At 39.9% G+C, this 57,671-nt stretch carries 53 protein-coding genes; 7 read left to right on the top strand and 46 right to left on the bottom strand.

Going from position 1 to position 57,671, the window contains the following annotated elements; genetic code table 11:
• Positions 1–119: 119 nt before the first annotated feature.
• The 11 genes from der to IQ457_RS10800 form a co-directional block, all read right to left on the bottom strand.
• A complete protein-coding gene (gene der, locus IQ457_RS10850) occupies positions 120–1,562 on the bottom strand; it encodes a ribosome biogenesis GTPase Der (RefSeq protein ID WP_193031882.1) in 1,443 nt (480 codons plus the stop codon).
• Positions 1,563–2,023: 461 nt separating this feature from the next.
• On the bottom strand, positions 2,024–3,232 hold the full coding sequence (gene bamB / locus IQ457_RS10845; protein ID WP_200663206.1) for an outer membrane protein assembly factor BamB: 1,209 nt from the start codon (positions 3,230–3,232) through the stop codon (positions 2,024–2,026).
• 243 nt (positions 3,233–3,475) lie between these two features.
• Positions 3,476–4,279, bottom strand: a complete 804-nt coding sequence (locus IQ457_RS10840) for a YfgM family protein (RefSeq protein ID WP_242465423.1) — start codon at positions 4,277–4,279, stop codon at positions 3,476–3,478.
• Positions 4,280–4,337: 58 nt separating this feature from the next.
• On the bottom strand, positions 4,338–5,636 hold the full coding sequence (hisS, locus tag IQ457_RS10835; RefSeq protein ID WP_144297277.1) for a histidine--tRNA ligase: 1,299 nt from the start codon (positions 5,634–5,636) through the stop codon (positions 4,338–4,340).
• A 117-nt stretch (positions 5,637–5,753) separates the two neighbouring features.
• The gene (ispG, locus tag IQ457_RS10830; RefSeq protein WP_068407683.1) at positions 5,754–6,869 is read right to left on the bottom strand and encodes a flavodoxin-dependent (E)-4-hydroxy-3-methylbut-2-enyl-diphosphate synthase; all 1,116 of its coding nucleotides are present in this window, start codon (positions 6,867–6,869) and stop codon (positions 5,754–5,756) included.
• Positions 6,870–6,995: 126 nt separating this feature from the next.
• On the bottom strand, positions 6,996–7,817 hold the full coding sequence (locus IQ457_RS10825; RefSeq protein WP_446737543.1) for a helix-turn-helix domain-containing protein: 822 nt from the start codon (positions 7,815–7,817) through the stop codon (positions 6,996–6,998).
• Entirely contained in the window at positions 7,808–8,740 is a 933-nt protein-coding gene (gene pilW / locus IQ457_RS10820; RefSeq protein WP_242465422.1) for a type IV pilus biogenesis/stability protein PilW, read from the bottom strand. The genes IQ457_RS10825 and pilW overlap by 10 nt, the downstream gene beginning before the upstream one ends.
• Positions 8,741–8,996: 256 nt before the next feature.
• A complete protein-coding gene (gene rlmN / locus IQ457_RS10815) occupies positions 8,997–10,238 on the bottom strand; it encodes a 23S rRNA (adenine(2503)-C(2))-methyltransferase RlmN (RefSeq protein ID WP_200663202.1) in 1,242 nt (413 codons plus the stop codon).
• Positions 10,239–10,569: 331 nt separating this feature from the next.
• A complete protein-coding gene (ndk, locus tag IQ457_RS10810; RefSeq protein WP_102076375.1) occupies positions 10,570–11,001 on the bottom strand; it encodes a nucleoside-diphosphate kinase in 432 nt (143 codons plus the stop codon).
• A 298-nt stretch (positions 11,002–11,299) separates the two neighbouring features.
• Positions 11,300–12,589, bottom strand: coding sequence for an adenylosuccinate synthase (locus IQ457_RS10805; RefSeq protein WP_200663200.1), 1,290 nt, complete (start codon positions 12,587–12,589; stop codon positions 11,300–11,302).
• A gap of 176 nt (positions 12,590–12,765) precedes the next feature.
• Complete coding sequence (locus tag IQ457_RS10800; RefSeq protein WP_200663198.1) at positions 12,766–14,088, bottom strand: ATP phosphoribosyltransferase regulatory subunit; 1,323 nt, start codon at positions 14,086–14,088, stop codon at positions 12,766–12,768.
• A 510-nt stretch (positions 14,089–14,598) separates the two neighbouring features.
• On the opposite strand from IQ457_RS10800, the gene IQ457_RS10795 reads away from it, so the two are divergent.
• Positions 14,599–14,988 carry a DUF2237 family protein gene (locus tag IQ457_RS10795; RefSeq protein ID WP_200663196.1) on the top strand — a complete coding sequence of 130 codons (390 nt, stop codon included), beginning with the start codon at positions 14,599–14,601 and terminating at the stop codon, positions 14,986–14,988.
• Positions 14,989–15,125: 137 nt separating this feature from the next.
• Complete coding sequence (gene corA / locus IQ457_RS10790; RefSeq protein WP_200663194.1) at positions 15,126–16,349, top strand: magnesium/cobalt transporter CorA; 1,224 nt, start codon at positions 15,126–15,128, stop codon at positions 16,347–16,349.
• Positions 16,350–16,468: 119 nt separating this feature from the next.
• Here the strand turns inward: corA and IQ457_RS10785 are convergent, their stop codons facing one another.
• The 13 genes from IQ457_RS10785 to IQ457_RS10725 all read right to left on the bottom strand — a co-directional run bounded on the left by IQ457_RS10785 (position 16,469) and on the right by IQ457_RS10725 (position 30,707).
• Entirely contained in the window at positions 16,469–16,951 is a 483-nt protein-coding gene (locus tag IQ457_RS10785; protein ID WP_068407712.1) for a phosphate-starvation-inducible protein PsiE, read from the bottom strand.
• Between the two features lie 104 nt (positions 16,952–17,055).
• On the bottom strand, positions 17,056–17,961 hold the full coding sequence (gene folD, locus IQ457_RS10780) for a bifunctional methylenetetrahydrofolate dehydrogenase/methenyltetrahydrofolate cyclohydrolase FolD (protein WP_200663192.1): 906 nt from the start codon (positions 17,959–17,961) through the stop codon (positions 17,056–17,058).
• Positions 17,962–18,234: 273 nt separating this feature from the next.
• Positions 18,235–19,689: a capsule assembly Wzi family protein gene (locus tag IQ457_RS10775; protein WP_200663190.1), complete on the bottom strand. Its 1,455-nt coding sequence runs from the start codon at positions 19,687–19,689 to the stop codon at positions 18,235–18,237.
• Between the two features lie 37 nt (positions 19,690–19,726).
• Complete coding sequence (locus IQ457_RS10770; RefSeq protein WP_200663188.1) at positions 19,727–21,250, bottom strand: hybrid nucleoside-diphosphate sugar epimerase/sugar transferase; 1,524 nt, start codon at positions 21,248–21,250, stop codon at positions 19,727–19,729.
• 44 nt (positions 21,251–21,294) lie between these two features.
• Entirely contained in the window at positions 21,295–22,476 is a 1,182-nt protein-coding gene (locus IQ457_RS10765) for a glycosyltransferase (protein ID WP_200663186.1), read from the bottom strand.
• An 8-nt stretch (positions 22,477–22,484) separates the two neighbouring features.
• Positions 22,485–23,615, bottom strand: a complete 1,131-nt coding sequence (gene wecB, locus IQ457_RS10760) for a non-hydrolyzing UDP-N-acetylglucosamine 2-epimerase (RefSeq protein ID WP_200663184.1) — start codon at positions 23,613–23,615, stop codon at positions 22,485–22,487.
• A gap of 10 nt (positions 23,616–23,625) precedes the next feature.
• Positions 23,626–24,738: a UDP-2-acetamido-2,6-beta-L-arabino-hexul-4-ose reductase gene (gene wbjC, locus IQ457_RS10755; RefSeq protein WP_200663182.1), complete on the bottom strand. Its 1,113-nt coding sequence runs from the start codon at positions 24,736–24,738 to the stop codon at positions 23,626–23,628.
• 2 nt (positions 24,739–24,740) lie between these two features.
• On the bottom strand, positions 24,741–25,775 hold the full coding sequence (locus tag IQ457_RS10750; RefSeq protein WP_200663179.1) for a polysaccharide biosynthesis protein: 1,035 nt from the start codon (positions 25,773–25,775) through the stop codon (positions 24,741–24,743).
• Positions 25,776–25,794: 19 nt separating this feature from the next.
• Complete coding sequence (locus IQ457_RS10745) at positions 25,795–26,574, bottom strand: AglZ/HisF2 family acetamidino modification protein (RefSeq protein ID WP_200663177.1); 780 nt, start codon at positions 26,572–26,574, stop codon at positions 25,795–25,797.
• Position 26,575: 1 nt separating this feature from the next.
• A complete protein-coding gene (gene hisH, locus IQ457_RS10740; protein ID WP_200663175.1) occupies positions 26,576–27,187 on the bottom strand; it encodes an imidazole glycerol phosphate synthase subunit HisH in 612 nt (203 codons plus the stop codon).
• On the bottom strand, positions 27,184–28,335 hold the full coding sequence (locus IQ457_RS10735; RefSeq protein WP_200663174.1) for an N-acetyl sugar amidotransferase: 1,152 nt from the start codon (positions 28,333–28,335) through the stop codon (positions 27,184–27,186). Before IQ457_RS10735 ends, hisH begins: the two co-directional genes overlap by 4 nt.
• 1 nt (position 28,336) lies before the next feature.
• Complete coding sequence (locus tag IQ457_RS10730; RefSeq protein ID WP_200663173.1) at positions 28,337–29,551, bottom strand: glycosyltransferase; 1,215 nt, start codon at positions 29,549–29,551, stop codon at positions 28,337–28,339.
• 13 nt (positions 29,552–29,564) lie between these two features.
• A complete protein-coding gene (locus tag IQ457_RS10725; protein WP_200663172.1) occupies positions 29,565–30,707 on the bottom strand; it encodes a glycosyltransferase family 4 protein in 1,143 nt (380 codons plus the stop codon).
• Between the two features lie 343 nt (positions 30,708–31,050).
• Here IQ457_RS10725 and IQ457_RS13590 point away from each other — a divergent pair, with 343 nt between their 5' ends.
• Positions 31,051–31,209 carry an IS630 transposase-related protein gene (locus tag IQ457_RS13590; RefSeq protein WP_242465419.1) on the top strand — a complete coding sequence of 53 codons (159 nt, stop codon included), beginning with the start codon at positions 31,051–31,053 and terminating at the stop codon, positions 31,207–31,209.
• Between the two features lie 52 nt (positions 31,210–31,261).
• The gene (locus tag IQ457_RS10715) at positions 31,262–31,444 is read left to right on the top strand and encodes a hypothetical protein (RefSeq protein ID WP_200663171.1); all 183 of its coding nucleotides are present in this window, start codon (positions 31,262–31,264) and stop codon (positions 31,442–31,444) included.
• A 161-nt stretch (positions 31,445–31,605) separates the two neighbouring features.
• Here IQ457_RS10715 and IQ457_RS13735 read toward each other — a convergent pair whose 3' ends face one another.
• Both IQ457_RS13735 and IQ457_RS10705 read right to left on the bottom strand, forming a co-directional pair.
• Positions 31,606–31,932: a transposase gene (locus tag IQ457_RS13735; RefSeq protein ID WP_446737544.1), complete on the bottom strand. Its 327-nt coding sequence runs from the start codon at positions 31,930–31,932 to the stop codon at positions 31,606–31,608.
• Between the two features lie 70 nt (positions 31,933–32,002).
• On the bottom strand, positions 32,003–32,353 hold the full coding sequence (locus tag IQ457_RS10705; RefSeq protein WP_200663170.1) for an IS630 transposase-related protein: 351 nt from the start codon (positions 32,351–32,353) through the stop codon (positions 32,003–32,005).
• A gap of 50 nt (positions 32,354–32,403) precedes the next feature.
• Here IQ457_RS10705 and IQ457_RS10700 point away from each other — a divergent pair, with 50 nt between their 5' ends.
• A complete protein-coding gene (locus tag IQ457_RS10700; protein ID WP_446737542.1) occupies positions 32,404–32,697 on the top strand; it encodes a transposase in 294 nt (97 codons plus the stop codon).
• A gap of 44 nt (positions 32,698–32,741) precedes the next feature.
• Here IQ457_RS10700 and IQ457_RS10695 read toward each other — a convergent pair whose 3' ends face one another.
• The 15 genes from IQ457_RS10695 to IQ457_RS10625 all read right to left on the bottom strand — a co-directional run bounded on the left by IQ457_RS10695 (position 32,742) and on the right by IQ457_RS10625 (position 50,420).
• Entirely contained in the window at positions 32,742–34,019 is a 1,278-nt protein-coding gene (locus tag IQ457_RS10695; protein WP_200663169.1) for an O-antigen ligase family protein, read from the bottom strand.
• A gap of 67 nt (positions 34,020–34,086) precedes the next feature.
• Positions 34,087–35,511, bottom strand: a complete 1,425-nt coding sequence (locus IQ457_RS10690; RefSeq protein ID WP_200663167.1) for a lipopolysaccharide biosynthesis protein — start codon at positions 35,509–35,511, stop codon at positions 34,087–34,089.
• Positions 35,498–36,745, bottom strand: a complete 1,248-nt coding sequence (locus IQ457_RS10685; protein ID WP_200663165.1) for a glycosyltransferase — start codon at positions 36,743–36,745, stop codon at positions 35,498–35,500. Before IQ457_RS10685 ends, IQ457_RS10690 begins: the two co-directional genes overlap by 14 nt.
• 167 nt (positions 36,746–36,912) lie before the next feature.
• Complete coding sequence (locus IQ457_RS10680) at positions 36,913–38,094, bottom strand: glycosyltransferase (RefSeq protein ID WP_200663163.1); 1,182 nt, start codon at positions 38,092–38,094, stop codon at positions 36,913–36,915.
• A gap of 1 nt (position 38,095) precedes the next feature.
• Positions 38,096–39,175, bottom strand: coding sequence for a DegT/DnrJ/EryC1/StrS family aminotransferase (locus IQ457_RS10675; protein ID WP_200663161.1), 1,080 nt, complete (start codon positions 39,173–39,175; stop codon positions 38,096–38,098).
• Between the two features lie 97 nt (positions 39,176–39,272).
• Positions 39,273–40,142, bottom strand: coding sequence for a UDP-3-O-(3-hydroxymyristoyl)glucosamine N-acyltransferase (locus tag IQ457_RS10670; protein WP_200663159.1), 870 nt, complete (start codon positions 40,140–40,142; stop codon positions 39,273–39,275).
• The gene (locus IQ457_RS10665) at positions 40,127–40,765 is read right to left on the bottom strand and encodes a PIG-L deacetylase family protein (RefSeq protein ID WP_200663157.1); all 639 of its coding nucleotides are present in this window, start codon (positions 40,763–40,765) and stop codon (positions 40,127–40,129) included. Before IQ457_RS10665 ends, IQ457_RS10670 begins: the two co-directional genes overlap by 16 nt.
• 3 nt (positions 40,766–40,768) lie before the next feature.
• Positions 40,769–41,374, bottom strand: a complete 606-nt coding sequence (locus IQ457_RS10660; RefSeq protein ID WP_200663155.1) for an acyltransferase — start codon at positions 41,372–41,374, stop codon at positions 40,769–40,771.
• Positions 41,371–42,333 (bottom strand): Gfo/Idh/MocA family protein, encoded by a 963-nt coding sequence (locus IQ457_RS10655; protein ID WP_200663153.1) that lies wholly within the window; start codon positions 42,331–42,333, stop codon positions 41,371–41,373. The genes IQ457_RS10660 and IQ457_RS10655 overlap by 4 nt, the downstream gene beginning before the upstream one ends.
• Before the next feature lie 18 nt (positions 42,334–42,351).
• Entirely contained in the window at positions 42,352–43,629 is a 1,278-nt protein-coding gene (gene tviB / locus IQ457_RS10650) for a Vi polysaccharide biosynthesis UDP-N-acetylglucosamine C-6 dehydrogenase TviB (protein ID WP_200663151.1), read from the bottom strand.
• Positions 43,630–43,659: 30 nt separating this feature from the next.
• Positions 43,660–44,411 (bottom strand): IS5 family transposase gene (locus tag IQ457_RS10645; RefSeq protein WP_200663149.1). Its coding sequence is split into 2 segments (ribosomal slippage): positions 43,660–44,186 and positions 44,186–44,411, totalling 753 coding nucleotides; the frame shifts between segments, so codons are not numbered across the junction.
• A 124-nt stretch (positions 44,412–44,535) separates the two neighbouring features.
• On the bottom strand, positions 44,536–46,452 hold the full coding sequence (locus IQ457_RS10640) for a polysaccharide biosynthesis protein (protein WP_242465418.1): 1,917 nt from the start codon (positions 46,450–46,452) through the stop codon (positions 44,536–44,538).
• A 113-nt stretch (positions 46,453–46,565) separates the two neighbouring features.
• On the bottom strand, positions 46,566–48,830 hold the full coding sequence (locus IQ457_RS10635; protein ID WP_200663145.1) for a polysaccharide biosynthesis tyrosine autokinase: 2,265 nt from the start codon (positions 48,828–48,830) through the stop codon (positions 46,566–46,568).
• Between the two features lie 45 nt (positions 48,831–48,875).
• On the bottom strand, positions 48,876–49,307 hold the full coding sequence (locus tag IQ457_RS10630) for a low molecular weight protein-tyrosine-phosphatase (RefSeq protein ID WP_200663143.1): 432 nt from the start codon (positions 49,305–49,307) through the stop codon (positions 48,876–48,878).
• Between the two features lie 12 nt (positions 49,308–49,319).
• The gene (locus IQ457_RS10625; protein ID WP_200663141.1) at positions 49,320–50,420 is read right to left on the bottom strand and encodes a polysaccharide biosynthesis/export family protein; all 1,101 of its coding nucleotides are present in this window, start codon (positions 50,418–50,420) and stop codon (positions 49,320–49,322) included.
• Between the two features lie 362 nt (positions 50,421–50,782).
• Between IQ457_RS10625 and rluB the strand changes: the two genes are divergently transcribed.
• A complete protein-coding gene (gene rluB, locus IQ457_RS10620) occupies positions 50,783–51,709 on the top strand; it encodes a 23S rRNA pseudouridine(2605) synthase RluB (protein WP_102076898.1) in 927 nt (308 codons plus the stop codon).
• A gap of 98 nt (positions 51,710–51,807) precedes the next feature.
• On the opposite strand, the gene IQ457_RS10615 is transcribed toward rluB, so the two are convergent.
• The 3 genes from IQ457_RS10615 to IQ457_RS10605 form a co-directional block, all read right to left on the bottom strand.
• On the bottom strand, positions 51,808–52,365 hold the full coding sequence (locus IQ457_RS10615) for a hypothetical protein (RefSeq protein ID WP_200663139.1): 558 nt from the start codon (positions 52,363–52,365) through the stop codon (positions 51,808–51,810).
• 71 nt (positions 52,366–52,436) lie between these two features.
• Entirely contained in the window at positions 52,437–53,090 is a 654-nt protein-coding gene (locus IQ457_RS10610) for a hypothetical protein (protein WP_200663138.1), read from the bottom strand.
• 348 nt (positions 53,091–53,438) lie between these two features.
• Positions 53,439–54,209, bottom strand: coding sequence for a hypothetical protein (locus tag IQ457_RS10605; RefSeq protein WP_242465417.1), 771 nt, complete (start codon positions 54,207–54,209; stop codon positions 53,439–53,441).
• 193 nt (positions 54,210–54,402) lie between these two features.
• On the opposite strand from IQ457_RS10605, the gene IQ457_RS10600 reads away from it, so the two are divergent.
• A complete protein-coding gene (locus tag IQ457_RS10600) occupies positions 54,403–55,005 on the top strand; it encodes a LysE/ArgO family amino acid transporter (RefSeq protein WP_200663137.1) in 603 nt (200 codons plus the stop codon).
• Positions 55,006–55,093: 88 nt separating this feature from the next.
• Here IQ457_RS10600 and IQ457_RS10595 read toward each other — a convergent pair whose 3' ends face one another.
• Entirely contained in the window at positions 55,094–56,476 is a 1,383-nt protein-coding gene (locus IQ457_RS10595; RefSeq protein WP_342343314.1) for an NAD(P)/FAD-dependent oxidoreductase, read from the bottom strand.
• A 335-nt stretch (positions 56,477–56,811) separates the two neighbouring features.
• Positions 56,812–57,453, bottom strand: a complete 642-nt coding sequence (locus IQ457_RS10590) for a MarC family protein (RefSeq protein WP_200663136.1) — start codon at positions 57,451–57,453, stop codon at positions 56,812–56,814.
• Positions 57,454–57,671: the final 218 nt, after the last annotated feature.

Here is a 57,671-nt window from a genome sequence, read left to right as displayed (position 1 = left end):
CATGACGACTGATATAGTCATCATGGCATTTTATATTACAGAGAAGTAAATAAAAGAAAAACAGCGCTAAGAATGTCTTTGTTTCCTATAGAATTAAAGACACTTAGCATATTATCTGATTAGCGCTTTTTATCTTTATTGGTAAATCTGGGCTTATCTTTGGTGGTAAATTTTTGCGCGCGATTGCGTTCACGTTGGCGTAATTGCTGCGCTTTTGCTTTGGTTGGCGTATCACTTTTATTGGCGTACGGGTTTTCATTTTGCTTAAATATAACATTCAGCGGTGTGCCTTCAAGCTTAAAGACTTGACGGAATTGGTTTTCAAGATAGCGCTGATAGCTTTTTGGCAGCGCAGACGTTTGATTACCATGAATCACGATCACCGGCGGATTATGACCACCAATATGAGCAAAACGTAGCTTGATACGGCGACCAGCAACCGTTGGCGGCGGATTGGCCGTGACCGCATCTTGTAAAATCTGCGTCAAGCGATTGGTTGATACCTCAAACATCGACGATTGATAAGCGCGCAAGATAGAAGGATATAAGTTGCCTACCCCAGTACCGTGTAATGCTGAAATTTGATGCACTTTAACATAGGGGATAAAGTTAAAGCGCCGGTCCATCTCAATCTTGATATAGTCTTTTTGATCTTGAGTCAGACCATCCCATTTGTTAATGGCCACTACCAATGCGCGCCCTGCATCAAGCGCATAACCAATCATATTTAAGTCTTGGTCGACAATGCCTTCATGAGCATCAATCACAATGATGGTTACGTTAGAATCTTCAATCGCTTGCAAGGTTTTAATGACTGAGAATTTCTCTACTTTTTCATCGATTTTACCGCGGCGACGTACGCCAGCAGTATCAATCAAGACGTAATCTTTGCCATCACGTTTATAGGGAATATAAATACTATCGCGCGTGGTACCGGGCATATCAAACACCACCACGCGGTCTTCACCCAATAAACGGTTGACCAGCGTTGATTTACCAACGTTTGGACGACCGATAATGGCAAGCTTCAGCCCTCTTGGCTCGACGACATTTTCTTGCGTTGGCATATCAGCGGTCAACACTTCTAGCAAGTTACCGACACCGCGCCCATGACTGGCCGCCATTGGATACGGCTCACCCAAGCCTAACGCATAAAACTCTGCAGGCGCCGCATCATGTACGCCATCAACTTTATTGGCGACGACATAAACAGGCTTGCCTAAGGTGTGCAAAAACTTACCAATCTCAGCATCGGCACCAATCATACCGGCGCGCGCATCAACGACAAAAACGATAATATCGGCTTCATGAATGGCGGTATGCGACTGCTCAGACATATAGTCATCAATGTTGCCGCTGCCATCGTCTGCCTCACCAATACCGCCGGTATCGACTACGATAAAGGATTTGTCTTCATAAGTCGCATCACCGTATTGACGGTCACGAGTCAGCCCTGATAAATCAGCAACCAATGCCTGCCGACTTTTAGTGAACTGGTTAAATAAGGTAGATTTACCGACGTTTGGACGGCCAATTAAGGCGACCACAGGCTTGATACTCATGGGTTACTCTCAGTGAAAGACACAGTGATGTGTACAATGGCGGACGCAGCGTTTACGCTTATACTAAGAACAATAACGCTTCGACCGCGAATTTAAATAAATGGTAAAGATAAAACAATGGCAAATAACACTGGGCTTTTTGCGTTAAGCAGTTGCTATAAGTGTTGGTTAAGGTGTTACCCCAATTATAAATAGCTCAAGCATTTAAGCATCATGACCAATCAATCGTCATGACTTATACGATTAGCGCCTACCACGTATCGGTCGCATAGAGTACGCGAAAGCCACTACTTAAACAAGCAATTTACACAAGGCACGAAACGCTGACAAAGCAGCGTTTTTCTTGAACCTAATACCAGTATGCTTATTTAACGCTTTATTCGACAACTAGTTTTAATGCATTGTTTTAAAACATCGCTTTAGAACATAGACGTTTAAATAAGCCATTACTTATAACAAACCTAGCGTGCTAATTGCCAAATCGCTACTTGTCCTGCTGTACTTTGGGTCATTAACAGACTGCCTTGTACTTGCAAATTGGTCAAAGCACCTTTGGTCTGCACGCGGCTAACGATTTTGCCGCTTGCAGGGTCAAATAAATGTACGACCCCGTCAAAGTCGCCAACCGCAATATAATTGCCAATCATCACAGGATTGGTAAGGTGACGATAAGCCAACTCTTCACTTTCCCACAACACTTCACCATTACTGCGGTTATAAGCAACCACTTTACCGTCTAAACTGGTCGCAATAACTTGCTGATTATTGACCGCAAGTGACTTTAAGCTGGCAAGTTCATTGACGAACATGACTTGACGCGAAGCTAGATCAATACCGAGCAGCTGACCACTATAACTGATAGCAAATAACTGATTATTATCAACAATCGGCATACCATCGACATCGCTCATGCGCTCAACTTCGCTACTACCCGCTCCGACGCCAACGCGGCGTGACCACTGCGGTAAGCCATTATCAATAGTAATAGCATGCAAGCGACCGTCAGCCGTTGCTAGGAGTGCAGTTTTATCATCTAACAGTGTCGGCGCTGCTGTACCGCGTACGCTGATAGGAGGTACTTGGGTGGCAAACTGCCAAACAGACTGACCGTTTTGTAGCGACAGACCATGCAAGAAACCATCATTGGCCGATAAAATTACTCGGTTATTGCTGATTAACGCTGGCGTCAAAACCGTACCGGTTAATTGCTGTTGCCAGCGCTTAGCGCCAGTGGCACTATCAAATGCCATCACCAAACCGCTGCGTGTACTCACAATAGCCGTCTGACTAAGAGCATCTAATGCCACGCCACCGGTGATTTGATCGCCTACATTGACTGACCATAGGCGCTGACCCTTACTATCAAAGCCAGTCAAATCACCACCGCGCGAGGCCGTCACAATTTGCGAGTTGGCATAACCTACTTGCAAGCTAAGAGGATCTTTACTACTGGCTTTTTTGCTACCGACATCGGTACTAAAAACCGGCTGCAGCACGCTAATTGGCTGCGAAATTTGTACCAACTTTACAGGCTCATTGACGACTGGTTTGATACCTCGATTACACCCAACGACTGCCGTTGCCATCACTGCGATGACGGCGACATGCATGGCCGTCGTTTTGATTGTCTTAACGTTTATCGTTTTGTTTGAGCGAATAGCTTGAGTCATTATAGGTTCTCACTACCAATAAAGTAATTATGAATAAATTAGTTAGCAGTAAATAAGTGGCACACAATAATAAGTATAATAAATAAGCACTTATGATTGATACTACCTCTTTAACTCACTGCGCTACTTAGTTTTAAAAGGGTTTGTACAACGTTTTATCGTGTTGCAATTTTTCTTTATTAGCACATTAGCGTTTTTGCTATTTTTTTAATATTTGGTTTTGGTATCTTTTTAACAACTGGCTTATGCGCCAGCTTCTATCTTATTATTGTCTGCCGCATTTTCACCATCGGCTGCGACTGGCTGGGCAGGCATAGCAGGTTCTTGGATAAGTCCAGCTTGCGACTCAATAGGTTCAGGCACTATACCGAGACTTTCCATCTTTAATGCCAATACTGCACGCGTTTCTTGACGGCTACGTAACAACTCCCAAGCATTATTGTAAGATTTAATCGCCGCATCTTTATTGTCTTGTGCCAAATAAATATCACCCAATAGTTCTTGCTGGCTTGCCTCAAACGAGCTTGGCATATCGCTATTAGCTTCAGCTAAAGCAGCATCGGCATCGCCCGCTGCCAATAGTGTTTTGGCATAGCGCAGACGGGTAATCGCTTCTAAGCCTGCATCACCCAAATCGATTGCCAGTGCCTTTTTAAAGGTCTCACCCGCACCTTTAAAATCATCACTGTCCACTTGCTGACGCGCTTTAATCATTAGCGCTTGCCACGCATAGACAGAATTACCATGGGTGCTTACTAAAGCATCAATATCTTTATCTAGCTTTTTACGGCTCTCAGCCAGTGACGCTTGCGCCTCTGCTTCTAAGTCTGGGTTTTGTGACGCAAGGTTGACTTCTTCATTTAAACGTTGAATATCGGCATAATGGTCGGCGGCCACCGTATCGACGCGCGCATGGTTATTTTGCCAATACGTCCAGCCAAAATAGGCTGCTAACGCCAATAAAATCGCAGTGACAATATAGCTGCCATATTGCTTTAACGCTTGCATTGAATTGTCTGCATTTGGCGAATTGGGTGTCAGAGCCATATATTTTTACCTGATAAGATTGATATGAAATTTTTAATGCTAAAGCCACAATCGCTTATTAACGAACGAAGTTGTCTTTAGTTGACAACCAATCTTGCGCGACTGTTTTTTGCTCACCCGTCTGCATGTCTTTGATACTAATGGTATTATCATCGAGCTCCTGCTGAGCGATAATCACTGTCAACGCCGCGCCCGATTTATCAGCCTTTTTCATTTGCGCTTTTAAGCTGGTTGCGCTCGCCATTTTTACGCGTAGGTCAGGACGGCTATAACGCAGCGCTTGCGCATAACTTATACCCGCACTATAAACTTCTGGATGGGCAACCACAAAAACATCACAAGCGGGCAACTCTGCTATCGGTGATACAGCGTCGATAAGTAACAATAAACGCTCAAGTCCCATGGCGAAACCAACGGCTGGCTCAGATTTCACGGGCTTATTATTCCCTTTATCATCAGGAATCCCGATAGATTTTAATTGGCCAACCAAACCATCGTAACGGCCACCGGCACAAACGGTCGCTTGGCTACCAAGCTTATCAGTGACCCATTCAAACACGGTTTTATTATAGTAATCAAGTCCACGTACTAAATGCGGATTAATCTCAAACTCAATCCCAAGTGCGGTTAAATACGCTTGCACTTGTTCAAAATGCGCTTTACTTTCAGCGCCTAAAAACTCAGCAAGCTTTGGCGCCTCTGCCAATAGCGCTTGGGTACTCGCCTCTTTACTGTCTAAAATACGTAATGGATTGGTCGTCAGGCGGCGTTTGCTGTCTTCATCTAACTGCTCTTGCTTATCAGTTAGATATGCAACCAACGCTTCACGATAAGCATGACGCTCATCAAGCTCGCCCAAACTGTTAAGCTCTAAGCGCATCTCATCTTTTAGACCAAGCTCTTGCCACATCAAATGCGTCATAGCAATCAGCTCGGCATCGGCATCCGGTAGCGCACTACCAAAACTTTCGACACCCAATTGATGAAACTGGCGGTAGCGACCTTTTTGTGGACGCTCATAGCGAAACATCGGGCCAATATACCAAAGCTTTGGCGTATCGCCGCGCAGCAAATTGTGCTCAATGACCGCGCGTACCGCCCCTGCCGTGCCTTCTGGACGCAATGCCAATGGCGTTGGCGGCTCGGACTTATCGGTAAAGCTATACATCTCTTTTTCGACGATGTCGGTTGCGCCGCCGATAGCACGCGCAAACAAGTCGGTTTGCTCAACGATAGGCAGGCGAATATGCTCATAACCGTATCTGCCCAATACATCTGCCAATATCGACTCTAAGTGCAGCCATTTTGCGGACTGCTCAGGCAAAATATCATTAAACCCTTTGATTGCTTTAATCATAGTACGGTCGCATCCTTAAATTTTTAACAAGCTATCTCTAATACTTTTTATTGGTAATGATGGTTTTTATTAATAATCGCGCTTTATTTTAATAGCAAAACAAATCAGGGTGACGACTTATTTTACGCGAATGATTTCATTCTCACGTTTTTTTGCCAAATCTTCGGCATGCGCACGTACCATGCCTTCGATTTCATCGACCAAATTATTGGTATCAATCAAATGACTCTTTTCGCCCATACGGTAGACCAGTGATTTTGGTGCGGCGCCAACAATACCAATATCCGCTTCTTTTGCTTCACCTGGACCATTTACCTTACAGCCAATCACCGATAAATTCATCGGCTCACGGATATCTTCTAAACGCGACTCTAATGCGGTCATTACTTTAATCACATCAAACTCTTGGCGCGAGCAGCTTGGGCAAGCGATAAAGTTAACACCATTTGAGCGAATATTAAGCGATTTTAAAATATCAAAGCCGATTTTAATTTCTTCTTCTGGCTCAGCCGCTAAAGAGATACGAATGGTATCGCCGATGCCGTCTAATAACAGACCGCCTAAGGCAATGGCAGATTTCACCGCGCCAGTACGATACACGCCCGCTTCGGTGACGCCTAAATGCAGCGGATTATCAATCTGCGCAGAAATCAGACGATAGGCATCTAAAGTCAAAAATACATTACTGGCTTTTACCGAGACTTTGTATTGATCAAAGTTTAAACGCTCCAAAATATCAATATGGCGCATGGCTGATTCAAGCATCGCCTCACCAGTTGGCTCAGTATATTTACGCTGAATGTCTTTTTCCAAGGAGCCAGCGTTGACACCAATACGAATCGGAATATTGTAATCTTTGGCGCAAGCAACCACTTCGCGGACTTTGGCGTCGCTACCAATATTACCAGGGTTGATACGCAGACAATCGGCGCCCGCTGCGGCAACCGCTAGGGCGATTTTATGATCAAAATGTACGTCTGCGATAAGGGGTACGCTGACGCGCTTACGAATTTCGGCAAAGGCGTTGACGGTGTCCATCGTCGGTGTCGACACGCGCATTAAATCCGCACCCGCTTCGACGCAGCGCTCAATTTGGGCAACGGTCGCTTCTACGTCACAAGTATCGGTATTGGTCATGCTTTGCACACTAATCGGTGCATCGCCGCCGATTGCGACATCACCAACATATATTTTTTTGGTAAGACGACGGTTAATAGGCGCTGACGTTGACATAGACAAACCCTTTCATTGGAACAAATTGGAACGAATTGAAACTAAAATCTGGAAACCAACATTACTTTTTAACGCTAACAGCTTGTTAAGAACAATCATTGTCTTAAGTTTAATAGCTATTAAATATTAAGGCGCAAGCTCAAAACTGGCCTGCGTACCTGTGGCATAACTGTCTAACGCCACGGCTTCTTCATTAAGCAGTAAGCTGACATTTTTAACATTATCAATCTGTACGTTAAAAGGCGGTGTACCTGATAATTTATAATCGCCAGCAGTTTGCGAGCCATTCATCAGATTACTACCCGAGGCATCGGTAATTACCACAACAGCGGTATCGGTCAGCTTCACGTCGAGCGTAGCGGCTGCCGTACTTTCACCGCCCAAATTCAACGCCGAGCCAGACGCACCAACGTCATTGCTATCGGTATCAATCGCCGCGCCTTGCGCTTGTTCTAGCGCTGAGATGTCTTCGCTGGTCGTTACTGGCTGCTCATTATTGTCTTTACTGGCGTTAGACACCATACGAAATAAGAAAATCGCTAAAATAATAACGCCAATCACGGCGATGATTAATAAGGGATTAAAACGAATACGATTGTGAGTATCGCGCTGCAAGGTACCCATCGGGCGTAGTGGCGACTCAATATTCTGAGGCGCGCGCGCTTTTAGCTCATTAGGATAAGCGGCATCAAAGCTGCTCGCTACTTTTATGGGATCTAAACCCAAAAACTTAGCGTAGTTAATTGCAAAACCCCGCGCAAACGCCGCTTGTGGTAAATCCGCAAAATTCTCATTTTCGAGCGCTTGTAAATGACGTTTTAAGATAAATAATTCGGCAGCAGCCTCTTCTAAACTGACTTGTTTGGTTTTTCGGGCTTGCTGCAACATGGCACCAAATGATCCCTGAGCGTTAGATTGTGTGTTTGATGATGGGGTGGTCATTTCCATGGTGCCTCTGGATTATTAAGCCAAATCTTAAGTTGTTTTGCTTCATCGCTTAGTGGATAAGCAGATAAAAGCTGCTGAGCCAATTGCTGGCGCGTTGCTATGTTATTTTGTGCCGCGGCAAGTTTGATACCCTGTAATAGCAGACGCGGGCTAATACCCTGCCCTTGTACCAGTAGCAAGGTTTCATCATAGAGCCTTTGAGCCTGCTGTACACGTTGCTGCTCAAGTAGCAAATCAACCAGTTCAATATGCGCAATCACACTATTACGGTTGCCATCTAAAGCGCGTAAAAATGCTTTGGCAGCGGCTGGATGATCATTGAGCTGAAGATAGGTACGCCCTAAATTCTCTAACGCCCCAATTCGGCCTTCGTAGCCAAGCGCCGCCCCTGCAATCTCAAACTGCTCCGCCGCCTCTTTATAGCGCTTCATTTGCGACAGATAAACGCCGTAATTATTGTGCGCTTGATCAAAATCTTTATCTAACATAATGGCTTTTTTAAAGTATTGATCGGCTTTCGCAAGATTTAGGCGACTGCCCTCTTGCTGCAACAAAATGCCCATCATATCATAGGCAGGCGCATAACGGCTATCAGCAGCAAAGGCTTTTTCAAGTTGGCGCTGGGCGGTATCGAGCTCATTTTTGCGGATATATTGTGCAGCAAGTGACGTGCGAACGCGAGCAATTTCTTGCTGATCTAAATTGCGATTGTCGCTCGGTCGCGTCGACGTTTGATAAGGTGCATTACCCATCAAATCTGTGGTCGTCGTACTTTGACAACCGCTTAATAACAAAGCACTTAACGCACTGGCTAACAAAATAACTTTTGCGCCGCGCGTTTGGCCAATACTAACAGCTGATTGCTGCGCCGGTTGAGAAAGTAAGGTTTGATATTTGAACTGACAAAGAGTTTTTAAAGTCATCGTAGCCGCCATCATAAAACTGTGGGTCAATGCGTTCGATCATCGAGGCATCAGTTTAATAGATTTAGCACCCATAAGTACAATTTAGTTGATACTAATTGTGCTGCTCTTTGTTATTGATGCTCGTAACTACATTTTATTACCGTTGTGAGATAAAAACGACAGTTAAGCAATTCAATTCATTGCCTTACCTACTCACTTGTCAATCAGCAAATATTTAATCCTAACTTCCTAACTTTGGACAATAAAAAAGGTATTAAATACTTTCACGTTCTTTAATACTTTGCTGCCACGCTGCTGAACGACGCGTTCTATCCGCCACTTGTCCAACCAATTGACCACAAGCGGCATCGATATCATCACCGCGCGTTTGGCGAATGGTACACACAAAACCCGCTTGGCTTAAAATATCGCTAAAGGCATGAATGCGGTTATTGCTCGATTTATCATACGGCGCATGCGGGAACGGGTTAAACGGAATCAGGTTAATCTTACTTGGCAAATCTTTTAATAATGCCACCAGTTGATGGGCATGCTCATTGCTATCATTGACGCCATCAAGCATGACATATTCAATCGTGACATGCTTTTTATGACGCGGATTGACATCATATACATAGTTTTTTGCCGCGGCAATCAGTTCATCTAACGGATATTTTTTATTAATCGGCACCAGCTCATTACGTAGCTCATCGTTTGGTGCATGCAAGGATATCGCCAATGCCACATCAATATCTTGCGCCAATTGGTACATTTTTGGCACCACGCCTGAAGTCGATAGCGTCACACGGCGTTTTGATAAACCGTAAGCATGATCGCTTAGCATCAGCTCCATCGAGCCAACCACGGGTTTGTAATTTAATAAAGGCTCACCCATGCCCATCATCACGACGTTGGTGACGTTATTTTCCCATAAACTATGGTCAACGTTTTCCAAACTGTCATTGTCATCGCTCATATAAGAGGCGTTCGCCACCCATAACTGCCCAATAATTTCGGCAGGCGTTAAATCACGCTCGAAACCCTGCTTACCAGTACTGCAGAAACTACAGTCTAGCGCGCAGCCAACTTGCGAGGATATACATAAGGTTTTGCGACCGTTCAGCTTGCTATCATCTGCCGGAATCAATACCGTCTCAACCAATGAACCACCCGTGACTTCAAAGACCCACTTACGCGTGCCATCATCGCTATATTGACGATGAATGACCTTTGGCGGCATGACACAAGCATGGGCGGATAATTTATCACGCAAGGATTTGCTCAAATTGGTCATTTGCTCAAAATCGGTTACCCCATGCTGATAAATCCATTTAATCACTTGCGTCGCACGAAACGGCTTTTCGCCAATACTTTTGAAATAATCGGCCAGTTGTGCTTGCGTCATGCCCAATAAGTTGGTTTTTGCTTGTGCTTCATCGACAAGCTTGATGCTATTGGCAGGCTTTTTAGCAGTTTGTGCTGGGATATGTTGGATAGGAGTTTCGAGAGTGGACATAATAGGTAACCTTTTTGCAGCCACTAAAATAAGCGCTACAATTATTGAGATGGGCGTTGCCAGTTAATCATACATCTGATGTATAAGGGCATAAGCAATCCGTTATGAGCGCATTTTTTATCGATATATTGGTGAATACTTAAAACTGATAAAAATATGCTGATAAGGGATTGATTATGCTTGTAAAGCTAATAATGAGGCAGATCTTTAAGAATTTCAATATAGAATCAAACTATTATAGCTAAAACGGCTTATACCAAAAGATATAAGCCGTCTTGCTACACTAATTATCGATAACCAGCATCAAAGCGATTATCAATAACTGCTGCTATTAACGCGTACGTGCACAAACTTCATCTTCATTGAAGAAATAGCTGATTTCACGGGCTGCTGATTCCGCTGAATCTGAACCATGAACGGCGTTTTCATCGATGCTGCTAGCGAAGTCAGCACGGATAGTGCCTTCAGCAGCGTCTTTTGGGTTAGTTGCGCCCATGATTTCACGGTGCTTAGCGATTGCGTTTTCGCCTTCTAGCACTGATACCAATACTGGACCTGACATCATGAAAGATTTTAGGTCGTTGTAAAATGGACGCTCAGCGTGCTCAGCGTAGAAACCGCCTGCTTTTTCATCATCAAGTTGTAGCATTTTAGCGGCAACAATTTTTAGACCCGCTTTTTCAAAACGGTCGTAGATAGCGCCGATGTGGTTGCCAGCTACTGCGTCAGGTTTGATGATAGATAAAGTACGTTCGTTAGCCATGAAAAGCTCCTATTAAGAGTGGGTTGGATAAGAAATAAATTGTTATGTCTTTGGCCACTGTGTTGGTATCGGCTAAATTAAGCCATTTTTATTTGCCAATGCGGCAACCTGAGTGCCAACACAGGATTGCTGCCTATTATAATGGTTGACGATATAAATGATAGGGTTAATTTAGGAAAGTCACTTGCATAAAGCCAGAATTTAACGCTCATTTAGCAAATATTTATAATTTATTTCTACTAAAAAACCCCAATGCTCAGCATTAGGGTTTTATTATTCAATCAAAGCCAGCTAATATTTAAGCATCATACGGATCGCGTAATACAATCGTTTCTTCACGGTCAGGACCGGTTGAGATGATATCAACTGGGCAACCAATCAACTCTTCGATACGTTTGATGTAAATTTTAGCATTTTCTGGTAGGTCGTCATAGCTTGTGATACCAACCGTTGACTCGCTCCAGCCTTGTAGGGTTTCGTACTTAGGTGTGACTGACTCATAGAATTCAGCATCATGCGCGCCTGCACACTCAGTCTCAGGTAAGTTGTAACCGACACCGATTAATAGCTCTTCTAAGCCGTCTAATACGTCAAGCTTAGTCAAGCAGATACCTGACATAGAGTTTAGTACCACGGCACGGCGTAATGATTCAGCATCGAACCAACCACAGCGACGCGCGCGGCCGGTGGTTGCACCAAACTCATGACCGACTTTGGCCAAATGCGCACCAACATCGTCGAACAATTCAGTTGGGAATGGACCGCTGCCAACACGCGTAGTATAGGCTTTAGTGATACCTAATACATAGTCTAAATACAATGGACCAATACCAGTACCAGTCGATACGCCGCCCGCGGTGACGCTTGAGCTGGTCACAAACGGATAAGTACCATGGTCGATATCAAGCAAGGTACCTTGCGCGCCTTCAAACATTAGGTTTTTACCAGCAAGACGTAGCTGGTTTAGGTCTTCGGTCACATCGGTAACCATGCCTTTGATTTCCTCGCGCCATTCTTGGCAAAGCTTAAAGGTTTCATCAAAATCAATGGCGTCCACTTTATAGTACTGCGTCAACTGGAAGTTATGATATTCGATTAGATTGCGCAGTTTTTCTTCTAAGTCATCACGGAATAAGTCAGCAAGTTTAATTGCACGGCGTGCAACTTTATCTTCATAAGCTGGACCAATACCGCGACCTGTGGTACCGATTTTGCCCGTGCCGCGCTTAGCTTCGCGTGCTTGGTCAAGCGCCACGTGATAAGGCATAATTAATGGACAATTTGGTGAAATACGTAGGCGCTCACGGACTGGCACGTTCTTGTCTTCTAGGGCTTTCATCTCTTTTAATAGAGCGTCAGGCGCTAGCACCACGCCGTTACCGATAAAGCAGGTTACGCCTTCGCGCAAGATACCTGAAGGAATCAGATGTAGGATGGTGGTTTTGCCATCGACAACTAAGGTGTGACCGGCATTATGCCCGCCTTGGAAACGTGCAACGGCTGAGGCTTTTTCGGTCAGTAAATCAACAATTTTACCTTTACCTTCATCGCCCCATTGGCTACCCAAAACTACGACATTCTTACCCATGATTAATCCTTACCTTTATGTATTGAGGTGTGTGCAGCAATAATTTTAAAACAACTTAGCAAAACTTAATTAGTATTAAGAAATGATATGTTATTCACTGTCTGTTTTTCAAAATTTAATAAATAAGCTTCAATAAATAAGCCTTATTCAAACTGGTTGTGAGCGTAACGGTTTTTTTAAATTGAAACCGCTTCTAGCCGCCACTCATTATCTACAAAGTTTAAACGGTGTGTCAGCGCTGCTGGACAGTCATCAGCCGTTAATGGCATAGTGACGCGGTAACCTTGCTGACGTAAGCTTGTGACCTGTTGTAATAGATTCTGCATTTGCGCTTTATCAGCATTAGCTTGCTGTAATGCCTCATAATCAACCAATACAATAATTGGTGACTCAAGCTGCGTATGCGCCAACAAACGGCTGACATCCATACTAAAGCCTGTCGCTTGACGTGGCTGCTTTGCGCTTAATTGACCAACACTTTGCATACCATCAAAACGCCCACCACGTACCAGCGGCTGGGTTTCACTATTGATATAGCCGTTAAAGATAATACCGGTATGATAATGATAGCCCGACAGTTCGGTCACATCGATACTGACTGGCGTCTGCCACTGCGTTTCTAAATGAGTCTTTAGACGTTGCAACTCATCGACAGCCGTCACGATGTGTGTATCTTGCTTAGCAGTATTTGACAGGGTGTCTAACAGTTTTGCCATATCATGACCAAAGCGCGCCAATGCGTAAAAATCATTACCCATTGTCAGTAACTGACAGACACGTTTTAGCTCAGGTAAATTTTTATTGGCATAAAGATGCATCAATTGCTCGGTGTCATTATCCGACAACTCAGCCAGTGCTGCCAAACGCTTAAATATCGCCACATGACCCAAGTCAATATGTAGGGCGGCGCTCATATCTAAGCTATTGACCATACTAAACAGCACATCTATCAGCTCGATATCGGCTGCAAGCTCGCCGCAACCAAATATCTCCGCACCGAGCTGTAGCGGTGTACGCGAGCCAAAGAGTCCTGAAGGCAAGGTATGAATGACGTCGCCTGCATAGCAATAACGCGCAATCCCATGACCGCCGTGATGGGCATCAATACGCAAAATCTGCGGGGTAATATCCGCGCGCACGCCCATCAAACGACCGGTCAGCTGATCGATAATCTTAAAGGTCTGGCGCTTTAAATCTTCTGAAGCGTCACTCAATAACGACTCGGTAAACTCAATCATTGGCGGATTGACCAACTCATAGCCATGATTGATAAGCTGCTGGATCAATTGATGTCTTAGTACTTCTTGCTTATGGGCATCTTCAAACAACACATCGACGACCCCATCAGGCAGCAGCCAGCTGTTATTAGCAACGTCACTGGCAAAATTGCTGAGATATGGCAGGCCATTAGCGGCAGCACGGTTATCAGCAGGCTGAGTCGCCGCTGGTTTTGTCGTATTTGACTGGGCAGGTTTTGCAGAATCAGAACTGACAGACACAATGAATCCTTGTTTGGCGTAGCGCTTACCAAAAACGCGGTACTAATGCGGTACTAAAAGATCGTATTTATAATGGCAGTGATAGAAGGCGTTTTGTATTTTTGACGCGCAACATCACCGACCCAATTATCTATAAGCAAACTAGGTGACCGCAAAAGGGTGAGTAATAAGTATAAGTTAGGATGATAAGACGAGTATCTTTATGCGCTAAAATTTATGCGATAGAAAACTAGGATAAATAATCGATAAATAATCAAGGCACTTTATGCTTTAGTTTAGCATAGCAGCCAAGCTTCGCCTAGTAACAATTGAACCCAATTGCCATCTAATTATTTTGCGAACGCATGATGCATTAAACTCATTGTCTCCTAAACTTATTCTTTAACGAAGAAGCGGCCTGTCTTATAAACCGTAATTAAACCTTGTAAAGCGTTTACCATCTGTTGCTTGATAACGCCTTATCGCTAGACTCATGTTACACTAAAGCATATTTTTATCTCGGAAAGCCTTATGTCATCTGATTACCACCCAAACCCTGCCATCAACCAAACCAACGTCCTTGGCACTGCCCTCGCCAGCTGTTGTTTTGACCCTATTACTGGCTATTATCGCAATGGCTTTTGTCATACCGGCAACCATGACGTCGGTCAGCATACTGTATGTGCGAAGATGACCAGCGAATTTTTAAACTTTTCTGCCAGTCGCGGTAATGACTTGATTACGCCGCTGCCTGAGTATGGGTTTGCTGGCCTGCAACCTGGTGATTACTGGTGTATCTGCGCACTACGCTGGGTTGAAGCACTAGACTTCGATATTGCGCCGCAGATAAAGCTCGAAGCTTGTCACGAAAGCTTATTAAGTTTGGTGGATATCGACACGCTAAAACGTTATGCATTGTAGTTTGCAGAGAAGCAATATAAAAAAGGTGAGGGACATAAATTAATGGGCTAAAGATGTTTTAGCCCATGTCATAACTTCTTTTATTTCACGTTTATTTAACATTTATTTAATATTAGCCACCGACTAAAGGAGAAGGTATGAACCAAGATGATGACCTGATTGTCAAACCGACAACGCGTATCACACCTGACTCTAATGTCAGCCTTATCGACACCAGTATGGGCGATGAGCGCTCTTATTTAGACAATTACGCCAGCTATGACAGCTATATTTATGGCGACGCCGATGCGACGGTCGAAGATACGATTGAGACAATGACCGTCTATGATCCCGACTCTGAGCGCTATGAAGATATCGACTTATCGAGCGATGATGAAGTGGTCAATTGCTACGCCTACTCGCGTAAAACGGGCGAAAAAGTCAATAAAATCGGCCTAAATGATGTCAGTCGCGCTTTAAGTAATAGCGGGCAATTTATCTGGCTTGGTCTTTATGACCCAAGTTTAGAGACCATGGTAAAAGTTAGAGATGCCTTTGAGCTGCACGAATTGGCGATTGAAGACGCCTTTGCTGATCATCAGCGCGCAAAGGTTGAAAACTACGATAATGACATGATATTCGTGGTGCTGCGTACCGCCAAGCTCGAAGACAACGTCATTCGCTACGGCACCACGGCGATATTTATGGGCAAAAACTATCTAATTACCATTCGTAATGGGCCATCGAACTCTTACGCGCCGGTGCGCGAACATTGCCATCGCCGCCCAGAAAAGCTGCGCATGGGACCTATCTTTGTCCTGCATGCCATTCTCGATTTTATCGTCGATAACTATATGCCGATTACCGATCGCTTAGGCAGTTATCTACGCGAGCAAGAACGCAATATTTTTACTTATGAGTTTAATAAAGAAACGCTTAGAAATCTGTATGAATTAAAATCCCAGCTTGTGCATATGCGGGCAGTGATTTTACCCGTGCAAGATATCTGTAGTTTCTTTATTAATCACGATAAAAGCGATTTGATATCGCCGTTTTCTCATGCTGCAAAACCCTATTTCCGAGATGTGAATGACCATTTACTGCATTCTTTAGATGCGATTAATGGCTTAAATGAAATGCTTAGCGTGGTCATGAATACTTACCTCGCCATGGTAAATATGGGACAGAATGAGGTGGTACGTAAACTCGCTGCTTGGGCTGGTATTTTAGCGGTGCCGACAGCGATTGCTGGTATCTATGGCATGAACTTTGATTTTATGCCTGAGCTGCATTGGCAGTATTCTTATCTGGTTATCATGGCAGTTATTATCTCGTTATGTAGCTTTTTATACTTTAACTTTAAACGCTTGGGTTGGCTATAATTTAAGAGCATTTCAAAAAAAAGGGCTGCCATTTAATTGGCAACCCTTTTTTATTAAAAACCATTTATTCGCAGCAATTTATTGAAAGCCATTCAACAATGATGTTTTTTGAAAAGACCTTATTTACGATAAGGCTTACTATCAACGCTTGGCAGATGATGCTCGGTACTTCTTATTTGATGATCATCCAAATAATCTTCTGGTCGCCCAAACATCTTCGCCGTCCACGTTAATATCACAATTGACGCACTCAGCACCATGATGGCAAAGGAAATCGTTGCCAATAGCCACAGATGAAAATTATCTGATACCGCCTGCACATCGACGACCAAATGTCGTGACAAAGCTGTAATCGCGATAAATATCAAAAACTGCACCGGCAAACGATGAGTTTTAAAATAAATCCCAATCATGGCGAGCAGTTCAAGATATATAAACAGCAATAAAATATCTTTTAAATCTGCTGAGCCTTTTTGCACAATAGAAAAGAACTCTTTGCCCGCTGTCCAAACTACCACCACACTAATCAAAAATAAAATAATATAGTGGCAAATATCGACAAACTCACGGCCGATATGTTGCATGCGCTCATGTATCCCCATCTTTGGCTTTGATACATGAGCGGTATTGGTTTGTTGAGCTTGATGGGCTTTACTATTTCTCTGTTCTGATTGCTGTTCTGGTTCTTGCTTGGACAGCGTCTTCATTAGCTGACTGCACTATTGTCTAAACCAGCAGATTTTTCGGCCGCATCAACGGTTTGGCGAATTAGGGTGTTAATGGTCATAGGGCCAACACCGCCGGGAACTGGTGTATAAGCACTGGCAATATTTTCTACGCCTTGCAACTCGATATCACCGACGCCGCCATTATCCGTTGGATGGAAACCTGCATCGATGACCACAGCCCCGGCTTTAATCCAATCAGCTTTGATCAGCTCAGGTACACCTACTGCGCCAACCACGATATCAGCGCGTTTAATATGCGACTCTAAATCTTGCGTTCTTGAATGGCAAATCGTTACCGTGCAGTTGGCATTTAATAGCATCATCGCCATTGGCTTACCTAAAATGGCACTACGCCCTACGACCACGGCTTCTTTGCCAGCAAGCTCAATATTATGATGCTCTAGTAAATGCATGATACCTTGCGGGGTGCATGAGCCATAAGCGGACTGCTGCATCGCCATACGACCAAAGCCCAAACAAGTCACACCATCGACGTCCTTTGCCAAGTCAATCTGCTCAAAGCAAGCACGCTCATCGATATGCGCCGGTACTGGGTGCTGCAGCAAAATACCATGCACGTCTGGATTGCTATTAAGCTCGTCTATTTTTGCGATCAGCTCTGCAGTCGTTGTCGCACTTGGCATTTCAACGCGTATAGAGTCCATGCCGACACGCTTACAAGCATTGCCTTTCATACGTACATAAGTCGCAGAAGCAGGATCGTCACCGACCAATATCGTCGCGAGGCTTGGTGTACGGCCTGTTTTCGCTTTAATAGCGTCTACACGCGTACTCAGTTGCTGTTCTATTTGTTTAGCAAGTGCTTTACCGTCCAAAACGGTAGCAGATCCTTGGGCAGTTGACGTAATAGACGCAATTGACATAGTAACTCCAATAGAGGGTGCGATAAAAAATAGGGTACGATAAAAAGTAAAGACAGCTCCTGCAAGTTTTTGCATGCCTGTCTTATACTCGGTCAATTCTTTTTGACCGTTATTTGAGACTGATATTGTACCTGTCTGAGCTAAAAAATCCTAGCGCCCTATTGACAGTCCATAGTTTAAAAACAGTAAACTCACTATAAAAAATCGGCCTATTAATTATAATAGACCGACTTTTTATGTTCGAAAACTTTCGTAAACTGATTAAATAGTCATTTAATAAGTATGAAATTCTATACCTACACCAGCACCAACATCAGTGGTCTGAATATCAGAGTCGACTGCCCACAGTCTACTAGATATCAGCGTCTTTGGATTGTATTGATGCTCCCAAGCGACGTCGATAGCTGTCAGCTTATCAGTCGTTGGGAAGGCTTGATTGGTACTTCGATCCGATTGGTTTACTTTAGCATGCTGAATCTTAGCATTAATAAAATTACGGTTATCGAGCCATAAGCGACCACCAAGCGCGATACTTTCCGCGTCACCGCCTAGCGCATAGCCTAATGGGAAGCCTTGCTGATAATAACCATCTTTATACATGTAATGCTCATAAGAGATGCCTTTAATATCGCCACTAGTGCGGGTATCCGTATACTCAGCATATAGCTGATACGGCTTACCATAAGCAGCAGAAGCATAATCAACACCAGCTAAATACATGTTTTTAGCAGGCAAGCCGCCTGCTTCATCTTCACCCACATATTGAGCATAAACGCCCGCAGGGACATTTACCAATGGCGCTAAATTTAAACGCGCATCAAAACCGCCTAACTGATTGGCAGGGTCTTCATCAGTGCTAATATTAGGATCATCATTGTTATCTTTTGTTCCTAGTAGAGCATCAGTAAAAGAACTGAAACTCTGTGGACGACCCTCACCGCCCCACATAAAGGTACGTGAAGCCCCTAATTCTAACCAGTCTGTAGGATTAGCTGTTAGGCGCATACCAAATAGCTTAGCATCAGGAATCGCCTCATAATCCTCTAACTGACCAGCAAATAGCTGATACTGCCAAGATCCTATCCACGATAAATATGGGGATGTCGGCGCTGTTTGTTGATCTCGCTGCATGGTAAAACCTGCAACCGGCAAGCTTGCATCGCCTCGAATAAGGCTACCATCATGCCCAGGTCCCCACCACGTTGGAATCTTACCCGCGATTAACCATTGATTGGCTGCGGTACCAGCAAGGTACGAGCCCTCAAAGCTAACATCTGAGCTGTCATCGATGAGTTTGTCATTTTTCAAGTTGGCTTGTAAATTAAACTCCCACTCTGCCTCGCTAAGCGACACGCTAACGCTTGCTTGTTGACCCGCAAGTTGATCATCAGCAAATTTTTGCGGTAGCTGATCTCTATCGGTTTGTATATGCAAGGCGGCCGTCCCTTTTACCACTGAGTCACGGTTCTGACTCAATCGCGCTTGTACCGACTGCAGGATCTGCTGCTGCGCTAGCGTCTGGGCATTAGCCGTATTCAAAGCGCGCTTGATCTCATTGGCCGTCAACGGCCAAGTACTGGTGCTAATCTGCGCGACCCCTTGAGTGTTCAACCAGTCAAGATCTGCCTTAAGCTTTAGATCGTTCATATACAAGTTTTGTGCAGATGCCAATATCGACACTGATGATAAGATACCAAAACCCAATAAAACACTTAGCTTTTTATACATGATAGATTACTTCCAAATAAACGAGATATATTATTTTTCATTTAACTGCGTCGCCACTACCTTTACCCAAAGCGGTATTCAGTATATAAGAAAAATAGTTTTTAAGGTTGATAGTATCAATCATTTCTTTGTCTTTTTTAGCCAAGCGTTCGGGTGTAGACATATCGACACCGCTTAATTGAGCCAGACCTGTGATACCCGGTAATACGTCATAAACCCCCATCTCATCTCTAGCTTCGATAAGCTCCTTTTGATTAAACAGGTTGGGTCTTGGACCTACCAAGCTCATCTCACCTTTTAATACATTGATAAGCTGTGGCAACTCATCAAGTTTTGTTTTACGTAACACTTTGCCTAATTTCGTTATCGAAGTATTGTCAACAAGATGGCTGGCAACAGACTCCGTACTCACCTTCATCGTACGAAATTTAATCAATTTAAAGGGTTTTTGATCTTTTCCTACCCGCTCTTGGATAAACAAAGGCGAACCTGTATCCAAGTAACCAATAGCCGTTGCACCAATTAATAGAGGTGAGGCTACTACTAAGCCTGTCGCTGAAAACAGGATATCTAAAGGTCTCTGTAAAGTCATGGACTTAGGAGCTGTTAAGTTTAGCTTATAATATTGAGCTGATTTTTGAATAGACTCACTGGTTGAATATTTAGGCTTCCAATCTAACAAATTTTTAGCCTTACTAATATCAACTTGCAATGAGCCGGATAGCCTTTGGGCGACACTTGATTTACCGACTGCACTCGCTGCTTTATTAATCAATTTAGGAGGTATGTTTACCGCTTTGTTTTTAACGCCTAAACCTTTTGATATCTCTTCTAACAAACCAGCCGTAGATATATCATCATCGTCAGATACCAAAAATACTTCATTTTTAGCATCAGTATGTTCAATACAGGTAATAATAAAATCAACCAAATTGTCTAATGATACTAAACTACGTAAGTTATGCTTAATTCCACCTATTGGTAAAGGAACACCTTTATAAGTCCATTTCATTAACGAGTGGAAATTACCTTTAACATTTTCCCCGTAAACTAAGGTAGGACGAATAATTACAACTTCTAACTCAGTTGTCTCAGCGATATTTAATAAACCTTGCTCAGCTTCATATTTTGAGATGCCATAAGGATCGATAGGATTATGCTTAGAATCTTCTGTATAAGGTTTACCGATCTTCGTGCCTTCACCATTAACTTTAATTGAGCTAATAAATATAAAACGCTTTACACCTGCATCAGCTGCTTGGCGAGCTAGATTTAAAGTTCCTTCCACATTTACTTTACGAAACTCAGTTAAAGGATCGGTAGACTTGTCATCCATTACATGCACGCGAGCAGCAGAGTGAATGACCACGTCTATATCTTTAAAAACATCAGTTAATGTCGGCTTATCTTCGAGATTGTTTATGAGCCTATATTCACATTCAAACTTCTTTAAAGGAATCTTACGAACACCAGCTACAACTTCATATCCAGCATTATTCAGTAAGTTGTTAACTAATGACTGACCTACGAAACCGTTAGCACCAGTTACTAATATATTCATTGATTAACCTTAATCGTATTTATATTGCACCTATTAGCATAGACCTAAAATGAGCGAATAATATCTAAAATTTTATTCATCGCAAGCTCAGATGAGTACTTGTCTACTAAGACTTTCCGTGGAGAATTGAATTCTTTAATACGAATATCGGCTACAGCCTTGTCTAACATTTTAGCTATTGCTAAAATATCATCAGCTTCTACCACCCACCCTATATTGTTTTCCTGTACCATTTGATATGTTTCAGAGCTTTTGTCCATAATGGTAAATATGAGCTTGTCTGCTGCCATCGAATAATAAGCTTTACTAGGTACACCTAAGCCAAGCATCCCATCTGCCAAAGTAACAATAGAGATATCACAAGCATTTAAGCCAAGCGATTTATTGTCTTGAGATACTGGCCCGTAATAAACGATATTTTGATTATCTGACTCACTGATCAACGATTTCAATTCATCAACGTAAACACCATCTCCGATGAAAATAAATTGAGCCTCATCTATTCTTTTCATTAGTTTAATAGCTTGCATCAGCTTAGAGATACCCTGCACTCTTCCAATATTACCGAAAAACTGGAATACTACTTTCCGACCACTCTGCCAATCTAGCTCATTTAAAATAGAGTTATCACTTTTCGATTGTAAGGTAATATCACCTTCATCAATCCAGCTAGGGATAACTGTGATATTATCATGCTCGGTTTTTTTATAAACCAGACTTTCCATGTCTCTACCAATAACAATAATTCTATCAGCACTAGCATATACATCATCAAAAACACGTTTTAGTAATTTATATCCAAGATTTTCTTTGTTTATTATCTTTGCAGGAACTAAGTTCTCTGGAAACACATCGTGAACTAAAAGTACCCATTTAAAACCTATTACCTTTTTTAAAAGATGGATAATAATAAGTAGTAAAATAGGAGTTGTACCAGTAAATACTATATCGTCTTTTTTAATATTTTGCCTACAGTTTTTGAAGAAATTAAATCCTATGAGTAACTCATAAGAAGCTCTACTTACTAAGCTTTTCTTATCAAAATTTAACCCTTTTACATACAAAGCTTCAGGCTGATTAAGTACTTTCTCATCCTTTTTAGTTAATAAGGTTAGATCTATATCTTTTTGTTTACTAAGAAACTCATGTAGCTTACCAAATAGATAGCCCGTTGTATTTTGAGAAGAGTCGTAAAACTCTGTAATCAAGAATATTCTTTTAGACACAGTCATTCCTAATATTTCTTCCAAACCACACGATTAACATAATCAGTATAACTCAAAATAATTCTGACCACTTTCTCACTGACATTTGGCATACTATAATCATCTACCAAACGTAATGAACGCTCCTCACCTCGTGATTGTGACTCTAAAATATCTAGACCCTGTAAAATGCGTTTAGCAGTTAACCCTACCATCATTACTGCTGCTTCTTCCATACCTTCAGGACGCTCATGGGCTTGGCGTAGATTTAGCGCCGGAAAGTTTAGGATAGAAGATTCTTCGTTAATCGTACCGCTGTCTGACAATGCAGCTTTAGCAGAAAGTTGAAGCTTATTATAATCACTAAATCCAAGTGGCTTTAATAACTGCACAAGTGGATGAAACTTGATATCCAATTCTTCAATACGGTTACGAGTACGGGGATGCGTGGAAACAATTACTGGAAACTGATATTTCTCTGCCACTGCATTGAGCATATCGACCAAATCTAAAAAATTCTGATCAGAATTGATATTTTCTTCGCGATGAGCACTGACGATAAAGTATTGCTGCTCTTTAAGCCCTAACTTTTTTAAGATATCAGACGCTTCAATTTTAGCTTTATAATGGTTTAAAACTTCAAACATGGGGCTGCCAGTTTTAATCACTAGATCAGCAGGTAAGCCCTCGGCGAGCAAATAGTCACGAGCGATAGTGCTATAAGTTAAATTAATATCTGCGGTATGATCGACGATACGGCGATTAATCTCCTCTGGTACACGCATGTCAAAACAGCGATTGCCCGCTTCCATATGGAAAGTAGGAATTTTACGGCGTTTAGCAGGAATAACTGCTATACAGCTATTGGTATCGCCGAGCACCAGTAAAGCTTCCGGCTGTACTTCCTCTAAAACTTTATCGACGCCTATAATGACGTTACCGATAGTTTCAGCACCCGTTGCCCCTGCCGCATTTAAAAAGTGATCAGGCTTACGAATCCCTAAATCAGTAAAAAATATCTCATTGAGTTCATAGTCATAGTTTTGACCCGTATGGACAATTATGTGGTCAAAATATTTATCACAGGCCTGCATGACTCGAGCCAGTCGAATAATCTCTGGACGTGTCCCTACGACAGTCATTAGCTTTAACTTATTCATAATAAAACTCTTATTCTGTTATTGGCATGGCATAAGTATCAGGTTTTTCGCGGTCAAAAATCTCGTTCGCCCACAGCATAACGATCATTTCATCCTCGCCTATATTGGTAATATCGTGAGTCCAACCCGGTACAGTCTCGACAATTCTTGCTTCATCACCGTTCGTTTCTAATTCATAGTATTCGCCAGTAATGATATGCTTAAATTTAAATAACGCATTACCTTTAATGACTAAAAATTTTTCAGTCTTACTATGATGATAATGTCCACCACGAGTTATGCCTGGATGCGCAGTGAAATAGGAGAACTGACCCGCATCCGGTGTTTTAAGCATCTCTACAAAGACACCGCGTTCATCAACATGCTTCACTACCGTATAGTCAAACTGATTAGGCTGTAAGAAACTTAAATAAGTAGAGTATAGAGCACGGGTTAAACCAGTACCTACTGGCAGCGTTATCAAGGTGTCACGCGACTGTTTGAACTCTCGCAGAGTATCCGCTAAACCCCTAACGGTAATCTGATATTCTGGCTCAATGACAAAGTATTGCTCTGGTGAATAATGACCTTCAATCATCTGCCAAAATGTCTCTACCACATCATCTATATAAACTAAGCGAATAACCGCATCAGGATTATTGATTTGAATGGCTAAATCGTTAGCAATATTATGACAAAAAGTCGCCACCGCCGAGTTATAGTTAGGTCGTGACCATTTACCAAATACATTAGCCAAACGACAGATATAGACTGGATTGCCTTGATTGTTGTTTAAATCAATTAATACCTGCTCACCGCCGAGTTTACTTTGACCATAAGCATTGTCTTGCTCTGCTTGAATAGATGAAGATAAGATGATCGGAGTCTTTTTATTATGCTCTTTTAAAAGATCAGCAATTTTTTGCGTTAAGGTAATATTACCCTCTACAAACTCTTGCTCATTTAATGGACGATTCACCCCCGCTAAATGTATGATCCAATCTGCTTTGATAACCGCATCTTTTAAATCATCTTCACTAGAATTACGGTTAAAACACAAGATATTGATATTATCTTGTTCGGATAAAAATTGAATAAGGTTTTTAGCAATAAATCCGTTAGAGCCAGTCACTAAAATATTCACAATTACGCCTCCGGATCAATATGCCTACCTTCAGTTAAAGCACGGACAAACTCAAGCTTAAGGAGCAACTGCTTCATACCTTCTACATCTAAGCGCTCTGTATTATGGGAGTTGTAGTCTTCAATTTCGGTGATATGCAAATCACCTTCTTCGACATATTTGCCATAGTTAAGGTCACGCTGATCTGCTGGTACTCTATAGTAATACCCTTGATCGATAGCCACAGCCATTTCCTCTCGGCTTAAAAGGGCTTCATAAGCTTTTTCACCATGACGTGTACCCATAATGACAATAGGATGCTCATTAAGGTTCATCAGCTCTTTTAAAGCTTTGGCTAGCACTTCGATAGTGGCAGCAGGCGCTTTTTGTACAAAAATATCGCCATTCTCACCGTGTTCGAAAGCATATAACACTAAATCTACTGCATCCTCTAACGTCATCATAAAACGCGTCATATTAGGATCAGTAATAGTTAAAGGCTTACCCTTCAATATCTGATCGACAAATAGTGGGATTACTGAACCACGAGACGCCATGACATTACCATAGCGAGTACCACAAATCACCGTATCTAAATCTTCTAAATTACGTGATTTAGCCACCATGACTTTTTCCATCATTGCTTTGGAAATACCCATCGCATTGATAGGATAAACGGCTTTATCCGTACTTAAGCAAACCACACGCTTTACTTTATTTTGAATGGCGGCTTCTAAGACATTTTCCGTACCCAACACATTGGTCTTTACCGCCTGCATCGGATGAAACTCACATGATGGCACCTGCTTGAGTGCTGCAGCATGATAAATATAATCCACCCCGCGGGTCGCACTAAGTAAGCTGTAGTAATCCCTCACATCGCCAATGTAAAACTTGAGTTTAGAGTTGGCGTAGGCGATACGCATGTCTTCTTGCTTCTTTTCATCTCGGCTAAAGATACGGATTTCTGCGATATCTGTATCTAAAAAACGTTTTAGAACAGCGTTACCGAATGAGCCAGTGCCGCCGGTGATTAAAAGGGTTTTGTTTTTAAACATTTTATATATGCACTCTTAATTAATTTGTATTTTTATATAGTAAGTCTCTTTGAACTGGAGTTGGATAGTTTATTAAAACTGCACGATATACCCCTTTAAAAACAAACAGGCTTCCTGCAGCTGCTCCGATTATTCCACACGCTTTTATAAGCTTTTTAATATCATCTAATGATCCTGCCCCTCCTAAGATTGTAAGAGGTATTTTGACAATATTCTTTAGCGATATGGCTAACTCATAGTCGTAACCGGCCATTTTGCCATCTCTATCTATAGAGTTTACAATTATCTCTCCTGCACCCAAAGCTTCCATTTTTTTTACAAAATCAATAAGGTCGATATCATGCTTAACTTTACCGTTGTGAGAATAAATATCGTAGCCTTTTTTAAAAAGCCCTACCTTTTTGCAAACATCTATGACAACCGCAACACTTTGACTACCGATTTCTTGCGAAATTTTTGAAACTAACTCAGGGGATTCGATTGCTGCAGAGCTTAAAGCAACTTTTTCTACACCTAAACCGATAATCGTACTGGCTTGCTCAGCAGTTTTAATACCTCCACCATAACAAATAGGCATACGGCATTCATTAGCCAGATTTGCTATCATCGTCAAATCTGGACTAGTGGAGGAAGTTGTGGCATCAATATCCAATACAATTAGCTCATCTGCTTCTTTTTCATTAAAGATTTTCACAGCATTAATGGGGTCCCCTATATACTTAGGATTTTCAAACCCTTCAGTTTTAACAAGTCCACCTTCATGAACTAATAAGCAAGGTATTATTCTTGGTCTTAACATTTTAAATATCCGCAAAGTTTCTTAGTAATTCGGCACCCCAATGATGGCTCTTTTCAGGGTGAAATTGGACGCCATAGATGTTCTCATGAGAAACAGCGCAGGTAAAGTCAAGTCCGTATTCAGCACTTGCAATTGAGCTAATAGAATTCTCACAATTAAAATAATAAGAGTGAAGAAAGTAGAAGCGCCATGCTTCTAATCCTTTAAACAGAGGCGAGCCTTGAGAAGGGATGACATCATTCCAACCCATATGAGGTAATGGTAAGTCTAAGTTAGGAGTTTGCTTTTTTAATGAACTAACAGTGCCTGGAATCCAGTTTAAACCGTCAAGCTTGCCTTCTTCACTGCTGGAGGCAAGCATTTGCATCCCAACGCAAATGCCCAAAACCGGACACTTATTAACTAGAACTAATTCATCAATAGCTTCTCGCATCCCAGACTCATTGAATAAAGTCATGGCGTGATCGAAAGCTCCGACACCAGGCAAAATGATTTTCTCAACATTTTGAAGGTCATCAACTGACTTTGCTCTTGTAGACTCATATCCCAAACGTTTAAACATATTGCTAAATGCTTGAGCATTACCTAAGCCATAATCTATAATATGAATCATCGAAACAGTCTCTTTTCAAGACCTAAGATCGTCAGAGCTTTGGCACCTAATCCAATTAAAAAGCGCTTATTCTTATAATCTCGATAAGTTTTATTTTCCAAGTCGAAAATGTCTTGTAACTCTTTTACACTTACACCTAGTTTATTTGCTACATATTCAAACTCTTGTTTTAGAAAGTGTTCATCCATTTCAGGTTTACTGATTCTCTCTAAAGCTCCCTCTCTTGTCATTTGCCCTGTCATTATCAAGCTTGAAAAATGAGCGCGGCGTTTGTGGAAATCGAATTTTCGTGGCATCCAGTAGTCTTCATAGAAACGTGTAAACCTAGACTCATGATGTTTATGTTGGAAAGGTAGCCAGCCATATAACTCATTAAGTTCTTTTTCTGCATCTTTTTTCATAAAAGGAACCATATTTAGTGGTTTCACTATCTGCATACCTAATAAGCGTTGATAAATTATTTTATAGATAAGGATATCTACTAAAGGAAAGCTTTTTAGAACTTTATTACCAAACTTTTGATGTATATCAAGAATTAACGTTTTATCAATTCCAGGGTATCCTCCCCATTCTTCGGGCTCACGGCAACACTCTGTAGAATAGTTACTTCCAGTGATCACATACTTAATCTTATTTTTGCGGGCGAACTTATAAAGTGAGGAAAAAAAAGCAGCATCCTGTGGCAGGTCTTGGTCAGGTATCCCAGACTTTAAGAAAGCAAGCTGCAAGTCTTTCATTTCCTGCCAGTTAACAACATCAGTATATAAGTCTAAACCTAATCCATCGACAAGCTTTTCGACATTTCCAACAGCTTGGTCTGTGTTCCAACCGGCATCGACATGATACAAAAGGGGTTTTAGTCCCATTTTATTTACCGCTATATGGGCTGCATATGAGCTATCTAGTCCACCACTTAATCCTATAATACAATCGAAATCCTTGCCTTCACCTTCTTTTTTAATCTTAGTTGCTAATTGTCTAAGTTCTTCAGCACCCTTCTCATCCGTATGCCAACTCGGTTTAATAGTATTTTTGAAGTTATTACAGTAGTCACATACGCCTTGTTCATCAAAGTGAATATTTGGATCACTGGTATCCATGATACAGCTATTACATATCTGGTATTCTCTAACTTTATTGGATAACATATTAACCCTTATCGTTAATTTTTTGATATAAATTTAAATAGCTTGCAAACATTTGCTCTTTACTATAATTGTATACAGCGAAATCTCTGCACTCAATCGAGCTTTTAAAAGTTAATGACTTATCATAGAACTTGTTAACTACCGATTCTAAAGAGTCAAGATTACCATAAGGAATAAAATAACCATAACCATCAGGTGCTGTTTCAGCCGTACCGCCTTCATCGAATCCAATAATAGGGGTACCACAAGATAATGACTCTAAACAGGTAGTTGGGAAGTTTTCTCTTTTACTGCAGATCAAGAATATATCGGCTAATGAATAATATTCAGCAAGTTCAACCTGATCTTCAGTCTTTCCAATAGCTATTATATTCTTAGGTGGATTTTTGAATTCCTCTTCTAATCCAATCATAATAAATCGATAGCTATCATCAAATCTTTCTGCAAGTCTTAAAATCCAATCCCCCCCCTTTCTTTCATCCATAATGTCAGGAGCAACGGCCAAAATTACTTTTTTGTCTTTGAGGCTATGCTTCTCAATGAGATGGCTTACGTCACGTGGATAAAAGATATCAGTCGTATCAATCCCATTGTGGATAACAGACAGATTCTTATCTTTTAAAAAAGACAACTTAACGCGATCTGATAACCATTTTGAGGGAGTAACAATATTCAAGTTAATAAAATCTTGCATATATTCTTTTTTCTGATTAAACATAAAGTTAGTAAAATCAAAATATAGACTTGCAGGATATTCTTTGAGCTGTGGGCATTTGATGCATTCAGTCATCCATTGGTCACACTCATAAGCATAACCACATTTTCCCGTATACATAAATTCACAATGAAAAGTCCAAACAACAGCAATATTACTTAGTTTCAAGTACTCAATTACTTGTTTGATATTAATATAATAACCATGTAGTTCATGCAAATGTACCACATCAGGCTTAAAGCTTTTTATTTCTTGGATTAATTTATCAGTTGAAAAATGAGAATACATGCCAACCAAGCCTGTTACACGAGTCATTAAGGCATGAAAATACACCTCAGGAACAGATGCAACTCTATATACTGATTCATTTTTAAGATCGGCACCTCTCCCAAATAGAACCTTGGCTTGGTGCCCATTTTGTTTAAGCTGCTCTGATAAATCGTAAACAATCTTTCCTGTACTAGAGTTTTTATAATTTACATCGACAAACAATACTTTCATAGTTATTCATACTTTATATATATAAACGAGAAGCGAGTTTCTTGTAATCAAGTAGATTTCTAGCAATAGAGTAAGAAGCATTACTCATATTAGTTAAAATTTCTGGATCAGATAATATAGATTCAAACACTCTGACATAATCGTCTTCGTTACTTACGAAAAAACCATTATCATCAATATAGGGATGGTGGCTACTATAAGGATACAGGGCAACTGGTGTACCACAACAAATCGCATTTTGCATAGTGGCAGATTGAGTCCCTGGCTGGAAATATAAGTCTGCTGCACATAGGTATTTTACTAAATCATATGAGGATTTCCAACCTACAAAATTAACACGCTCATCACTTTGAATCAATTTATTTAGTATCTGAGAATACTCTGTTGGGATTGAACCTACAATTATAAGCTTCAAACGCGGGTTAGTTACCAACTTAAAGGCCTCTATCAACTCTTTAGTCTTTTTAGCAGGGACTAATTTACCAGAATGTAATATCAATATATCATCCTGTCCATAGCCGTGTTTGGCTCTAATTTCCTGAGAGAATTCTTTCTTATTCTCTCTTTCAATTATATTACCACCTAAAGGATAGAATTCTAATTTATTGTCCTCTAATCCGTACATCACTTCTAGAAAATCACGAGATTCATAAGACAAGTATAAAAACTTATCTACTTTATTTTTAATCTTATTAACAATAAATCGATTAAAAATTCTGTACTGTAAAGTCCTAGACAGCCAAAAAGTTCCTGAATTATGAAAATCTTCATGACTATCTATATATAATTTAGTCTTTGTATTATTTTTTTTATACCTAGCTACCGTCAACATTTCATAACCTGCTACGCCATGAAATAGAATAACATCTGGCTTAATATCTTGAATAATTTTGTAAAGCTTATTAACTTTACGAATTTTAGAAGAAATTAAAGGATGAATAATTAAATCATACTCTACACGAATTAATCTAACCCCATTTTCTAAAGTTATATCTTCTTCAGGAGTCTTAACGAGTTTAGAGCCCTCAAACTGAAAGCAGTCCGATATGACAGTAACGGTATGTCCATCTAGAGCGTTTTGTTCTGATAGTTGATTATCTTGATATGTCATGTTTTCGGTATAATGGGATGAAATACTAACGTGTAAAATATTCAATTTGATTCCTTAGCATTACAGATATGTAATAAATAAATACAAAGTGAGTTTTTATAACTTTATATAGGTGACAATATTTTTTCTAATCATGTGTAAATAATACAGTTAATCTTAGATAAAACCGATAAAACGCTCATAACTAATTCATTTAGTGAAATAAACGATGAGCTATTCAATCGACTTTCGCAAACAAGTGTTACGAAGCATTAAAGATGGCATGACGATTCGAGCAGCCGCTAACTTATATCAGCTTAGCACAAGCTCTATTAACAGCTGGTAGCAGAGCTTAGCTCCTAAAACAACCAGAAATAAATCAACGACTAAAATATCAAATGAAGCCTTATTGAAAGATGTTGAGCAGCATCCAGACGATTATATATACGAGCGAGCACAGCGTTTAGGTTGTAGCAAGTCAGGTATAGAAGCCGCCTTAAAGCGCCTTAGCATCAGTCAAAAAAAAGACACTAGACCACCCGAAATTCTGTCCAATAAAAAGATCTGAATATCACAGTAGACTTGATAGCTTTAAGCAGCAAGTCTATCCTATTGTTTATATGGATGAAAGCGGCTTTGAGTCTGAGACCATTCGCTCTCATGGTTATGCTCCGATTGGTAAGCCTTGTATCGATAGCTACAATTGGCAAGGTAAAAAGCGAACTAATGTCATTGGTGCTCTGTATAAAAAGATGCTGTTTGCGCTTGATTACTTTGAACACAATATTAACAACAGCATATAGTCAGTTTAAAATAAAATTGTTATGACCAGGATAAATATCATAAAATAATTTAGATAAGTCATTTTGCATCCAGCCTTGCCGCAGAAACTTCACCTGTGCCCATTTTTTCTCCCACTCGAGCACAGCTCTCGTCTTGCGCTCGGGCAAAGCAATGCTTTGCTTTATCCTCGCTCAGGATTCAAATCAGGGCTGTACGGCGGCAGCCATAGAATACGATGACCATGTCTATTAAGTAGCTTTTGAATACGCTTACTCTTATGAAATCGAGCATTATCCATGACAATCACGCATTTAGTTTTAAGACTGGGGATTAGCGTGTATTTGCACCAGTGGTAGAATATGCTGCTGTTAATATTGTGCTTAAAGTAATCTAGTGCAAACAGCATCTTTTCATATAGAGCACCGATAACGTTGGTTCGCTTTTTACCTTGCCAATTGTAGCTATCGATACAAGGCTTACCAATCGGTGCATAACCATGAGAGCGAATGGTCTCAGCCTCAAAGCCGCGCGCGTATATATATACAATGGGATAGCCTTGCTGCCTAAAGCTATTAAGCTTACTCTGATATATCGCTCTTTTGATCGGACAGGCTTTTGGGAGTTCTAAGGTCTTTTTTTTGACTGATGCCTAGGCGCTTTAGGGCATGATAAATGCCTGTTCTACTACAGTTTAAGCGACGAGCTCGCTCATACTGGTAATCATCGGGATACTCTTTGACATCATTAAGTAGCACGTCATCTGGTATTTTATAAGGTTTGGTTTGCCTGGTTGTTTTACTATGAACACGTCTCTTCCAGTTTTGTATGGTGGTTGGGCTGAGATTATAGAATTCAGCCGCCCCGGCAAAGGTCATACCCTCGTCTAGGCTTTTTAATACTTGTTTGCGAAAATCTAGTGAGTAAGTCATGGTCTTTATGATAACAATTGGACTTAATAATTAGTTTATAACATTTTTAAGTGGTCTTGGCTATATTCTACCACTGGTGCAAACACACGCTCATTCCAAGCCTTAAAACCAAATGCGTGATTGTGATGGATAACGCTCGATTTCATAAGAATAAGCATATTCAAAAATTACTGAATAGGCATGGTCATCGTATTCTTTGGTTGCCGCCTTATAGTCCTGACCTAAACTCTATCGAGAAGAAATGGGATCAAGCGAAGTTTATACGCCAAGGCTGGATGCAAAATGACTTATCCAAATTGTTTTATGATATTTTTCCTAGCCATAACAGTTTTATTTTGAACTGACTATAGTTGAATCATAGATATTACTATTTTATAGCTCTTCAACTTTAATCTATATTCTTTACCAAGCTATATTTTTGATTTTTTTGAAAAAAATCCCAACTATCAGATAATATATACAATGAGCTCAAATATACCCAAAGTGCAGGCATAAGCAGGTAACTGCTATTTATTATACTTAAAGGTAAAAGTGATAAGAAAGACCCTAGTATAGCTACTTTATATTCAGTGCTACCAAATTTAATTCCTGAATAATAAATCCTAAATAAAATATATATGAATCCGATAAAAATAAAAACTCCAAACTGCATGAACAATTCTATAAATAAATTATGAGTATTCGGAACCGAAGCATTATATTTAGTTAATATAGGAACTTCAGAGCCTACACCTGATCCCAGAAAATAAGTATCTAGTATTACCCTATAGCTAGCCTCCCAAATTTGAAAGCGTGGAGAGTCAGATGTAAATGACGAGGCTCCAGATTCTGACCTACTCAGTAATTTTACAAAGATTTCATCGGATACTGAAAAAACCCTATTTATCACATAGGCTATTATAGTAAAAGCAAAAGTACGAATTATAATTTTTTTAATTGAAATACTAGTAGAGCTAATTTTTTTATAAAAAACATAAGTAGCTAGAATTAGCAGAATTGAAATTATTCCGCCTCTTGAGGCATTTACTAGCAAAGTATACATTAAGGCACCAAAAATAACTAAAAGTCCTAAGAGCCTCTTTCTTTTAGCTTTGAACATTGCAGACAGTAGGAAAGGTGCACTAAATACTAAGATAAGAACGTATGCGTTCAAATTACCAAACGTTACACTAGCCCGACGATAAGCTAAAGCCTCCCCACCAATATATAGCAATTCATCAGTAAAAGTATCCGTGTACAGGTGATTCTGCGTTATAATTTCATATAATGCTATAGGAAGAGTAAGGACTAAAACTAAAATCCATCCCATAATGATAGACTGTTTGGGCTTATTAGCTTTTTCGGCCCATGCAATGAGCATGAAAAAATTTGTAAAGTGTACTAAATAATAAAACAATTCTTTAAAACCTTGTTCTTTATCTATAGTCCATGATATTGATAAAGCTAAATATAAATACCAAACAATAAGAAGAAAAATAATTTTTTGTAACTTAGGAGAGTGTTTTTTAAATACGACCCATACAACTATAAATGGTAAAAAGAATATCCCTAGAAATCTTATAGGTTGAAGAGCACCTCCAATGTTACCAAAAGAAACAAGAGCCAATAAAAGAATAATACTATAATCATAGAAGTTTCTATTCGTTCTATGCACGCTATACTTCATTACTACCTCATTATTGGATGGGCTTTTTATTATCTTATAGTATTGGCTATAATATGCTTGATAAATACTATATATTTCTAATACTATTAAATCTTATGTTTACACTATGGTAAAGCAATGAAATACTTTTTCTGAAAGAAAAGAAGCCTATCAAGCATAAAATAAACCAAACTGCGATAGAATATAGATTACCTTGAAAAACGATTGTATCCATAAAAGCGCAAGCTAATAGCAGTGTCATAACAATATAAGTCTTTGTAGTAGGTATTTTCCTCCAAACCTTTCTTGAAAACTCCGTTCTTAAAACATAAAAGAGCCAAAATGAAAGAGCAGTTGAAACGGCTGCGCCAGCCGCTCCATAATGAGGAACTAGTAGGTAATTACCCAAAGCATTTGCTAGCATAGCACCAACAGATGCAATCATCGAAAGACTCGTCTTACGTGCGATTGTTATACCTACAGCTGTAGTTTCAGATAGCGTATAAAAAAGCGGTCCAAGTAAGCAAGCTGTCACTAGATATTCAATAGGGGCATATTCTTTAGGTAAGAAATATGGTAGAACCCACGAAAACATGCCACATAAAACTGTGACGAAATATATAGCTGCTAATAGATGCTCTGATATTTCATCAACCCTAGATAGATCCACGCCTTGATTCACCCATTTATACACCATTGGTGTCCAAATGGTATTAAAAATTCCAGCAAAAATTGCACCTACTCCAGCGATGCTTGCAGCTACTGAATAAATACCTAACTCACTAAAACTAGACATACTTCTTAGAAAAAGCCTATCCATTACATTTAGGCCCCAAGAAGCTAAACCACCAACAACTAATGGCAATCCAAAAAATAATAGCGGCTTTAATTCCCTATAATATATTTTATAAGAAAATAACAAGGACCATTCTTTTCTTGTACTCCATGCAAACACTATAAAAGCTGCCGTTATAGAAAAAGCCTGAGCTGTAACTAGGTTGTATATATCCTTAATGAAACCTAACTGTATAGTGATAAGTATGTAAAGTAGAAACATTATTCTAGGTAATAACTGACTCATGGAAAACGCTAATGCCCTCTCTTCCATTCTTAAAATAAGAGAGAGAAAGCGTGAAACTAAAGAAAGGATAAAGCAAGCAATACTTATCAGAGTAAGATAAGTACTTGGAATATCGTAAAGCCACTTTGAGATAAACCCACTATCAACAATGAAAATAATACCAAATGTAATAATACTCAAAATCAAACCTGGTAAAAGCGTCATTACTAATAGTTTAGGCTTTGCAGTCGATTCATGATACTCACGTACGTAGGCTTGATCTAGCCCTAAACAAAATAACAACACAGAAAAACTAGCTACTACTTGTAGCATAGATATTCTGCCAATATCTTCTACAGAATAAAACCATGTAATTATAGGTAGAGTAATAAATCCCACTATAGAGGCACCGATAGGGCCGATGGCGTATCCAAGTATTTTATTTGCAGTCATTTATACCTGCTATTATCTCAACTTTTTGAATAAATTCTGGATAGTTTAAGCTTGAATTAAAATTTTTTGAGATCCAATTAAATGCGTTTTCTCTATAAGTATTTCTAGCGTGAATTTTGTCTATACCCCTAATAATTTCTTCACTAGAAACTTCACTTGGCATCAAATAACCATTAGACATATTTACTAAATCAGATACTCCTCCTACATCAGGTGCTATGGCGGGAATTCCATAACTCATTGCTTCCATAATAGAGACTGGTACGCCTTCTGACTTACTAGCATTAATGAATACGTTATAATAATTCAATTCTAGATGATTTTTAACATCTGAGTTTTTTAACTCTCCAAGAAATTTTATTCGCAGGTTCTCTTGAATAGTGGATAGATTTTCGGACTGTTCTTTGAGCTGTTTGAACAATTCCCCATCTCCAATATGTGTCCATTCAATTTTAACCTGCAAATTTCTCTTAGCATACTCATAAACAGCATCAATTATTTTATGTATTTGTTTGCCTGCATGACAATATGATAATGATAGAATAGATAATGTATTCTTATCATATCCATTAGTTGGTTTGTTAATTGGCATTACAACACCAAGCCGAGAAATATCTAAAAACCTAGGATCGACATTGTAAGTCTGCTCATAGTAAGAAAATGCGCTTTCTGATAAAAGAAAGACTTTGTCAAAATCGTTTACAAACTGCCTTTTTAAGGGCATGTAATTTTTATTTCTTTCTTCTTCATAAATATCAAAACGATGCGCTCTAGAAATCACTTTATCAACAAGCCCTTCTCTTTTTAAAAGACAGGCAGCATAAAAAGAACTATCATTCCAATAGCTATAAATTGTATTGTTATCTTTTACTTTGCTTTTTAAAAAATATGATAAATTTTTCTTGGCTTTCAAACTAAGTGCGGTAGTCTTAAAAGCCTCTGATGAATTACTAATAAAACCTCTAACTCCAAATTCTCTGAAAATGTAATAAAGCTCCTTGTAAAATATAGGGTTTACTAAGGTAAGCAATCCATAAATGAAATTATAATTTTTATCATTAGGTTTCATTAATATAATATTTAAGGGCATTTTACGCAAAGTATCGCTAGTACTATGAGGCATTATATACACGTTATCGAAACTATTTCTATTCCAAAACTCTATTTCTGTTTCTATAAATTGCTCACCACCTTCGTAGGGAAATCTATTAGTAAGTAATATTAGATTATTCATATCTCATACCTTTGACGCAAAATTAATATTCAGTTATAGTTAGAATCATGTGGTGTATCAAAAAGCATGCTGATTAAAATTTGAACAATTTTTAGAAACTTTAAAACCCTGTAGAACCAGATAACGTAGAATGGATTTCTCATTGAGTTTTATCGCCAGCATACTTTTTATAACACCGCCGAATCATTTAAAACATTTCGATATACTATTGCAAGACTTTGAACCACTACGTCCTCACTGAATTTACTTTCACAATATTCTCTAATATCCTTTGAGTAGTAGCCCTGATAATTTGTATGTATATTAATCATAGCCTGAGCTAACTGTCTAACAGAACCTGGTTCTACTAAAATACCAACTTTATCTATAATTATTGATTCTGGACCGCCACAACGTGTTCCAATAACTGGCAAACCCATAGCTAAAGCCTCTATAATCACAACACCAAATGTTTCAAATATACTTGGCAACACAAATACAGAAGCCTGCGACATTTCTATTTTAACTTGCTCCCTAGTAAGCGACCCTAAAAACTTTACTTTAGATTCTAGTTCAAGTTTTTTAACTAAAATTTCTAAATGAGATCTTTGAGGCCCTTCGCCAGCAATATTTAATACAGCCTCACCTTCATAATTACTATATATAGCAAAAGCTCTAATGAGAGTATTTACTGATTTATTTGTAATTAAGTTGCACACACATAAAAATATGAATTTATTTTGAACATGATTTTTTCGATAACTTAGAAATTCTTGTTTGACCATGTTTGGAATATAATTCCAACAAGAGCTCTGAAAGGTTTGATTTAAAAGCTCTTTAAACTGATGACTAACTGCTATATTATAACTTGAACCTCTTACAATATTTTCTAAATACCCTAGCTCTTTGTTTCTAACTAGTTTTTTAGCAAACGCAGTACTATGTTCAGTTAAAACGTAAGGAATATTATATTTTTTTGAGATTTCAAATGCTAAATATCCAGCATTCCTCATAGAGTGAACATGGATTATATCTGGTTTACCAAATTTTTTAAGATAGATTTCAAACAAATACAACCCAATTTTTATCCATAAAAATCTTATTAAAAAATCTACCCTGGGTGTAAGATTGAGATAATTAAATCTTATTGCCTGTACACCATTATCATTTATAATATTTAATCCAAATTTAGTTTGTAAGGTTTCTCTTATATTTCTAAAAGTATAGAGTTGCGGATTAATAACACCAACAGTGTATCCATATTTACTTAAAGCTATCGCTTGCTCTCTAAAAAAGCTCCCAGATATATCATTAGCATCTTTTGGGTACCAAGAAGGGATAATTAGAATATGTCGCTCATTATCTTTCATATTATGATCTTAAGCTATCTACGATAGTTTCAATACTTGTATTTGATAAATAAGGATGCATCGGCAAACTCATTACTTTTTTCGCTACTGCATCACCTACTGGCAACACTGCATTGCTATCTACAACAGCAGGCTGCTTATTTAAGGGAATAGGATAGTGTACGGCTGTAGGGATACCTTGCTCTTTTAGTTTAGCTTGTACCTCATCACGATTATCAACTTGGATAGTATATTGCGCCCACGCACTCTGATTGTGTGCTTCGATAAACGGTATCGTCGTAATACCAACTTCAGTAAAGAGCTGATTGTACGTCTCTGCTACGCGCTGACGTGCTTGCATCTCATCATCTAGGATTTCAAGCTTAGGCAGTAGTATCGCCGCTTGTAAGGTATCTAGCCGACTATTCACACCGACTCGGATATGATGATAACGGCGATCTTGACCATGACGTGCTATTTGGCGTATTACGGTCGCCAGTGCCTCATCATTGGTAAAGATAGCACCACCATCACCGTAGCAACCTAGCGGCTTACTAGGGAAAAAGCTGGTGCAGGCAACCGTCGTTAAATTACAGGACTTCTTACCTTTATAGCTAGCACCAAAGCTTTGTGCAGCATCTTCAATCACTGGAATATTATGTTTCGCTGCGATAGCATTGATAACATCATAATTTGCACACTGACCATAGAGGCTAACCCCGATAATGGCTTTGGTACGTGTAGTAATCGCAGATTCAAGCTGATCGACATCTAGGTTATAAGTTTTAGGATTTATATCTACATATATAGGCTTGGCACCTAGTACCGCTATCGTCTCTGCTGTCGCTATATAAGTAAATCCTGGCGTGATGACCTCGTCTCCAGGACCGATACCGAATGCCATTTGGGTAATTTGTAGAGCATCAGTACCATTAGCACAAGTAATGCAGTATTTAGCACCTGTATATGCTGACAGCTTTTCTTCAAGCTCATGAACTTCAGGGCCTAAAATATATTGACCGTGAGCTAATACCTTTTGAATATTGGCATTTAACTTATCTTTTATTCTGTCCTGTTGCGCGACCAGATCAATAAATTGCATATAATTATATCCCCTAAAATATCGGTAAGCTGAGCTGCAGAGCATCTGTAAAAACAACTTTAATAGAATTGATTACACATTAATGTAAATTTTAATTTTATCTTTTGATAAGAGGTCTTGCAGGATTACCCGCAACAGTAACATCAGCATCCACATTCTTGGTAACAACGGCCCCAAGCCCTACTACAGAATTATCACCTATACTTATTTTTTGATGAGTACAACTGTTAGGAGCAATCCATGCATTTTCTCCTATCGTGACTCCTCCACTAATCTCTGCACAAGCTATAATAAACGCTCCTTTTTTTATTAAGCAATTATGAGCAATGTGAACTAAGTTATCTATTTTTACAAAATCTTCAATAACTGTATTTGAAAGTGTACCTCGAGCTAAAGTCGTACAGCTTCCGACTTCAACATTGTCACCAATTATTACTGCTCCGAGATGAGGAAAACGTAGCGGCTCGCCGTTAGCAAGTCTTTCAAAGCCGAATCCATCACCACCAATAGAAGAACAAGAGCGAATACGGGAATTTTTGCCAATTATCGTTCCAGAATGAATGACAACGTTATGCTCTATAATTACATTCTCAGCAATATAACATCCATCTTCTATAACAACATTTTTACCTAGCTTCACAGTAGGATGGATTTCACTAGAAAACTCATATGTTGAAAATCCTATTGAACTTTGCAGATATGATAATATACGTATAAAATCCAATCTTGGATTATCACTAAACAAATATCCACACATTCCATATTTTGGAATTAAAGAATCGTTTGGTACTACCAATGCTATATTGCATAAACCTTCAATTAAATTATTAGTAAAGCTTATATCTCCACTTTTACAGGTAGAAATAGGTGAAACTCCTTCTATTAAAACATCGACCCCCTTAAAGTCTAAGTATAAATTTTTCGCAATTTCGGAAAGCCTGACTTTATTTTTTAACTGATAACCCATCTTAGCACCTCAAAACTTTCTGCATATTCTGCACCAATTTGAACTCCACGAACTTTAGCCAATGAGAAAATAAACTCATGACTCATATAGCTTCGTCCGATTTGAGACTCATAACATTGTAAGGATAAAAACTTATCTTCAACATTTTTTTTACTAAGCTTTACAAAACAAGTTGTATCAAACGATAAATTATTCCATATTAATTCATATCCAAGAATAGTAGTGTTCTTAAAGGCTCTTAATCCTTCTTGAGCAATAGTTGTATGATCTTGATGAATATCTTTTAGGGAAGGCATTAATATTAAATCAAAGCTATTATTTCTTTTTATCTTTATAAGATCTTCTAATATCTCTTGCCGTGCATAATTAAGTTTTCGAACTGGGTAGTTAAAAACAATAAGATTATCTTCTTTAATACCTAAGACTTTAGTTGCAGCTTTAACCTCTACTTTTAAAATATCTCTAGGTAGATGTTCAGGAACAGAATCTTCTGCTATAGAAAATGCAACATAAGTCACTGACGTACCTTCTTGGATTAATTTAGAAATAAAACCTCCTGCTCCTAATTCTCCATCATCAGTATGAGGGGCAAGAACCAAAACGCTTTTAAATTTCTGTTGCATGTCTTAATCCTTGATTTTTTTTACAAAAAGCGTGCAACCAGCAAGCTCGTAAGTTACACCTGTGTGCTCGCATACAGCACTACCTTCACCTTGAATAGGTAATTCTAATCGCTCACCAAACTTGCTCATCCAAGCAATTTGTTTTGCAGGCACTCCTACCATCAAAGCATAGTTTGGAACATCTCTATTTACTAATGCGCCTGCACCTACAAAAGAATATTCACCAATTGTTACCCCACAAACGATAGTGCAGTTTGCTCCTAATGTCGCTCCTTCCTTTACTAAAGTATTAAGATACTCATCCTTACGCTCAATTAGAGAGCGTGGATTATACACGTTAGTGAAGACCATACTGGGGCCACAAAACACGCCATCTTCTAGAGTAACATTGTCATAAACAGAGACGTTATTCTGTATCTTGCAATCATTACCGATGATAACTTTATTACCGATAAAGACATTTTGACCCATAGAACATCTTTCGCCGATTTTTGCTTCAGCACATATATGTACAAAATGCCAAACACGGCTATCTTTACCGATAGTCGCACCTGCATCTATAATTGCTGACTCATGGATACTGACACTAGGATGAATAGAAGTACTCATAAACTTGACTCCGTTAGTAGCTTTTTCACATTCGGATGTAGTCTTGAATCATCGGTGACTAAATCTTTGGCATGACGGATATGCTCGACTGTTTTGACACTGAACCTGGCATCCTCTAATCCATAACCACGTCCTGCAAGGATTTCTTGATATGAGATAGTATGTAAGTCAGTAAAACCATTTGAGAACTCAATCTCTTCACCTTCGATATCAATAGAACGATAAGTCGGCTGCTTACCTTTAACACTTTCAGGCAGATCATTGGCATCAATAGATAAGAACCAACGCACACGCGCTTTATCAAATTCTAAGTAGCCACCCGCTTTGGTTTCACCAGTATAGTAAACTTCGCTATCTACCAACTCGCCGAATATAAAGTGCAGCATGTCAAAAAAATGTACGCCGATATTAGTCGCAATGCCAAATGATTTGTTTAAATCGCCTTTCCAGCTTTCTAAATACCATTTGCCGCGAGAGGTAATATACGTCAGCTCGACATCGTATTTTTCGGTGCGATTGTCATTAGCAATCTGTTCTTTTAATTTTAATATCGCCTCATGATGGCGCAGTTGTAAGATATTATAAACTTTATGACCGGTCTCTTTTTCGACTTCTATGAGATCATTCAGAATCGCTTCAGTAGGCACCAGAGGCTTTTCACAGATGACATCTGCGCCCAATCTAAGACCCGCTGTGATATGAGGATGATGTAGGTAGTTAGGTGAGCAAATAGAAACGATGTCAATCTTAGTATTAGGATCGCGTTTCAGCTGATGACAATGATCACTAAAGCGCTCAAATTGAGTAAAGAACTCACTACTAGGAGAGATACTATCTATAATACCAACAGAATCATTGATATCGTAGGCAACAGATAATTCATTACCAGTCTCTTTGATGGCTTTCATATGACGCGGTGCAATGTAACCAGCAGCGCCTATCAGTGCAAATTTTTTCATTATAATGTCCTTAAGTTTTTATAAACGAATATCTGTTTCGCCTTCTTGGAATACATGCTTGACGTCGTAGATGACATGATTTGATTTAGCCAACGCTCTAATTGCATCCACGCCCATCTGCTTATACTTACTGTGATCAACGGCAACCACGACGCCATCGTAATAGCCTTTTTGCAACTCATTGATTAATTCAATGCCGTAATGCTCGAATACTTCTTGTTTATCAGCCCAATCATCATAAACGTCAACATTGATATTGAAGCTTTTTAGCTCTTTGATAATATCAATGACTTTAGTATTACGGGTATCAGGGCAGTCGCCTTTAAAGGTAAAACCAAGTACTAATACCTTTGCTTCATCGATATGTATTTTACTACGCGCAAGTTTTTTGACCATTTGTGTAGCCACATACTGCCCCATACCGTCGTTGATACGTCTACCAGCGAGAATAACTTCTGGACGGTAACCAACCTCTTGAGCTTTATGAGTTAAATAATAGGGATCTACACTAATACAATGCCCACCGACTAAACCTGGCTTGAACTTAAGGAAATTCCATTTGCTACCTGCAGCATCCAGTACCGCTTGCGTATCTATACCTATAATATTAAAGATCTTAGCAAACTCATTAACAATAGCGATATTTAAGTCGCGCTGCGTATTTTCAATAACCTTCGCAGCTTCAGCGACTTTAATTGATGTTGCACGATAAGTACCAGCCGTAATAATAGAAGCATAAAGACTATCTATTAAATCAGCCGCCTCTGGTGTTGAGCCTGAAGTAATCTTAGTAATTTTAGTTAAAGTATTTACCTTATCACCTGGATTAATACGTTCCGGGCTATATCCAACATAAAAATCTTTATTAAACGTTAAACCAGATATTTTTTCTATAATAGGAATACAGACTTCTTCTGTTGCACCAGGGTAAACAGTGGATTCATAAACCACGATATCACCAATTTTTATGACTTTCCCCACTGCTTCGGAGGCACTTTTTAAAGGGGTAAGATCTGGTGCATTATTTTCATCAATCGGTGTCGGTACTGTGACGATATAAAAATTATAATCGACAATTTCGCTCAACTCAGTGGTAAATTCTAATGAATTAGCGGCTTTTAATGCTTCGCTACTTACTTCAAGCGTACCGTCAAAGCCATCTCTTAATTCTTGTACACGCTTAGTATTAATATCAAAACCGACTACGGGGCGATGCTTACCAAACTCAACAGCTAAAGGCAGACCTACATAACCAAGTCCGATAACTGCTATTTTTATATTGTCGATATCTAACATAATCTTCCTTTATTAATCTAGGGCGTGTCTTCAATTCATCTTACAATGAACGATAGTACACGCCAGATAAAGCATTGACTTAAAATTACGAGCTAACTTCTCATAGCGAGTAGCGATACTACGAAAGTGCTTAAGCATTGCAAACATATTTTCAACAAGATGACGCAGTTTGTACAAATAGCTATCAAACTCTGGATTAGGCGCTTTAGCATTGCTTCTTTTAGGGATTATAGGGATCATGTCATGCATGTAAGCTTTATCCCTAATCGCTTGTGAATCATAGCCCTTATCAGCGATAAAGTAATCAGCTTGTCCAATCATGTCAATCAATTCACCTGCAACTTGACTGTCGTGGACGTCACCCCCAGTGATTTTAAAATGGAGCGGATATCCATCGGCATCACAGGATAGGTGTATCTTTGTAGTTGCGCCGCCACGGCTTCGTCCAATTGCTCTATCTTCACCACGCCGAGCTCCACTTGCATGCTGGTGACAGCGAACATAGCTTCCGTCTGTGAATACCCATTCCGTATCAATTTCTTTGCGTAAGCTAAAAGAAAATCCGCCCATAAGCCAGTTTTCGACCATCGATTAAAGCGACTATAAGCTGTTTTCCAAGAACACAATTCTTTAGGTATGTCACGCCAAGGCGCGCCTGTACGCAGCTTCCACAGTATGGCTTCCATGATCTCTCGGCTGTTTTGAGTTTGATAGCAGCCGTACTTTATCATCGTCGATTGCAATTGATCCCAAAGCGTATCTGTTAATGCTTTTCTTGCCATAACTTGTATTTCTCGCATCGACTCAGTAAATGCGGTATTGTAACTATTATTTATGCCTTATCCAATTGAAGACATGCCCTAAGCAGTTTTATTTAAAAACAATATTTAGGGTGTTTGTTGAAAGCTATTTAGCTTTAGATGATTCTTGATAACCCGCTACAAACTGCTGGAATTGCTGCTTTAGCCAAGGGACATCAAACTCCTTTTGCTTTTCAGTCAGCTCAAATAATACTAATTCAAGCTCATCTAATGGAAAGCTATGCTCTATTGCTTGCATGATAAGAGGATGATCGGTTGATTCAACATTGTCTTCACCGATGATGAGCTCTTCATAAAGCTTTTCTCCATCTCTAAGTCCAGTAAATATGACTTCGATATCACCCTCAGGATGGGCGGCATCTTTAATATCAAAACCACTTAAATGAATCATTCGGTGTGCCAAATCAACAATTTTGACCGGTTCGCCCATATCAAGGACAAACACTTCACCACCCGATGCCATCGCACCTGCTTGGATCACCAAGTTTGCCGCTTCTGGAATCGTCATAAAATAGCGCGTCACATCAGGATGGGTGACCGTAATCGGCTTACCTTGCTCAATCTGTTTGGTAAACAACGGTACTACAGAGCCTGACGAACCTAGGACATTACCAAAACGCACCATACTAATGCAGGTTTTGCTATCTGTCTGGCTGAGCGCTTGGCAAACCAACTCTGCTAAACGCTTAGATGCGCCCATCACATTGGTTGGTCTTACGGCTTTATCGGTCGAGATAAGGACAAAGGTTTCGACATTGGCTTCGATAGCCGCTCGCGCACAATGATAAGTGCCTTTGGTATTATTAATGACGCCTTCAAACGGATTGTGTTCAACCATTGGCACATGCTTATAAGCAGCTGCATGATAAACCGTTTGGATATTATAGAGATTTAGTATTCTAAGCAGGTTCGATTCATTGGTGACATTACCGATGATCGCGACGATTTGAATGTCTTTATAAGCAGGCGTATTGGCTTGTTTTATGGTTAGCTCTTGATGGATACTATAAAGCGCAAACTCAGATAGCTCATATAGTACAAGGCATTTTGGCTTATTCTTGATTACTTGGCGACATAACTCGCTACCGATAGAACCACCAGCGCCAGTGACCAACACGCACTTTTCTTTAATATTTAGTTGGAGCAGTTTGGCATCAGGTTCAACAGTCTGTCTGTCTAACACATCTAAGATATCCACTTTGCGCATACTACTAACGGTCACTTTTTCGTCAGCGATTTCCTCTAGACTGGGCAGTTCTTTTATTTTTATCGCAATGCCTGAAAGCTTATCTATAATCTGGCGTTTTTGCGCGCGGCTGATAGAAGGAATAGCCAAAAATACCTGCGCAATCTCTAACTCTTCTACTAAGCTTACTAACTTATCAGCAGGATAAATCTTTTTACCTAGCAAATAAGCACCAGCAAGCTGTAGATCATCATCAACGTAAGCCACAACATTATATTTATGCGAATTTCTAAGACCTTCTAATAAATCTCGACCAGCCTCTCCGGCGCCGTAAATAACGATATTCTCATAACCATCTTTTTGTCTAGCGCTTTGCTGACTTTTACCTTGTAAGCGAGTTAAAAGCTCACGGATGGTTAGCCTACTATTCCACAACCAAATAAAAAACAGAAACAAATATAAAATGGGTACGGCACGCGGCACATCAGGAAGGAGTTTAAAATAAAGAATGGTCTGGGCGATGATGATAAGGACAAAAAATAGCTGCAACACGCTACCCATCAACGCATCAAAAAAACCTCTAGCCACGCCATTATAAAACCCAATAGCGTATAAGCATAAGACTGGAATTAATGCACTCAGACTTATTACCAATAAGCTTACATGATGGTCTATATATCCATACCTTGCTGCAATGGCGAAGAATAGGCAGACGGCTGACATAATAAAGTCAGCCAACATTAAGATACTACGCTTAATGCTTCTAGGTAGGCTAAGCAATAACTTAGCGCTATGCTCAGCAAGACCAGTAGACATTACAGAGTTAACATTATGTGATTTGGATGAGGCTGATGGATCTATTGGCATGACGAACAACTATTTTATTCAAGCATTAATATTTAAAGAATTCTATATCTATCCGCTAACGATTAGTTATTATTGCCGTAAGCATAACTATAATGATAGCTATACTTACTTAGTAACCCCTGCTGTACATCGTTTAAGATAATACCGTCTACTTTGATATTGGCTTTATTCATCTGATTAACTGCATAAACCACCTGACCTTCTATAGACTTATCATAGCGAGCCACCATTAACACTTTATCTGCATACTGGGATAAAATCATAGCATCAGAAGCAGCCAATACAGGTGGCGAATCAATGACAATATAATCATAATGCAAATTCAGTTCTTTTATTAAATGATCAAAACTGCCATTAGCTAATAATGATGCCGGATTACGTGGGTGCTGACCTCGTGGCATAAAATCAATATTATCTATACCAGTAGGATGAATAAAGCTTGCCAAATAATCCTCTTGACTAGCAACAATTTTTGATACTTGAGCGTTATCTTTAGATAAATGAGTCTTATCTTGTGATAAATAATCCCCTAGACCATTATCTTGACTCATACTAAACATCTTATGCAGCTCACCCAAGCGCATATCAGCATCCATAATCAGAACTTTTTTATCTAACTGAGCAAATACCTCAGTTAGATTAGAAGAGATAAATGATTTACCAACACCAGGGCTTTCACCAGTAATTAGTATCACTTTCGCTCTTTGCCCCGCTCGACCTTGGGCTGGCATGCCAAACATTAGATTTGTTCTTAAGCTCTTAATGGCCTCATAGCTCAAACTATTATGATCGACATAAGCCAATAAGCGATTAGGCGCTTTCTTATTGCTCTTACGTAATCTTGTCAATAATGGAGAGCGAGGAACAGTTGCTACTACAGGAACACCTGTTTTAGCCTCTAAACGCTCAGGGTCTTTGACTACATTTCTAAGCATGTTCTTGAGCAGTACGAGCATCGTTCCAAGCATTGATCCTAAAATTGTAGCCAAAATTATCATCAATAACTTTTTAGGCGCAACCGCTTTAAAATTATTGATGGGCAAATCAATAATACGGGCAAAACCAATTTGACCGGCTTTAACGATTTTTAGCTGCTCATAGTTTTTAAGTAGAGTTAAATAAATCTCTCTATTAATAGTGCTATCAGCTGATAATTGTAAAAACTCTCTTTGGATTTCAGGTAAACCGGCAATAGTATCATCTATTTCATTTTTTCTAGTATTGAGTACTGCCAATTGCTCATTGATCTGAACAACCAATGGGTGCTCTTCTGTGTAGTAAGTCGTGAGATCCGCTTTTTTAAGCTTTAATTCATTAAGTTGGGCATCAATTTGCGAGTTTTCTGTTAATAAAAGTTCGGCTTCTTTACTTACATCAATAGTGCCGTATTTTTTACGGAACTCATTAAATACTGCTTCAGAATCTTCAAGCTTTTTCTTTAGGGCTGGAATCTGAGTTTCCATAAAGCTAATGGTTTTGGTGGTTTCTTCAGAGCCACGCGATTGATTTTGATCAATGTAAGATAAGACAATTTGTTTTAATATCAAACTAGTCTGCTGCTGGTTAGCACCCGTCATAGACAGCTGAATAATACCAGTCTGTTTACCCTTTTCAACCACAGATAAATCAGTATTTATCTGTTCTGTCGTTGTTTGGAGAGACTGCTTAGTAATATTAATTGGATATCCATCGGCTGGTAGATCATTAACCGTGATTTGAATCTGACCATCTGTGCCTTTAAATAAATGGCCCTTACCAATCTGCCCTTTGAAATCGTCAAAGTCATTACTTAACACAAATCCTGTCGCAGAGCGTGTCAAGGTAAAAGTTTGATTTAAATACTCTTGTGAGACATTAAACTGACTAATCTCGACGTTACCATCCTCAGTTTTAAGAGAAACCCCTTCAGGCTTATTAATCTGAGTATCCGTACTATTACTTTTAATTCTATCAATAGCGCTAACATTAGGGTCAGAAAGTCGGATACGCAAATGTAATAAATTAACCACAGGCTCTAATATCATACGAGATCTTATTAGCTCTGCTTCAGCTTCTGCTTTACTTGCTTGCGAACCGATTAGCTCTGAAATATCAGCACCTAGAGCAGCTGCCCCTTTAGAGTTTTCTTCAATTTGAATAATTGCATCTGATCTAAAAGTAGGATTGACATACCTGCTATATAAAACACCAACTATCAAGCCCAGTACTGCAAAAAAAACAATAATCTTCCAGCCACGCAAGATAGCAAACAGCAGAGCCATAAGATCAATTTCGTCATTATCTTCTTTAGAGGCAGAGTTTGATAAATTTTTTGAATCTGTATTCATAACGGTATGTTCATCACTTAAGGTTAGTCGTTTAACAGCAGCTTTTTAACTAATTTTGTCTGACCACTGTTCGAGGCTATCGACAATATCTTGATATGCTGTCTGAAACGCACTCATCTCATGTTTATAGGGGTCGGCAATATCTTTGTCTTGCCAATGGCCGAGCTTAAAAGTCTTGCCGCGACAAAATGGCCAGCGCTCTTCGATCCATTTGGTCTGACTGTCTGACATAGTAAAAATCAAATCCGCTTTTTTTGCCAAACCTTCGTCAATTTGTTTGGCGACATGATTAGTGATATCTATTTCTTGCCCTGCCATAATCTCTAGCGCGGCAGGATCTGCAGAGTGCCCGACTAAAGCCCCCACCCCTGCAGAATCGATATTTTTATGAGGGTAACGTTGTTTTAATAACGCTTCTGCCATGGGACTACGGCAAATATTGCCGACACACACCACTAAAATATTATCAAATGCCATAAATATTATTACCTATAAGCCTGAAAGAATACTAATTGCTGAAGTCGATGGTAGTATGGCACTGATAACACGATTCCAACGCGTCAAGCCAGTAGGATCAACGTATACAATGTCATTAGGATGCATCTGGAAACGATTGGCAAGCGCAAAGCTAGTAATAGTTTGCATATCAACGTAGTATATATCCGTAGTCCTAGTATTGATGTTATCACGCACAACGTATATCTTAGCCGCATTTGCTGTATTAGAATCAAGACCTTTAGACTCGCCTAATACTTGCGCTAAACTGATGCCTTGCTCTTTAATAGCTACAGGCTCTACACGGCCAAACTCTCCTAAAACATATATCTTATTACGGTCTTGGCTATTCACATGAATAGAATCACCATCTTGTAAATATATCTGATTGGCAGACGTGCCAAGTTCGCGTAAGGACTGTAATCCAATATTGTAGCTTATCCCTCTACGATTAAATACAATATTGTTCGAATCTCCCGTAGGTGTCGCTCCTCCAGCCATAGAGATTGCACTATATAGCGAAACTGGTTCATCATTAATTGGGAATTCGCCAGGTTGTTTGACCTCACCATCGATAAAGAATTTATTGCCACGATAGTTAACAATCTTTACCTGCGGGTCCGAATATTTAAGATAGCGTTGCAGTTGTTTCTGCAAATTGGCGGTAAATTGCGGCACGCTCATGCCACTGGCTTTAATACGCCCAACAAGAGGAAACTGTACAAAACCTTGTTGATCAACAGGAAATCCTGAAACATAAGGGTTGCTGCTATCACTAGCTGCTAAAGGTGTTATATTCGGGTAGCCTGTCAGGATTATACTCAAAATATCGCCTTCAGCAATACGATACTCTGATCGTCCAGAGCTTCGTATCAATGGTGCTAAATTACTATTTGGTATAGCCGCTTGTTTCGGCGGTAATGTTGCTAGGTTCAATGGCTGTATATTAAAGTGCAATCCATTTTCAGCAATGAATGTACCATTAGGTGGTAGCTCACCTGCTTGCAGACCAGCATTGATACTAGAGCAACCCGTAAGTATGCTAATTGCAAGTACAGACGCCACACTTAATAGCTTTGATGAATTGAGAAACATAGAAAAACCTTTATAAATCACAGATATAAGCAGCGTCTAGCAAACAGCGCAATTTAGACGACCATAATCGAGTATTACATTAACTATAAAAAACAAGGCAATAATACCATAAGTGGTTAAAGATTGGACAGATAAGGTAAATCTTTTGGAGGAATTAGGTAAGACTAATAATCGATTTATATCTACTCTTATTCAGATGAATGAACTTCACTTAAACTTATTGATGCTTAATAAAGTATAACTTATGAATCATGGGAACCTCAAAAGCTTTATCTTTAACATCAATTCAATAAATAGCGTATAATACTCAGTCCAAATCTATACATTGAGAAATGTAAACCCACCGAAACAAGGATAGCATTATGAAAGATGAAAAACTGCAAAAAGCACTCGCCCGCATGGGACTTGGTTCACGTCGGCAGATGGAAGAAGTGATTAAAGCAGGGCGTGTGACCGTCAATAATGGACCCGCAACCATCGGCGACCGCGTCGAACAAGGCGATGAGATTCGTGTTGACGGTCGTCAGATCAAATATACGGCTGAAAATGAAAAGCGCCGTCGCGTCTTAGCCTATTACAAGCCTGAAGGCGAAGTCTGCTCGGCTAATGATCCAGAAGGTCGTCCAACGGTTTTCGAACGTTTACCAAAGCTGACTCATGATCGCTGGGTCATGGTTGGGCGCTTGGATATTAACTCGACTGGTCTGCTATTATTTACCAATGATGGCGAAATGGCGCATCGCTTAATGCACCCATCTAGCGAAGTGACACGCGAATATGCCGTACGTGTACTTGGTGAAGTCACTCCTGATATCGCGCGTACGCTAACAGCAGGCGTCATGCTAGAAGATGGCATGGCACAGTTTGAAGACATCAAAGAAGGTGGCGGTGAAGGTGTCAATAAGTGGTATCACGTTAGGTTAAAAGAAGGTCGTAACCGCGAAGTGCGCCGATTGTTTGAGTCACAAGGTCTTAAAGTGAGCCGTCTATTACGTACGCGTTACGGATCAATTTCGCTGCCAAAAGAGCTACGTACCGGTCGCTTTTTAGAGCTCGACAAAAAAGAGATCAATACCTTAACCGATTTGGTCAGCCTACGCCCACGTCACGGTACTGGTTTGCATGGTGCAGCTAAAGAAAAGCAAGAACGTATCAAAAGCAAGCCGCTCAAAGCGCGCCGTGTTGACAGTCGTAGCGATAGCCGTCCTAGTAGTGCAAAACCTAAAAGCAGTGGCAGTCCTGCCAGTCGCGGTTCACGTAATACCCGCGATCGTAACAACAAGCGTTAATCAGTCACGGATTAATCCTAGCTGATAAAAAAGCGGTCAATGACTGATTCATTGACCGCTTTTTTATGCACTTTTTAAGAGTATCACTCACTTTAGGCTTAGTCGTCATGACTATGAATATAATTTTTCATCACTCGTAATTCTTGTAGATGTTGCTCTTCCATTCGCTCTAATACCCCATCTAAGCGCTGCTCAATGTTGTCCAATATCTCTTGTAACAGCCTACTCGCCTCAGTCTGCTTCTGCCCATTTTTAGTACGATTGCTTATATTGATATTTGCTAAATGATAATGACTGGCCAACATTTCGGGTAAGCGGGTATGTAGCATTTTATGTAAAACAAATTGTTGCTCGTTAATGGCTGAAGTTACATCTTGCGCTTCTAAATCGTTTTGGTAGTTGTGATAATTGGCTACCTTTTTATCAATGTGCTGCAATTGGCGCAGCTGCTTATCCGATAAAGCTTCTAGGTGTTTTTTATTTAAATTTAACTGTTGCCAATTAAGAGAAGTTAACAACAGGGGCGCATTATTATCTTGATAGGTCAGCACGCCTGGAGTAATGCCAACCATTTTATGGAATGCATGCCAGCCTTTTCTACCCAAATAAAAGACGCTGACAGTGGTAACCACACCAACGCCTATCAATATACTCATGTCACTTTACTCTTCTTTAAACCTATTTCAGCCTAAACATCTAAACTTGGGATATTATTAACATCTCTCATTTATAGCTTAATATCTTCTACGTCAGTTTCTTTATTAGCTGGGTTTTCAATTGCCTGGACTTTAACAGCGCTATTATCAATTTGTTGTAGTCTAGAATTGCTGGTTGGGTTATTAAAACGCTGCTGCAAATATCGATTGGTCGCCAGCAATTTTTGTCCATCTTGATGATAAGACGCATTCAGCAAGTCATCAAACTGGGTATTAATCGTCCTAAGCACTTCTAATAGCGCCTCTTTGCCCGTGACATCAGAATGCTCAATTTTCGTGGTATCAGCAAGGGCACCGTTCCCAACATCTAAGTCATGCAAGCGGCGATAATCGGCTACGGCTAGTGGCACATGCCTATCCATTAGATTTTGAATCATAACGTAGGTTTCGTTGACGGCATCTTTATCATCAATTTTACCATCGTTATTGGTATCGCCATAAATAACCCGCAGCTTCTCGCCCTTGTCATTGATTTGATCGAGCGCTGTTTTGACCTCAACTGGCAAACTTTTTTCAGGGATATAACCCAATTGCGGCATCGCTTTATACTCAAGCATTTTGGGCGCCGTGACTTTTTTGATACCACGATATCCTAGGTACAAACCAGCTGCTGGCAGCACGCCATATAAAATAAACATCACGAACATCGCAGTCAGTTGGGTCATTTGGGTATCCTTGTTATTTGGCAAAATGCTTAGAAAAAATATTTAGCAGACGCGGTTGGCAAATCTATTGTTGTTTTAGAAAATACTTAATCATTATTATTAAACAAAAAAATAAGGCTGTATTAAAGCCTTATATTGTTATGTATTGAGCCGATTGTGTTTATAGTTATTTTCAAACAAAACAGAAACATGAAATTTTTACGCGACACTGAAATAAACTTTTCTAGCTTGCTGTGCCTGCGCCGACAGAGGCTGCGAAAAATTCATTCCAGTGTCTCTGTATCGTCTTTATACTGAACTCACAATGACAATACTAACGACTTTTAAATAATCCTCGTTAAATTCAAGTTAGCTTTGGGTACGGCTTTTGACATAACGATGGGTGGACGCAAGACGATTCATCACCGTTTGATGTAACTCATCTAATAACTCGTCAAGCTCGTAATCAATTTCTAAAAACAAATCGGTCAACATATCGCCTGCGGTCATTTTTCCTTGGACGACATTATTTTTCGTGCGGTGCGGGCTAAAACGTTGGAGCTGCTCATAATGATGTAGCGCCTCAGGAATGCTTTCAGACACCAGCTTATCGATAACAAACTGGCGCTCATTATGTTGTTGCTGTTGCTCAGCGTTGAGCTCGCTACTCCACTCACGGTAGCGTTTTAGCTTACTATTAATCCGGTCTAATATGGCAACCGCTTCAATCGGCATGGCATTTAGGGTGGCTGCATCGACCACATCAACAAGCTCAGTCATAATCGGACAGCGTCCATGTTTAAGATACCATAAGGTATCTGGGTCAAAAGGAGGTCTATTGGTCAGGCGCATTTGCGCACGATTGGCTAGATAGCGATCGGTCAACGGTGTCGGCGTGCGAATATCATTCACTTGCGCTAAGGCATCACAAATACGCTCGCTACGCTGCGGCTCGCTAAGCGTATAATTGGAAGCTGAAGTATGCAGGTTTTCTTGATTATCGCTACTATCGCCTTGCTTATTTGCATTATTAGAAACTTCTTTAGCGGCAGCTTGCTGAGCATTTTTGGCAGCGATGGTTGGCAGGTCATCTTGGGCTTGCCCAAACGACTGTAGCATTCTTGTCAGACTTATGACCATGACCTACCCTGCTCCTCGCCTATTCTTTATTCATTGCTGACTGATATTGCTGAATAATACTGATAACGTCGTAGCAGCTATTGCAGCAGACATATTGCATTCGACCATTTTATCCCTTATCTTAACAGCTTTTCTCAGCGCTGCCAGTAAGCAAACGTCACCGTTTTGGTCTTTAAAGGATAAGCCAATTATCATGAATTTCACCGATTATAGCGCCGGTTTTTTGCTTGGTTTATCCTTGATTATCGCTATTGGTTCACAAAACGCCTTTGTCCTTAAACAAGGGTTAAAACGCGAGCACATATTTTTCGTCTGCTTGTTTTGTGCGGTCAGTGATGCAATTTTAATCTCTGCTGGCGTTGGCGGTTTTGGCGCAGTGACAGCACGTTATCCGCAAGCCGTCAATATTGCCAAAATTGCTGGCGTCATATTTTTGCTGGCTTATGGCATCCAAAGCTTATATGCCAGTGTACGCGTATCACACGCGCTTACCGTCGATGGTCAAGTCGTCACCAGTTTAAAAAAGGCACTGTTATTATGCTTTGGCTTTACTTGGCTTAACCCGCACGTCTATCTAGATACATTGGTGCTGGTCGGCATGGTTTCAACCGGTGCCAATAGTAAATTGGCATTTGCAGTCGGTGCGGTCAGTGCGTCGTTCTTTTTCTTTTTTGCCTTGGGCTATGGCGCGCGCCTGCTTAGACCTTTATTTGCCAAACCAAAAGCTTGGAATATATTAGACGCTTTGGTAGGCATATTAATGCTGTATTTGGCTTGGCATTTATACCAAAGCTAACCATGTATTCAGTGCATTTAACGTTAAAAACGAAAAAACCAAATACGCTATGAAACGTATTTGGTCTTTTATTTATCGCATGGAGCATTTATGACACTTTTTTGCGCTTTTTAGGTTTAACAAAGGTTAAGTTTAAAAAGTGCTCAAGCGAATCATCTAGAATATCTAACCAAGGCTCTGGCAATTCAGGTGACATGGTTCCCGTCAAGGTAGAACGATAGGCCTTTTCTCGAAAGGTCATGATGTTCTCGGCTTTGTCCTTTTGCCACTCTTTTAAAATTTCACCCTGCTTTTCAACCGCGAATTCTGGATAATCGGTGGCATTGGTCAAGTCACGAATATAAGCGGCTTGAAAGTCAATTGAATCACTGACCGTCACACATTTGGCATACGTTGCGAGCCATTTTTGCTCGTCTGCTTCACGCGCTGCCAAATCAGGCAATTCGATATCACCCATTATCACATCACGTGCATACCACGCTTGCGCATCAAACATATTAAAGGTGAAATACTGGTCTTGCATGCCCAAATAAATCAGCTTTGGATTTGGTTGCCAAAAGATACCCTTGTACAAGTTAGCAGGATATAAGCAGTTGTGCGTCTGCAAACGTAGCTCATCTGGCATAAACGGGAAATGAAATAAATAACCGGTACACATGATGATGGCGTCAAACTTTTGGCTCGTGCCATCGGCAAAGTGCGCGACGTCGTCTTCAAAATGCGTCACCAATGGCACTTCTTTTATGCCCTCAGGCCACTCATAATCGAGCGGTTGACTACGATAACTGATGGTCACGGATTTGGTGCCATATTTATAACACTGGGTACCAATATCTTCGGCAGAATAGCTACTACCTACTAGTAAGATATCTTCATCTTTAAATTCTAAGGCATCTCGGAAATCATGCGCGTGCAAGATACGACCTGGAAAGGCTTCTAAACCTTCAAAATACGGCATATTTGGCGTAGAGAAATGACCCGTTGCTACCACCACGTAATCAAACTCTTCGACTTCTTGCTCATCGGTTTTATGATTCATTACCGTCACAGTGAATTTTTGCGTTTCATCATCAAACGACACCCAGCGTACGGGGCATTCAAATCGAATATATTTTTGGATATCTTGTTTATCGATACGCCCCATGATGTAATCTTTTAGGACTTCACGCGGCGGGTACGATGGGATGGGTTCACCGAAGTGTTCGTCGAATGAATAATCGGCAAATTCTAAGCATTCTTTGGGGCCATTTGACCATAAATAGCGGTACATACTGCCGTGCACGGGTTCACCGTTTCTATCTAAACCAGTACGCCAACTGTAATTCCACATACCGCCGATAGCGTTTTGCTTTTCATAACATACGATTTCAGGTAAATCCTTTACCCCGGCTAAACGAGCCGCTTCAAAGGCACGTAACTGTGCCAAACCACTTGGACCTGCACCTAAAATTGCCATTCTTTTCTTACTCAAAACTGACTCCTATAATATTGTTGTGCTCCTATCATAACATATTTGTATGGATGACGTTTTTAATGCAGACTTTTGGTGATTAATTGAAATTCACATAATGATTTAAAAGATATAAAAAAGTTTTACTAAACAACCTTTTAGGATAAGTATTAGTATTTTTTATCAAATAGGCAGGTTTGACTACTTTAGGAGGTTTTAGACTTTAACCCAATAATAAAAAGACCATGTTTTTTTACACGGTCTAAAAAATACGGATATATCTTAAAAAAGAAGGGCTTAAAAAAGGACAGGTAAGAGCCATTAGAGAAGTAAGTGGCAGACAAGAAAGGTAATAGTTACACTAAATCAGGAAATAAGGTACGTAGTCCATTAACGATAATCTCGATAGAAACTGCTGCAAGCAACATACCCATGATACGACTCATGATATTAAGTCCAGTATCGCCCAATAACCGACTGATACGACCGGCAGCCATTAGCGCCACATAACAAAATAAGCTGATAAATAAACCAGCAATCAAAATCGCAGAGACTTGCAAAATGCCAGTTACTTGTGATGAATAAATAATCACCGTCGAGATACCGCCAGGTCCAATCATCATCGGAATGGCAATCGGCACCACCGCTGCAGCCATCGTTGGCGGCGCACCTTGCAAATGGTCAACATCAAAGTTTTCTTGATCAGGCTTAACTGGGTTACCTTCGCCATTCATCATGTTTAGGGCGATTAAAAATACCAAGATGCCGCCTGCCAGCTGGAACGAACCAATCGAGATGCCCAATGCCTTTAGCAGCGTCTCACCTGCTAAGGTAAAAAAGCTGATGGTGATAAAAATCGTCAAACAAGCGATACGCGCCACTTTACGGCGATTATTTAGCGAATAGCCGTGAGTTGAATCCAAAAACAACGTCAAGGCGCCAAAGGGATTAATCAGTACCATAAAGGCTAAGATTATCTTGATAATTTCAGTATCCACTGAGCGCTCGCTTATCTATTGGTCAAATCGGACAAAAGATAAGGTCGCTATGCACAAGTACAGGCAAAGACGACCTTATAATCGGTAGCAGCGGCATTGTAGCATAGCCAGATAAGCCTATTAAATCATTAACTTCGCTTAATGTCTCGTCCTTACCAATTCAATAGCATATCCGTACAAATCTGCCGTTCCAAAAATCTTACTCAAACCTAGCCAAT

Origin of the sequence: Psychrobacter sp. M9-54-1 (genome assembly GCF_016613355.1) — a bacterium.
In the GTDB taxonomy this organism is placed as follows: Bacteria; Pseudomonadota; Gammaproteobacteria; order Pseudomonadales; family Moraxellaceae; genus Psychrobacter; species Psychrobacter faecalis.
Note: the sequence above shows the minus strand (reverse complement) of the source record. Positions and strands in the feature narration are given on the sequence as shown.

Coding starts and splice junctions, on each gene's coding strand:
- hisH (WP_200663175.1), bottom strand. CDS start 27,187: ATGATTCATATTATAGATTATGGCTTAGGTAATGCTCAAGCATTTAGC.
- IQ457_RS10745 (WP_200663177.1), bottom strand. CDS start 26,574: ATGTTAAGACCAAGAATAATACCTTGCTTATTAGTTCATGAAGGTGGA.
- folD (WP_200663192.1), bottom strand. CDS start 17,961: ATGTCAATTGCGTCTATTACGTCAACTGCCCAAGGATCTGCTACCGTT.
- IQ457_RS10685 (WP_200663165.1), bottom strand. CDS start 36,745: ATGAATAATCTAATATTACTTACTAATAGATTTCCCTACGAAGGTGGT.
- IQ457_RS10775 (WP_200663190.1), bottom strand. CDS start 19,689: ATGTATAAAAAGCTAAGTGTTTTATTGGGTTTTGGTATCTTATCATCA.
- wecB (WP_200663184.1), bottom strand. CDS start 23,615: ATGAATAAGTTAAAGCTAATGACTGTCGTAGGGACACGTCCAGAGATT.
- IQ457_RS10615 (WP_200663139.1), bottom strand. CDS start 52,365: ATGAGTATATTGATAGGCGTTGGTGTGGTTACCACTGTCAGCGTCTTT.
- IQ457_RS10670 (WP_200663159.1), bottom strand. CDS start 40,142: ATGGGTTATCAGTTAAAAAATAAAGTCAGGCTTTCCGAAATTGCGAAA.
- IQ457_RS10705 (WP_200663170.1), bottom strand. CDS start 32,353: ATGACTTACTCACTAGATTTTCGCAAACAAGTATTAAAAAGCCTAGAC.
- IQ457_RS10735 (WP_200663174.1), bottom strand. CDS start 28,335: ATGTTATCCAATAAAGTTAGAGAATACCAGATATGTAATAGCTGTATC.
- IQ457_RS10665 (WP_200663157.1), bottom strand. CDS start 40,765: ATGCAACAGAAATTTAAAAGCGTTTTGGTTCTTGCCCCTCATACTGAT.
- der (WP_193031882.1), bottom strand. CDS start 1,562: ATGAGTATCAAGCCTGTGGTCGCCTTAATTGGCCGTCCAAACGTCGGT.
- IQ457_RS10635 (WP_200663145.1), bottom strand. CDS start 48,830: ATGAATACAGATTCAAAAAATTTATCAAACTCTGCCTCTAAAGAAGAT.
- rluB (WP_102076898.1), top strand. CDS start 50,783: ATGAAAGATGAAAAACTGCAAAAAGCACTCGCCCGCATGGGACTTGGT.
- IQ457_RS10690 (WP_200663167.1), bottom strand. CDS start 35,511: ATGACTGCAAATAAAATACTTGGATACGCCATCGGCCCTATCGGTGCC.
- IQ457_RS10640 (WP_242465418.1), bottom strand. CDS start 46,452: ATGTCTACTGGTCTTGCTGAGCATAGCGCTAAGTTATTGCTTAGCCTA.
- IQ457_RS10825 (WP_446737543.1), bottom strand. CDS start 7,817: ATGGAAATGACCACCCCATCATCAAACACACAATCTAACGCTCAGGGA.
- ispG (WP_068407683.1), bottom strand. CDS start 6,869: ATGTCAACGTCAGCGCCTATTAACCGTCGTCTTACCAAAAAAATATAT.
- IQ457_RS10660 (WP_200663155.1), bottom strand. CDS start 41,374: ATGAGTACTTCTATTCATCCTAGTGTCAGTATCCATGAGTCAGCAATT.
- IQ457_RS10680 (WP_200663163.1), bottom strand. CDS start 38,094: ATGAAAGATAATGAGCGACATATTCTAATTATCCCTTCTTGGTACCCA.
- bamB (WP_200663206.1), bottom strand. CDS start 3,232: ATGACTCAAGCTATTCGCTCAAACAAAACGATAAACGTTAAGACAATC.
- pilW (WP_242465422.1), bottom strand. CDS start 8,740: ATGACTTTAAAAACTCTTTGTCAGTTCAAATATCAAACCTTACTTTCT.
- IQ457_RS10605 (WP_242465417.1), bottom strand. CDS start 54,209: ATGGTCATAAGTCTGACAAGAATGCTACAGTCGTTTGGGCAAGCCCAA.
- IQ457_RS10770 (WP_200663188.1), bottom strand. CDS start 21,250: ATGAATATATTAGTAACTGGTGCTAACGGTTTCGTAGGTCAGTCATTA.
- IQ457_RS10785 (WP_068407712.1), bottom strand. CDS start 16,951: ATGGGGATACATGAGCGCATGCAACATATCGGCCGTGAGTTTGTCGAT.
- corA (WP_200663194.1), top strand. CDS start 15,126: ATGAACCAAGATGATGACCTGATTGTCAAACCGACAACGCGTATCACA.
- IQ457_RS10750 (WP_200663179.1), bottom strand. CDS start 25,775: ATGTTTAAAAACAAAACCCTTTTAATCACCGGCGGCACTGGCTCATTC.
- IQ457_RS10840 (WP_242465423.1), bottom strand. CDS start 4,279: ATGGCTCTGACACCCAATTCGCCAAATGCAGACAATTCAATGCAAGCG.
- ndk (WP_102076375.1), bottom strand. CDS start 11,001: ATGGCTAACGAACGTACTTTATCTATCATCAAACCTGACGCAGTAGCT.
- IQ457_RS10655 (WP_200663153.1), bottom strand. CDS start 42,333: ATGAAAAAATTTGCACTGATAGGCGCTGCTGGTTACATTGCACCGCGT.
- IQ457_RS10600 (WP_200663137.1), top strand. CDS start 54,403: ATGAATTTCACCGATTATAGCGCCGGTTTTTTGCTTGGTTTATCCTTG.
- IQ457_RS10625 (WP_200663141.1), bottom strand. CDS start 50,420: ATGTTTCTCAATTCATCAAAGCTATTAAGTGTGGCGTCTGTACTTGCA.
- IQ457_RS10610 (WP_200663138.1), bottom strand. CDS start 53,090: ATGACCCAACTGACTGCGATGTTCGTGATGTTTATTTTATATGGCGTG.
- IQ457_RS10795 (WP_200663196.1), top strand. CDS start 14,599: ATGTCATCTGATTACCACCCAAACCCTGCCATCAACCAAACCAACGTC.
- IQ457_RS10715 (WP_200663171.1), top strand. CDS start 31,262: ATGGATGAAAGCGGCTTTGAGTCTGAGACCATTCGCTCTCATGGTTAT.
- IQ457_RS10695 (WP_200663169.1), bottom strand. CDS start 34,019: ATGAAGTATAGCGTGCATAGAACGAATAGAAACTTCTATGATTATAGT.
- tviB (WP_200663151.1), bottom strand. CDS start 43,629: ATGTTAGATATCGACAATATAAAAATAGCAGTTATCGGACTTGGTTAT.
- IQ457_RS10675 (WP_200663161.1), bottom strand. CDS start 39,175: ATGCAATTTATTGATCTGGTCGCGCAACAGGACAGAATAAAAGATAAG.
- IQ457_RS10630 (WP_200663143.1), bottom strand. CDS start 49,307: ATGGCATTTGATAATATTTTAGTGGTGTGTGTCGGCAATATTTGCCGT.
- IQ457_RS10730 (WP_200663173.1), bottom strand. CDS start 29,551: ATGAAAGTATTGTTTGTCGATGTAAATTATAAAAACTCTAGTACAGGA.
- rlmN (WP_200663202.1), bottom strand. CDS start 10,238: ATGTCCACTCTCGAAACTCCTATCCAACATATCCCAGCACAAACTGCT.
- hisS (WP_144297277.1), bottom strand. CDS start 5,636: ATGATTAAAGCAATCAAAGGGTTTAATGATATTTTGCCTGAGCAGTCC.
- IQ457_RS10805 (WP_200663200.1), bottom strand. CDS start 12,589: ATGGGTAAGAATGTCGTAGTTTTGGGTAGCCAATGGGGCGATGAAGGT.